Source organism: Cellulosilyticum ruminicola JCM 14822 (assembly GCF_001311925.1).
Classification (GTDB): domain Bacteria; phylum Bacillota; class Clostridia; order Lachnospirales; family Cellulosilyticaceae; genus Cellulosilyticum; species Cellulosilyticum ruminicola.
The window spans coordinates 1-44,767 of the sequence record NZ_BBCG01000028.1 but is presented as its reverse complement, the minus strand read 5'-3'; the positions used below and the strand labels follow the sequence as shown (position 1 = coordinate 44,767).

Here is a 44,767-nt window from a genome sequence, read left to right as displayed (position 1 = left end):
TAGGGTAATGTCATTAAGTTAAGATGACGATTTAAGATCTCTATATCAGAAATGATAGGGGTCTTTTTATTTTGTAAAAAATTCTTGACATATAACTCATAATGTGCGGGCGCTTTCGCTATCCAAATCTTTAAATGACGAGATTTTTGATACTGACATAATCCTTTCATTTACAAGAAAACAAAAGCAGTATACAATGTCATTTCGTATTGCAAGATTTAAGATATCTAAGGATTCCTATGAGCTAGTAGTTACAAACTTTGATAGATTTAAATTTCCATCAGAAAAGCTCAAAGAAATATATCATTTAAGATGGGGAATTGAAACATCCTTTAGAGAATTAAAGTATGCCATTGGATTAACAAGTTTCCACGCTAAAAAAGTGGACTATATAAAACAAGAAATTTTTGCTAGATTAACGCTATATAACTATTGTGAACTAATTACCACGCATGTTATTGAGCAAAGTGATGTATCCAATAAAACAAAACAGGTGAACTTTACTATTGCCATTTATACTTGCAGGGAATACCTACGAAAGAAACGACAAATAAGTCCACCAGATGTGATTAAGCTTATCGAAAAGTATACATTACCAGTAAGACTTGGGCGTTGAGACTCTCGGAAAGTCAAAACCCAAGCAATAGTTAGTTTTCTATATCGAGTAGTGTAACCATACATAATTATATATTTTTTTAGACAGATGAGCAATCTGTCTATTTGTTGTGCCATAAAATAATGATAAATCGAAATATAAAGGTAAAGCAAGAATATTTAAAATTATTGTAATCAAAAAAATATAATTTCACCAAATTTCTAGGCATGGTACATATTTCTAAATTCAGTAGGTGTACATGATTTTGTAAGTTTAAACATCCTAATAAATGCAGATTGATTTGAGAAGCCGGATTGTAGGGCAATTTCTGTGATTGGCAAGTTTGGATTGATTAGGAGTTGTTCTGCATATTCGATGCGTTTTTTAGTGAGATATTTGTAAAAGGTTGTGTTAGTGAACTGCTTAAACAGCCTAGCAAAGTGATATTTGCTAAAGCCGGCTAGATGAGCAATATCATTTAGCGTTAAGTTTTCGGTACAGTGGGCCGTTATGTAATCGCAGATACTCATAAATTTATCGATATGTTCTTTAGGTATCTGATTGTTTAAGGTGAAGCATTCTGTATGTTTGAAATTATGACGCCCAATATTAATAAGCATGTCCATTAAATTGGAATAGATAGCTAATTCATAGTAGGGCGTAGTACTTGTATATTCATTAAAGATATCCAATAGTTTCTTTTGTAAAATCGCATGGAGATGTGGATGCGTTTCAGAGGTAATAATAATAGCAGGAGAAATAAGATTTGATATAGATTCAAAATCCTTGAGTTGGCGTAATAGTGTAAGTTCTGCTTGGAAAATAATACGTCTACCAAAAGGTGGTGCTTTTAATTCGTGAACGACTCCAGGTGAAATGAAGATAATATCAGAAGGGTGTAATTCCCTCACTATATCATTAAGGATAATGGTGTAATTATTAGATATTGGCATAATGATTTCAATAGGAGTATGCCAGTGAGCAGGGTAATTTTCACATACGGTATTATCATAGAGCCTTAAGTTAGTATTGGCTTTATAATCCACGATTTCATGTATTCCATTTAAATGTTCAATCATAATTCAAACTCTCCTTATAATTATTTAAGTATTATGATAAAATCTAATGATTAGTAAACATAGGGGCTATAAAAATATAGTGGTGGTATTAAGCACTAAAAACAATAGAGTAAGTATAGTAAAAGTACAAATAAGTATAGAGTATTATATATAAATTAAGCAAAATACACAGGTAAGTGTAATGTGACATGTGGTTTTTAAATAGGAATATAGTCAGTTTGCATATAAATTCAGCAATAATTAATAATTATATGGCAATTATTGAGTAGTGGATACTATAACGCTTTGTTAAAATATATAATATAAGATCTTCATTTAGTAATAAGGAAAATTTCTAAGGGGGAAAGCGATATGAAAAAGAAGTTTATATTGGCGTTATTAAGTACTTCTATATTAACAACTTTATTAGGGGGATGTAAAGTTTCTACTGATACGGGTTCTAATGCCAGCAATGGTAAAACAGAGACAGCAGCTACAGAAACAACAAGTGAAGCTACAGGAAATGAAGAAGAAATCACTTGGATGTTCTGGGATGATTTAAATGCTACAGAAGACTTAATTACTAAAGGATATAAAGACGTTATTGATCGATTTAATGAAGAATACAAAGGCAAATATCATGTAAATGTTATTACAACAAACCTTGAAGAATATGATACAAAATTAAATGCTTTAGTTGCAGCCAATAATACACCAGACGTATTTATCTGTAACCCAGGTCCTAACTTAACACAATATGTAGAATCAGGAGTTGCACAAGATTTAACAGATATCTTAAAAAATGAAGAAAGTGAATGGTATGGCACTTTCAATGACGGTATCTTTGAAAGAATTACATATGATGATAAAATTATGGCTATTCCAACATGTTTCGCGGCAGCATGTGTATTCTATAACACAGAAATCTTTGATAAAGCAGGTGTACAACCACCAGAAACATTTGATGAAATGTTAGATGTATGTCAAAAGATTAAAGATGCAGGTTATGCACCTATCTCTTGCTCAGCTAGTACAGCTTGGTGTTTATCAATGGTAGCTGGTTACTTATGTGACCGTGAAGGCGGACCAGATAACTTAGAAGGTATTACAAACGGTACACTTGATTGGACAAGTGAAAGTTTCGTAAAAGCTGCTACAGATCTTAAAGAGTTATCTCAATACTTCCAAGAAACAGCAGTTGGTGACTCTAATGACCAAGCAACAGCTAATTTCTACAATGGAGAAGCTGGTATGTTAGTTCAAGGTTCTTGGGCAATCGGACAAATCAATGGTAACAATCCAGAATTTGAAGATAAATGTGGTGTATTTAGATTCCCAGCAATCGAAGGTGGCGCAGATCCTAACCGTATGATTGTAAAAACAGATAACCTTGTAATGAGTTCTAAAACAGAACATAAAGATGCTTGTATTGCGTTAATGAAAGAGTTCACAAACGAGACATCTCAAAAATATGTTGCAGAAATTGGTGGAAAGATTCCTGTAACAAATGTAGAAATTGATTATAGTAAAGCTCCAAAACAATTATCTTATATTCAAGATATCTTAAAAGATACAACAGGTACATTTGGTTTCTATAATGAATCTCTTGCAAGTGTAGAAGCTGGAGATACATTTGATAACGCAATGGTAGAAGTATTCCTTGGTAGTGCTACACCAGAACAAGCAGTTCAAAAAATCCAAGATTACTATGATAAGAATGTAAGAAAATAAAACTTTTTATAAATATGGGGTGAATAACCCCATATTTATATTATAGATTAGATGGTAAGGGGGGATTGTCGTGGATAAGCTTTTAAGAAATAAAAAGGCAATAGCAGTATTTATTGCACCAGCCTTTATATTATTTACACTTGTCTTATTCATTCCGGTTATTCAAGTAGTTTATTATTCATTTTGTGAATATGGTTCATTAACTAAGCCAGAGTTTATTGGATTTGATAACTACATTAAATTATTTACTGAAGATCAGACAATGCTCATCGCATTAAAGAACTCATTCTTTTTTATGATATTCTCAGTAATTTCACAACAAATCATAGGATTATTGCTAGCAGTATTATTAACTAATATAAAAAAGGGAAGAAACTTCTTTAAAAATATATATTACCTCCCTTGTGTATTATCATCTGCAGCATTAGGTTTATTATGGGCATTCTTATTTAATCCTAAGATGGGTATTAACCAAATTTTAGCTACAGTTGGTATCAAAGGACCATTGTGGTTATCAGATGTATCAGGATTTATTTGTCTGCCAATGTGGGTTATCGCTTTTGTAGCATTGTGGCAATATGTAGGTCAAAATATGATGCTTTATATGGCACAGATTATGAATATTTCAACAGATATATATGAAGCTTCTTATATAGATGGTGCTTCAAAAGTAAAAGCGTTTTTCTATGTAACATTACCACTTATTAAACCAATGATGATTACTTCAATATCATTAAACTGTATTGGTTCATTAAAATTCTTCGACTTAGTTTACAATATGACTCAAGGTGGACCAAATCATAATTCAGAAGTATTGGCAACACACTTATATCAACAAGGCTTCAAATACTTTAAATATGGTTATTCTAGTGCAATAGCAGTTATATTACTTATATTATGTTTATTAGTAACATTCATCATTAATAAATGTATTAAGATTGATAATTACGAAATGTAGGGGGAATGAGATATGAAGCGTATACAAGTTACACCAAATAATGAATTAGCTCAAGTTAAAAGCAAAAAAGCCATTTCTCCAGTACAAGTAATCATATATTTTTTCCTAATCTTATTAGTTTTAGTTTATGTATTTCCACTTTTATGATGGTAAGTGTATCTTTAAAAACTAATGCAGAAGTTATGAGATCACCTTTTGCACTTCCTGAGGTTGTACAATTAGGAAACTATATATTTGCCTGGACAGTAGGTAAATTAGGTGTAGCAACATTAAACTCAGTTATTGTTTGTGGTATAGCACTTTTAGTAAGTTTATTTTTTGGTGCTATGGCAGCCTTTGCAATCGCAAGGATGAAATGGAAAATTTCTAAGTCTATGATGTCTTATTTTTTAATTGGTATGATGGTACCTGTTCATTGTGTACTTATCCCTTTATTTGTACGTTTTACAAAATTAGGACTTACAGATTCATTAATAGGGCTTATTATTCCATATATAGCATTTGCATTACCAATGACAATATTTTTATTAGTAGGTTTCTTTAAAGGCATGCCTGGTGAAATATTTGAAGCAGCATGTATTGATGGCTGTAATATTTATCAATGTTTCATTGAAATAGGTTTACCACTTGCTAAAACAGGTATGTTCGTTTCAGGATTAATGACTTTTGTAGGTAACTGGAATGAGTTATTACTTGCCATGGTATTTATATCAGATCCAAACAAGAAAACACTTCCTGTAACATTAACATATTTCGTAGGACCATATGCAACAAACTATGTACAGATGTTTGCAGCGATTATTATAGCTATCGCACCAAGTATCGTTGTATACTGTTTATTCAGTAATCAAATCGTAGAAGGCTTAACAGTAGGAGCTGTAAAAGGTTAATATAGCGTATAATTAAAAGTCATAGATTATGAAGTCTATGGCTTTTTTAATATCACGAAAAAGAGAAAAAAATATATTTTTAGCAAAAAAATATTTTTTTGCTAAATGTTGACATATATATAAATATAGGTTATTATATATAACGTTCGTGGTACAAATATTATCAAGAATAATTGATATAGTTTTTATATTCTGTAAAGAAGCAGATTTAGTCGGAACTAAGCAAAAGCAATCTCTGTAAGTCAGAGTTTATATATATATAGATAGATGCGGGTGTAGTTCAATGGTAGAACTTCAGCCTTCCAAGCTGACTACGTGGGTTCGATTCCCATCACCCGCTCTCCTGATAAAAAGGCCTTAGATGAAATGGTTATTTTATTTAAGGCCTTTTTGTTATGTATTATAATTTGATATTTAGACATGGAGAAAAGTGCACAATATCTTTAGTATAAAAAATATTAATAAATAAAAATTCAGTAAATAATTTACAATTCAATGATTCGCTAATATAATAGAGTAAAACAGTTAAAAGAGTAGACTCATATTAATGACCATCAAGGGGGATTTTAGATGAAATATGATGCAGAGAACGTAAGAGAGTATTACAATAAAGCTGCTGAAAAAGAGTGGGAACGCTTAACTAAGAATAGAATGGGCGAATTGATATACAATGTGCATTTAGATATATTAAGAAGATATATTACAGATAAAGATTATGTAATGGAATTAGGCGCAGGCGGAGGAAGATATACTAAGGAAATCGTTAAGATGGCGGGATTGCTTGTGACTTCTGATCTTTCACCAGTACAAGTAAAGGTAAATAAAAATAAAATGAGAGGCTTGAAATTAGATACAGAAATAGAAGATTTCAAACAGCTTGATATTACAGCAATGCCACAAATTAAAGATGCAAGCTATGATGTCGTTGTATGTATTGGTGGTGCTTTAAATTATTTATTTAATAAAGAGAAAGACGGTATCAAAGAGATGCTGAGAATCCTTAAGCCAGGTGGTAAGTTAATATTAGGGGTAATGTCTAAGATTGGCTCACTGATGTATTATATGGATGGGGTAGTGCAGGAAAAAGAACGCTTTGGAATCGATGCGACCAAGTGGTTATTTGAGACAGGCATACAGGATGAAGAACATTATCCTGTACCAAGTAGACATTATATACATATGATGACGAGTATAGAGTTAGATGAGCTTTTATCAGATGAACCTGTACAGGTTATAGAAAAGAGTTCAGCAGGATTATTTAGCCATGTAAAAGAAGAGTTACTTACCGAGATGAAATATGATAAGGAATTATGGGATTGTATTTTAAAAAAGGAGTTAGCATTTACTAAGAATCCAGGAACCTTAGATTGTGGTACAAACATTATTTATGTTATAGAAAAGCTACAATAATTTATGAAAGTGAATATTATTGATATAAAAGAGGTAACATGATTGTTGGCGGCGAGCATAAAAAAGTTATATTTTCGAAAAATAAAACTTTAATATTGAATTTTATAAAAAATAGGAGTAAAATTATTTATGTTCAATGCACTAATGAGCTATCGCCAAGCGGTAAGGCACTGGACTCTGACTCCAGCACTTCGTAGGTTCGAATCCTACTAGCTCAGTTAATTTTATAAGTAGGAAAACTCCATTTTAAATACTGAAGTACTCAGTTATTTAAAATGGAGTTTTTTAGGATACAAATTTATATTAGAAAATAAAATTTATATTTTACTAAATGACTAAGCATTTGATACAATGCCTAGTCATTTTTTTATAAAAATTATTTTATGTAAAGAAAATATATGCATAAATTACTTTTTTTACAATGAAATAACAAAAAAGTAAGTTTACCAATGAAGATAAATAAAATAATTTTAAAAAAACATAAAAAATTCAGAAGCATATATTTACATTAAAAAGGGAGCGGATTATAGTAGTTCATATGAAAAATAAAAATAAGGAGTATTAACTATGTATAAAGAATTAGACCATAATATGTTAAATGATGCTAATATACATCTTGATATTAGTAATATGTTTGAAAAAATTGTTAAAACATATCCAGCAGTATTAGCAGCTAAGTATAAAGATGAAGAAATTACTTATGACGTACTTAATAAAAAAGCCAATAGAATGGCAAGGTTTTTAAGAGAAAAAGGTATTGCAAAAGATCAAATTGTAGCAATATATGGAGAACGTAGCATAAAATTTTTAGAAGGTATATTAGCCACATTTAAAGCTGGTGGTGCATATATGCCAATTAATCCAAGTTTTCCTGAAAAACGTGTTATTCAGATGGTAGAGCAAAGTCGTGTTAAGGTGGTTTTAGTTGATGAAGCTTTAAAAAACACTTTTTTAGAGATTGCTGATAAAGTTAAACAAGACTTAACTGTATTTACTATTGAAGAAGTAGAACTACAAGATTACTCAGAAGAGAATTTAGGGCTTGTAGTAGAATATACTGATTTGGCATATCTTATCTTTACATCTGGTTCAACAGGAATGCCTAAAGGGGTTATGTTACAAAGAGGTGGTATGATTAACCACTTATTCTCAAAAATTAATGATATGAAAATAAGTGATGAAGACATAGTTGCACAAACTGCATCTCAATGTTTCGATATATCAGTTTGGCAATTTTTAAGTGCATTACTTGTTGGAGGATGTGTACATATCTTTGAAAATGACATTGTAAATAGTCCTGAACAACTTTTAGATAAAGTTGAAGTAGAGAACATTTCTGTTATGCAATTGGTACCATCCATGTTAAGAACAATACTTAACTTCTTAGATGGACAAAAGAATAAGAAATATACATTATCATCTTTACGTTGGCTAGCCTTAGTTGGTGAAGCATTACCTCCACTTTTATGTCAAAAATGGTTTGGGTATTTCAAAAATACACCCCTTCTTAATTCATATGGACCAACAGAATGTTCTGATGGGGTAAGCCATTATTTAATTTATGAAGGACCAGATGACAGTGTTATTAATATGCCAATCGGAAAAGCTATTAAAAACTTAAAGAGTTATATTCTAGAACCTAATACTTTCAATGAAGTAGAATTTGGGGATATAGGAGAGCTCTGTGTAAGTGGTATAGGTGTGTCTAGAGGTTATATATACGATGAAGAAAGAACAAAGAAAGCATTCTTTGAAAATCCATTTGCTGAAGATGAGAGAAATAAAGTACTTTATCGTACAGGTGACTTAGTAAAATATTTACCTAATGGAGATATGGAGTACTTAGGAAGAATAGATAGACAAGTTAAAATCAGAGGATTTAGAATCGAACTTGCAGAGATTGAAACTTATATTACTAAGTTTGGACATGTTAAAGGCTGTGCAGTTGTTCCTAGAAAGAGACATTTAAAACAAGAAAAAATCGTTGCACGTGAATGTTTAGTTGAAGAAAACAATAATGATGAAGAAGTTTACTTAGTAGCATATTTAGTATGTGATGCTAAGATTAGAGATTATGAGTTAAAGCAATACTTAAAGGTACATTTACCAAGCTATATGGTACCAGATGTGATTATAAAAATTGATGAATTACCACTTAATAGTAATGGTAAAATTGATGTTAAAGCTTTACCTGAACCAGATCATGTAAGACCTGATTTAGAGGTAGATTATGTAGAGCCTGAAACAGAGTTACAAGCTAAGTTAGCAGCTATTTGGCAATCTATCTTAGATATAGATCGTATAGGTATCTTAGATAACTTCCTTGAGTTAGGTGGAGATTCATTATTAACAATGCGTACACTTAATACAATTGAAGAAGTTCTTAATGTTAAATTATCTTTCCAAGATGTGCTTAAAGATAATATTAAGGTGTTAGCTGAGAAAATTATAGTTATTCAAAACGAGACAAAAAATGATGAACAGGAAGTTTTAGTAGCTCCAGAAGATGGACTTTATCGCCCTTCATTTGAACAACAAAGATTATGGTTCTTATGGAAGTTAGAGCCTAATAACTCTTTCTATACTTTACAAGGAACAGTAAATATTAAAGGGGATATAAAAACTGAATTCTTAAAGAAAGTATGGCTCAATGTCATTCAAACACATGATGGTTTACGCGCACAATTTATAGAAGAAGCAGGACATGTATATGAATGCTTTAGAACTGTAGAAAATATTGCATTTGAAACAGTTGATATTACTAATTTAGAAGCAGCAGAACAAGTAAAATATATCAAACAAGAAGCTAGAAAAGAAATTGGTCGTCCATTTGATTTAGCAAATGATTTATTATTTAGATTAAGATGCTATAAGTTATCAGAGGATGAAGTTGAATTTACATTTACGACACATGAAATTGTAATGGATGCATGGTCTATGTCTATTATTATGCGTCAAATTAAACATGACTATGAAACACTTATTAAAGGTGAAGCATTAACTAATGAATTAAAATTCAACTTACATGATTATTTATTATGGGAAAGTAATCATATTACAAAAGAAAAAATGGTTAATCAAGCACAATACTGGGGAGATAAACTCTCAGGAAAATTACCAATGCTTAATATGCCAGCAGATAAAAAAGGTAGTGAAGTAACTTATAAAGGAAGTTCTGAAGCTTTATTATTAGACTTAGAAACTTCTCATAAATTAAAGGCATTAAGTAAAGCACACAATGCTACAGTGTTCATGACACTTTTAGCTGCGTACAATATCTTATTATATCGTTATACTGGACAAGAAGATATTATCATTGGTTCACCACACGTTAACAGAAATAAAGTAGGAACAGAAAATATCGTAGGCTTCTTCTTGAATATGTTACCATTTAGAACAAAAATTGAAAAAGATGAGAGCTTTATTAAATTATTAGATCAAGTTAAAGAAACAGTAATTGGTGGATTCTCAAATTCAAATTACCCATTCTTATGGATGGTAGAAAATGCAGATACAGTTAGAGATGGTAATACATCACCTATTTTCCAAACAATGTTTAACATGTATTCAGAGAAAAATGAAGCAGATACAAATTCAAATGATGCAGTAGATGTATCATTTAGAGAACTTGAGATGGGCTATACAAAATATGAATTTACATTATATGCACAAGAACATGGTGAACAAATTTATCTTCAATTTTCATACTTCAAAGATTACTATACACCAGAATTTGTACGTAAGATGTTAAGTAGTTTACAAGAAATTATTCGTAGTATAGTAGATACACCAGAATGCAATATTGGAAAGATAAATTATTTATCAGATGAAGAAAGTACTCAATTAATTATAGAGAGAAATGATACACAAAAAGCTTATGATTATCATTTATCTATTGGACAACTCTTTGAAGAACAAGTAAAGAAAACACCATCAAAGATAGCCTATATCTTCAATGATGATACAATCTCTTATGAATGCTTAAATAAAAAAGCTAATCAGTTAGCACATTATCTAGTGAAAAAAGGATTAAAACAAGGTATGTATGTAGGTATATGTATTGAGAGATCCTTTGATATGCTTATAGGTATGTTAGCTATTATTAAAGCTGGCGGTATTTATGTACCATTAGATAACCATTATCCTAAACAAAGATTAATGGGTATCTTAGAAGATACAAATGCAGAATTCATTGTCTTAAAATCTAATTTAGATCAATTTGATGATAAAGAATATACAAAAGTATTCATAGATACAGAAGCTCAAGAAATTGGTCAAGAAAGTGATGACAACTTAGAATGCCATACAACAGTAGAAGATACATTAAATGTTATTTATACTTCATCTTCTACAGGAAAACCAAAAGGTGTAATAGTAAGCCATCGTTCAGTTATTAATAGACTTAATTGGATGTGGGAAGAATATCCATTTAATGACACAGACGTTGCAGTATTCCATAAATCTTATGCCCTTGTTGCAGCAACTTGGGAATGCTTCGGCGGTCTATTAGCAGGAATTCCAACTTTATTAGTAACTAGAGAAGATATACTAGATCCAGCTATGTTATGGGATAAATTAGTGAACAACAAAGTTTCATATTTCCTTGCAACACCAGCACTTATTCAAGGTATCTTATTACAAGCTGAAACTAAGAAAACTAAATGGGATACACTCCGTTTAGGTACAACAAGTGCAGAGCCTATTCCGATGTCTATGATTAAAAAATGGTATAAATGTTTTCCTAATGTACCATTACTCAATTTATATGGTGCATCAGAATGTTCATCAAATGCATTATGCTATGATACAAGAGATTTAAAAGAAGATTATACAAGAGTACCTATTGGGAAACCATTATCAAATACTAAGATACTTATTTTAAATGATGATGAACAATTAGTTCCTTATGGAAGCATTGGAGAAATGTGTGTTATTGGGGACTGTGTAGCTAAAGGTTACTTAAATAACGAACAACTTAATAAAGAAAAATTTGTAATCAGTGCATTTGATAGAAATCATATCTTATATAAGAGTGGTGATTTAGTAAGATATATGTCTGATGGCAATGTAGAGTTAGTAGGACGAAAAGATTATCAAGTTAAAATTAGAGGATTCAGAGTAGAGTTAGGAGATATTGAATTAGCATTAGCACGTCATGAAAAAATTGCTAAAGCAGCAGTTAAACTTTTTGAACGTGAAGAGGGCGAAAAATATTTAGTAGGGTATATAGTAGTTAAAGAAAAATTTGATACAAGCACATTAAGAGAGTTCCTACTTAATTACTTACCAGATTATATGGTACCAGCATACTTTGTAGAATTAGAAAAAATGCCATTAACAGCTACAGGTAAAGTAGATAGAAAAGTATTAGAAGAGCCAAAAGATTTATTAGAAAATGACAATAAGGTTTATGTAGCACCAAGTAATGAAATTGAACAGAAATTAGAGAAAATATGGTGTGAAGCACTTAGAAGAAAACAAATAAGTGTAGTTGCTAACTTCTTTGAATGTGGCGGACATTCACTTATAGCGACTCAATTAGTTGCTCAGATTTATAAGAAGTATGGCGTAGAATTACCAGTTAGAACAATCTTCGAAGTGCCTACTATTAGAAAAATGGCAGTTGTAATAGCTGAAATGATTGAAAATAATGAGTTTGTAGAAGAAGTGGCAGCAACAACAGAAGTAACAATTAAACAACCATTAGTAGGAAAAGTTCCATTAACATTAGGTCAAAGATGGTACCTCAATGTAATAAAAGATCGTGTTTATCCAAATCAATTCAATATCAGCAGAATATTTAAAGTGGATGCAGATTTTGATGTAGTTAAATTACAACAAGTATTAGATTACTTATGGAGAAAGAATGATTGTTTAAGATCACACTTTACTAAAGAAAATGGTGAGTGGGTACAATACATGAGTGCACCAGAAGAAGGCAAAATACCATTCTATGTAGAAAATCTAGAACATATTGCAGAATCAGAAGAAGTAGCCTTTATAGAATCTTATGCAAATAAAGTACAGCAGAGCTTTAATCTTGAAGAAGGACCATACATGAATGTAACATATATGAACTTCGGTGAAAAGAGAGATGGTAGATTACTTATTGTAATACATCACATTCTTATGGATGGTGGTTCTTTAGCAAGCTTTGTTAAAGATTTAGAACAAGGCTATATACAACTCATGGAAACAGGTAACATTGACTTAGGAGAAAAAGAAGTTACTATTCAAGAATGGATTGAAGCAACAGAAAAATATGCAGTTTCTGATGAAATGCATAAAGAAATTAAATACTGGACTGAATTACCTTGGAATGAAGTAAATCATGTGCCTTTAGATTATCCAGAAAATATGGCTCAAAATTTAGTTGGTTCAGTTAAAACTGTAGTTAATCATTTCACATTAGAAGAATCACAGGTTTTAGTGAGAGAATTACCTATTAAATATGGTATGAACTTAGAAGATGCATTAGTATGGGCACTTACAAAAGCAGTTAGCCAATTTATTGGAAGTCAATGGGTTGAACTTACATTCATCGGAAATGGACATAGTATGATTCCAACAATGAGACACGTAGATTTATCTAAGACATGGGGATGGAAAGCACAGGGAAGAATATTATTACTAAAAGATAATAGACTAGATGATTTAAATGAAGATTTAAAAGACTTTAAAAATCAAATGAATAGTATTCCAAATGAAGGATATGGATATCACATTATAAATGATTTATCAAAAGATAAAGCATTAGTTGAGAAATTACATAGTTTACGTAAGGACGAAATAGCATTTAATTACAGGGGTGCTATTAACCAAGTAAATGATGATGATATTTTTAGAAAAGCAGACGAAACAAGTGGTTATAATGCTAACCCTGGAGAAAATCGTTTCACTAATATCTTATCATTAAGTGGTGCATTAAAAGATCAATGCTTAGAAATTGTATGGGAGTATAATCCATGTATTTCTAATAAAGAAAGTATAGAAGAATTAGCTCAAACTTATATGAATATATTAACAAGCCTTGTTAGAGCATAGTGGACTAGAAAGTTAAGGAGTGCTGAAATTATGAAAGAAGACAAGAGTTTATTAGGTAGCATAAAGTGGTTAAAGGAATACAATAAGCAATATGAAAAGTATTTGTATTTAAGTATTTTTTCAATGGGTTTTATTGCACTAATAAATATTGTAAAAACTATATTTATTAGAGATATTATTAACGACATATCAATCATAGATAGTAGTAAAATTATTTCACTGATTATTATTTTGGCACTACTCATGATAGCTGGCATTTTTGCTAGCTATTTATCAAAGTATTGTGTAGGCTATTTTGGAAATAAGGTAACACAAAACTTAAAAGATAGCTTAGTATTACATATTAAAAATATACAAATGAGTGAAATTGATGATTTATCAGCAGGTGACTTAATCTCAAGGGTTAATAATGATATAAAAGAAATTTCTAATTTCTTAACCTTGAATCTGGCAGATTTTATTTTCCAACCTATTATGTTTATATGTGCAGCCATATTTATGGTGACATTAAGCTGGAAGCTTTCTTTGGTAAGTTTTGGATGCATTATAGTAGCTTTAATTGTAACAACATGTTTAAAAGGAAAGATAACATTCCATACAAAAAGAAGCTTAGAATTAGTGGGTAAAGGGCTTACCATAGTATTAGATGCATTAAAAGGAGTAGAGGTTGTTAAATCTTATAGATTGGAAGAAGTCTTAGAAAGTAAGATGAATAAAGAATTTAATGTAAGTGTTTTAGAAGGAAATAAAGTAGAAAAATACTCAGCATTTATGTTGCCTTCATTTATTATGATGAAACACTTCCCAAAATTAATTGCCATTATATATGGTGGTTATTTAGCTATTAAAGGTGAAATTTTATTAGGTCATCTTATTGCATTTATTCAGTTATTAGATTATTTAATTCAACCAGCAACAGTATTACCAGAAGTTATTAATGGGGTAAGTAGGGCTGTTGGGGCATTAGAAAGAATACAACAACTATTTGATAAGAAAGAAGAAAGAACAACAGGTAATAATGAAATGATTCCAGAAGAGGAAATAGCTATTGAACTGAAAGATTTACATTTTGCTTATAAAAAAGATTATGAAATTTTAAAAGGTATTAGCTTGAAGGTTCCTAAAAATCAAGCAGTAGCCTTAGTTGGTCAAAGTGGTTGTGGGAAAACAACAATTATGAATATACTATGTGGATTTTATGAAAATCAGCAAGGTTCTATAAAGCTATTTGGTAAGGAATTAAAAGATTTAAGTTTAGAATGTATTAGAGATAATATTTCATATGTATCTCAAAAGTCTAGCTTTTTTAAAGGATCTATTATGGAGAATATTATCTATGGAGAAGAAAATGTTTCTTTTGAACAGGTCATTAATGCAGCTAAAATGGCAAACGCATATGATTTTATTATGGATATGCCTAATCAGTTTGAAACTTTAGTACAGGAAAATGGAGAAAATTTATCTGGAGGTCAAAGACAACGTATTGCTATAGCACGTGCAATTATAAAGAATGCTTCAATTTTACTTTTGGATGAACCTACATCTGCCTTGGATTATGAATCAGAAGTATTAGTATGTGAAGCTTTAGAAAGATTTATGAAAAATAGAACGACCTTAGTTATTGCCCATCGGTATTCAACAATCCAGCAATCTGATTGGATATACGTTATAGATCAAGGGCAAGTAGTAGAAAGTGGAACACATGAACAACTCCTTAGTAATAAAGAGATGTACTATCAACTTTATCAGAAACAATTTGCAGTAGCAGATGCGATATAGGAGGTACACAAATGTTTAATTTAAAAGAATTACTTGGCTTTATTAAATTAATGAAGCGTAATAGTAGGTTATATGCAGTCGCTCTTATATTAAGTAGTATTGCTTATCCAAGTATGTACATCCTTTATGCCTTTGTTAATAAAGAACTTATAAGAGCTGTGACACAAAAGGATTTATCTATTTTATATAATGTATTTATACTTATCTTTCTTATTATTGCTGGTTCATGTATTATTGACCCTATTGGCTGCTATGTACGTGGATATACTGTTAGAAAGATTATTAATGAAATAAGAGAAGATGTGATTAATCACTTATTAGAGATGCCACTTTCTTATTTTGAAACACATGATACAGGAAAGTTAATGTCTATTTTATCTAATGATTTAAATATAGTAGAAGATGCTTTTAGAAACTGTGTCAGAATGGTAATTGTAACAACTGTAATGGCTATTGGTTCATTAATTTCAATATATATTTTAGAATGGAGATTATTTATAGTAGCAATTATTTTAGGTGTATTGTTCTTCCTTTCAAATACAATTTTTTGTTAAAAAAAATAAGATTACTTGGTGAGGACATTCAAAAAAGACTCGGTAGCATCACAAGTTTAATGGTAGAGATTATTAGTGGTGTAACTGATATGAAATTATTTAAAATGGGACAAGTTGTTACAAAACGATATTTCAGGCAAAATGAAGTACTTACCAATCAAATAATAAAGAGAATATCGAAACTTTCTCAAGTTGAAGCGATTAACTTCTTTTGGTCATCATTTAATTTTTTAGGGATATTAATCATTGGGCTTATAATGATTAAATCAGGAAAAACAGACTTAAGTACAGTTATTGCAGTTATTACATTACAAAATAATATTACATTTATGTTTTTAAATATAGGTATCTTTGTAAACAATATTCAAAGTGCATTAGCTAGTACAAATGTAATACTTACAGTATTAAATGAAGAACCAGAAAGTAACAGTGAAGAAAATAAAGATGTAAGTCATATAGCAACATATACACAGGAGATGATTAGTCTTAATAATGTAAGCTTCTCTTATGACAATAAGAAAAGTATATTATCAAATGCTAACCTTAATATTAATGAGGGAGAAAATATAGTAGTTATAGGTCCTAGTGGTTGTGGAAAAACCACATTATTTAAATTGCTTATGGGATTTTATAAAAAGACTGCAGGTGAAATTATAATCAACCATAAGGAAATTAGTAATTATACATTAGGAGATCTAAGAAATATTACGGCGTATGTTTCTCAAGATGCATTTATGTTTGAAGGAACAATTCGAGAAAATATACAGTTTGGTAAAATGAATGCAACAGATACTGAAATTATAAAAGCAGCACAAATGGCAAATGCGCATAACTTTATTATGGAATTACCTGAAGGTTATAATACAAGAATCGGTATAAATGGGATGGGGCTATCAGGTGGACAAAAACAGCGTATTGCCATTGCAAGAGCGATATTAAAAGATGCACCAATCTTATTGTTAGATGAAGCAACAGCTGCTTTGGATTCTGAAAATGAAGATATTGTACAACATGCATTGAATGTGTTAATGAAGGGAAAGACGGTTATTACGATTGCCCATAAACTACAGACAATCCAAAATGCAGATAACGTTTATATGCTTAAAGATGGCACATTTGAAGCGCAGTGTATTTCAAAATTACAAACGAATTAAGTTATAGCAAAACACATGTTATTTTAAGCGTAGGCAATGTTTAAAGTAACGTGTGTTTTTTTAGAAAAAAATTAAAAAAGTGTAACTGTTCAGCCGTTGGCTGAATAAATATATTATTTCAGAACAAACTGCTACTATTAACAAGCTAACTGAAACTATTCAAAAACAAAAAATTGAAATTGCTGAGCTTAAAGAAAAGCTCAATAAGAATAGTAAAAATAGTTCTAAACTACCATTTAGTGATGGCCTTAGTAAACCACAGCCTAAAAGTCTTCGGAAATATTCTGATAAAAAACAAGGTGCCCAAAAAGGTCATAAAGGCTCCAGTTTTTCTATTACTCAAGAACCTAATGATATCATTCCTCATATACCTGATGCATGCAAGAATTGTTCATCTTTTAGTAAGTGTTCTAAGTCTTGTACTGTTGCAGAAAAACGATATGAAGTTGATATTGTTAGTACTGGAACTATTCATAAAATGGTGACTGAATGTGCTCTTTGCTTAAAATAGCGGCTGAACAGTTACAAAAAAGTTTTAAAAAAGTATTGACGTAAGTCTGTATTTATAATATACTAAGTAGGCAGTAATGGTTGAGCAAGTGTTGTGCCGAGTGGCGGAACTGGCAGACGCACAGGACTTAAAATCCTGCGAGCTAACCCTCGTACCGGTTCGATTCCGGTCTCGGGCATATTTATTCAACCAGCTGCATAAATAATTTAATAGGCAGAGATGGTCGAGTTGGTTTAAGGCACCGGTCTTGAAAACCGGCGAGGGTAACACCTCCCTGGGTTCGAATCCCAGTCTCTGCGTTAGATAGGTCATCCGAAAGGGTGACCTTTTTCGTTATATACATTAAATAGTTTTAAGACATGAGGCATTTTAGTATCACAAATACTTTGGTTATTTTTGGCTAAAATGCCTTTTTAGATTATATGTAGCATAAATGAGTTTAAAAGACTGTAATGATTTTTAAAATAAGGTGTATAATGAGTAAAGATAGTCTAAAGTTGTACATAGGATAAGGATTTTAAGAAGACAGAGAAATAATAGATATAATAAATAAGCTAGATACAAGGGGGATATGAAATGAAGAGTAGCTATAAAGAGAGATTGAAAAGATGGGGCCTATTTACATTAATTGGGGCGTTAGCTATTATGCCATTAATGGCAGAAGAGGTAACAGAGGCTGATGCACCTTCAGAAGAGATAGAAGCCACTAATGTAATACCACAAGAAGAAAGTGATGATTATCCAAGTGTATGGGCTGTGGATATAGTAATGGAAGGCCAAAATTATGGTATTTATCCTCTGGGCTGGCATGATAATTTTAAAATAAAAATGAGTAAAGAACAAATAGAAGAATTACAATTAGGTGTAGAAACTAGGATTAGTCAAATTCCAGGTGTAAGGCTTAAAGATGGAAATACAGATTCGGTGATTAAGGGAGCCACTAAAGGGGAAGTTATAAAGCAACTTTTTGGGGTAATTAAGCAATTTGCATATCCTAAGGAACTAGGTTTGAATAAAGTAGATGCGGTTACATTTATGAAAGCTCATGGTATTATAGATTCTAAAACGAGTAAGATAGCATTAAAAAATCCATGTACAGTAGAAGAAGGAATCGTTTTAGGGACACGTTTAGTTGATTGGCTATATGAAGAGTTTGATGCAAGCACTAAAGGATATTTTTGGAAAGTAGATGGTGGTAAAAGTGAAGTATATTTATTAGGTTCTGTGCATGCAGCAGATTCAAGATTATATCCTTTTAGTAAAAAAGTACTTGATGCTTATAATAAGGCTGATGTAGTAGGATTTGAAATAGATGAATCTAATGAAGCAGATTATGATAAGTTTATAAAAGCAATTAGATATACAGATGGCACATCATTAAAAGATCATGTTTCAAAAGCAACTTATGAACTTTTATTAAGTTATAGTGATTTATTTGATTTAACTGAAGAAGAAATGAGTCAGTTAAAGGTATGGTATCTAAGTAGTTATATTTCTTCTTATAGCACAGACGATACAATGCAGTTAGATAAATCCGAAGGGTCATCAGATTATGGTGTAGATAATTATTTCTTTACGAAAGCGCATTTCGATGATAAAAAAATTTATGGATTAGAAAGCTATGAATTACAAGCAGGTATGTTTGATAGTTTTTCTGATGATTTACAAGAAACAGTATTACTTCAGAGCTTAGGCAGTTTCTTATATTCACCAAGTTACTCGGATTGGGATGAAGATGATTTGTGGGAATTAGAAAAGTCTAGTAGTGAATGGCTTACATTAATCAAAAATGGAGATATAGAAGGTTTTAAAAAATATTATAGTCAGGATGATGGTATAAAGGATAAAGAATTATCTGCGGAATATACTCAAAAACTTCTTACAAATCGTGATAAGGGAATGGTTGAAAAGATTGAAAAGTGCTTAAAGGATGATCAAAAGAATACATATTTTATCATAGTGGGTGCAGCACATTATATTAGTCACACCAATAGTGGTGTCATTGACCAGTTAAAACAAAAAGGTTATAATGTAACACAAATAAAGTAATTCAACAAAATAATAACTCGTGGAGGGAGCCTGTGTGCCAGGCTGAGAGGAAGTTAGTAGCTTCGATTTATGACCTGATTTGGATAATGCCAACGTAGGAAACACATTAATATAGCAAAGTAATATGATTGTATAGAAGCTGTTATACGAGAAAGGTCTTGTATAGCAGCTTTTTTGTTGGAATAATTTATGGAAAATTTTTATTGGTAATATATAATATAGCTAAATGCTATATTTGAAATCATGAAAAGTAGTTAAAAGGGAGATTAAAAATGGAATTTAGTGAGATTGTAAGGAATACGCGTACTAATGCACCTTTAGTGCATTGCATTACCAATTATGTGACTGTCAATGACTGTGCCAACATTATATTAGCTAGTGGTGCTTCTCCGATTATGGCAGATGATGCTTTAGAGGTAGAAGATATCACAAGTATGTGTCATGCCCTTGTCATTAATATTGGGACTTTAAATGTTGGAACTATTGAATCGATGTTACGTGCTGGAAGAAGAGCCAATCATTTAGGACATCCAGTGATTTTAGATCCTGTAGGGGTGGGTGCTTCTGCACTTAGGTTACAAACAATAATGCAGCTTTTAAAGGAAGTGAAATTTTCAGTAATCCGTGGCAATATATCTGAGATTAAAACGATTTATGAAGGCAGTGGTGTAACTCAAGGTGTGGACGCTGTAGCAGAAGATAAAATTACTGAAGAAAATTTACCACAGGTTATTATGCTAGCTAAAGCTTTAAGTATGCGAACTGGCGCAGTAATTGCTATTACTGGAGCTATTGATGTTGTAGCTCATGGAGATATAGCCTATGTGATTTATAATGGACATGGCATGATGTCTCGCATTACAGGAACAGGATGTATGTTAACAGGAGTTATTGGTAGCTTTTGTGGGGCAAATCAAGATGATTTATTAATGGCAACAGCAGCAGCCGTAAGCGCAATGGGGCTTTGTGGTGAACTTGCTTATAACAAAATGCAAGTTAACGCAGAAGGAACAGGAAGCTTTAAAGTTTATTTAATGGATTACATGAGCTTAATGGACGGTGAGTTCTTAGTAAGAGGCGCTAAAGTAAAAATTAAATAGGAGATATGACAAATTTAATATGATAAATTAGATGTAAGATAGATATAGATGGAGGCGAAAATGAAAATGAAGCAAAAGTTTAATATCGATAAGGAAGCAATGTGTTTATATGCAATAACAGATAGAAGCTGGTTAAATGGAAAGGCTTTAGAAGAACAAGTAGAAGCGGCTTTAAAAGGTGGCGTGACTTGTTTGCAACTTAGAGAGAAAAATTTAGATGAGGAAAACTTTATAAGAGAAGCTATGCGTATCAAAACTCTAACCACAGCTTATAATGTACCATTTATTATTAATGATAATGTAAAAGTAGCGCTAGCAGTAGATGCTGATGGGGTTCATATAGGACAAAGTGATATGGCAGCTCAAGATGTTAGAAGCCTTATTGGAAAGGATAAAATTCTTGGTGTTTCAGCACAAACTGTAGAGCAAGCTGTTAAAGCGGAGCAAGCTGGAGCTGACTATATTGGCGTTGGGGCTATGTTTACAACTTCAACTAAGAAAGATGCTAATGCCACATCAAATGAAACATTAAAGGCGATTAGACAAAATGTAAGCTTACCAATTGTAGCTATAGGTGGGATCAATAAAAATAATGTGATGCAACTTGCAGGATGCGGTGCAGATGGCATTGCCGTTGTTTCAGCTATATTTGCACAAGAAAATATTGAAGAGGCAACCAGAGAGCTTAAAGTTTTAAGTGAAGCTATGACCAAAAAAACTAGTATAAAAGGTATTATCTTTGATATGGATGGTACACTTTTAGATTCTATGCCTACTTGGAAAGGAATCGGGGCAAAGCTCTTAATGAATAATGGCATTGTGCCACCTGAAGATCTTGAGGAACGTCTAAAAGAATTAAGCTTCGTAGATACAGCAAGTTATTTTATTAATGATTTAGGGTTAAAGATGTCTGCAGAAGGTGTTGTAGCAGGAATTAATGATTTAATGCGTCAAGCTTATGCAGAATACATACCGCTAAAAAAAGGTGCGAAAGAGCTTTTAGAAAGCCTTAAAAAGAATGGATATAAAATGAGTGTGGCAACAGCTACACATAGAGAATTAGCACTTTTAGGACTTAAGAGATTAGAAATATTAGATTACTTTGATGTAGTTGTAAGTTGTAAAGATGTAGGGCATTGGAAAGATGAACCCTTGATTTATCAAGAAACGACTAAAATGATGGGGCTTGAAGAGTCAGAAGTAGTCATTGTAGAAGATGCGGGATATTGTGTGAAGACAGCCAAGGAGGCAGGTTTTAAAGTAGCTGGCGTATATGATGAGGCAGCTGAGCTTGAAACAGAAATGATTAAAGAATTAAGTGATCATTATATGTTAGACCTTACTGAAATGGAGGACTGGTTATGCAAACAGTGCTAACAATTGCAGGCTCAGATTGTAGTGGTGGGGCAGGAATTCAAGCAGATATTAAAACGATTACAGCACATGGTATGTATGCGATGAGTGCCATTACAGCATTGACGGCTCAAAATACAACGGGTGTTTATGGGGTACAAGAAGCTACATCAGAGTTTGTTGGTCAACAGATAGATTGCATCGTAAAAGATATTCGACCAAATGCAGTAAAAATCGGCATGATTTCATCTAAAGAAATCATGGAAGTACTTGCACATAAATTAGAGGAATATAAGCTTCAAAATATCGTATTAGACCCAGTTATGATTTCCACTAGTGGCAGCAAATTAATGAGCGATGATGCCATAGAAATATTTTGTAAAAAGGTAATGCCTCAAGCTAATCTCATTACGCCTAACTTACATGAAGCAGCGTGCCTTGCAGACATGATAATACATACAAAAGCAGAAATGATAGAAGCAGCAAAGAAGATAGGGACTTTCTTTAAGGGCGCTATTTTAATTAAAGGTGGCCATTTAGAAGAAACTGCGGATGATTTGCTTTTTATTAATGGAGAAGTGACTTGGTTTGAAGCACAGAGAATTGAAAATCCTAATACTCATGGCACAGGATGTACCTTATCATCTGCTATTGCTTGTAATTTAGCAGGTGGGCTTGATATGAAAACTAGCGTAGCCAATGGCAAAGAATATGTGACTGGAGCTATTGCTGCCAATTTAGATTTAGGAGAGGGGAATGGGCCTTTAAACCATTGTTATAAAATACAAGTTTAGAGAATATGTCCGAAATGTGTAAGCTGTTTAATCTAAATAGGTAAAATGCTTAATAATTATAGAATAAGATTGGCGGATAAAGACTAGCTTGCTAGTATATAAAATTAAGGGGATAGGCATAAACTAAAATATAATTAATAACGTGTTTTAACTGTAAAAGAGTTTTGAGAAAGAAAATCAGAAACCTTAAGAGAAAATATGATGATTTACATAAGGAGATGGAAATGTGAAAGGGTTGTAGATAATTTTTAGTAGGTATAGGTTAGGGGGAATCAATATGAAAGAAGATAGATTTGGATTAGGTAATCAATGCTGTGTAGCAAATAGAGAGTGTCAATATTTTTTAGGTGCTACACCTGATTTAGCCTTTACGATGAATGCTATTATAGGGCTAAGTAATCCAGCAGATTCAGGAGTTAATTTATACTTAGATACTACAACAATATGTAATTTATCAAAAGAATTATGCCGCGTTCAATTATGCAGTGCATACCATACGTTGGATGGTTTACAACAAGTAGAGGATGTTTCTATGGGAAATTTAAATCTTAAATCAAGCCAAAACCCACAGGGAAAATTAATATATGGTGTAAATAAAAAGATTTCAATAGAATTTAATAGTTGTGGCACAGCAACTTTATGTGAATATGAAACAACACGTTTACGCGAAGAAGGTATGATCGTTATTGCACCAGGCACAAGTCACTTTTACATTGTGACTTCATTGATAGGATTAAAGAAAACAACTATCAGTATGAATTTCCGCTGGTGGGAAGAAACAATCTAGATGAGGACGAGAAAAGAAGAAGAACTAAGTGGTTAATGAATCTTATTGAAGAAAAAGAAAAGGGAGGGTATCTTACAGAATAAGTCTTGGATACACCTCCTTTTTTGTTTGGGATAGAGAGTTTTAAGTATAAATGATATGGCCTACGATAGGGATTTGCTTGGACATGCCTAGGATGTCGTTGCTGTGGTATTTGGTGAAGTAGCGGAATAATCTTCGCCAGGGGTGAGAGAAAAATGATGGCCGTTGGACCAAGCTGGGGAATTGGTAACATCAAAAACTATGCCGTTAGCAGAGATATAGGAAGGGTGACCATTTTTACCGTTATAGTAGTTTCTAAGTTCATGTAAGGTGAATACGCGAGGGGGGACAATAGGCTGTGGACCTAGCATTTGCGCAATGAGTGCTTCTTCATCTAAATATTTGCCCATTTGTTCTAAGTGATCTTCATAAAAAGGTGAATGAATATGTGTATTTAATGTGGATGAAGCGTAATTAAATGAATGTGAAAGTCTTGGAAATAGGGGCATAATACATCCTTTCTAAAGCTATGTTCTATATAGTTTATTAAAGGAACAAAATAAGTATGTAGTGTATACTACGAATGAAAAATAGGTGTGGTATAATGATAAAAAATTTTATAAATTTGGAGGATATTATGGGTGTAGAAGTGGTACAAAAGTTAAAGGAAACATTACTTCTTAATATAGGCAAAGTTATTAGAGGAAAAGACGCACAAATTAATAAAGTGATTATGGCTTTACTATGTGAGGGACATATTTTATTAGAAGATATCCCTGGAACAGGTAAAACGACTATGGCGAAGTCTTTAGCAAAGTCTATTAATTGTGATTTTAAAAGAATACAGTTTACACCAGACTTATTGCCAACTGATTTATTGGGTTTAAATTTTTATAATCAGAAGGCGCAAGAATTTGTTTTCAAAGAAGGGCCTATTTTTACTCAGATTTTATTAGCAGATGAAATTAATAGAGCCACATCTAGAACCCAATCTAGTTTATTAGAGTGTATGGAAGAAGGACAAGTAACTATAGATGGAGTGACACGTAGTTTAGAAAAGCCATTCTTAGTTATAGCAACTCAAAATCCTATTGAAACACAAGGAACTTTTCCACTTCCAGAAGCACAATTAGATAGATTCTTTATTCGTTTATCTTTAGGTTATCCAAGTATGGAAGATGAATTAGCTGTTTTAACAGCTCAAAGAGAAAAGTCACCATTAGAAACTTTGGAATGTGTAGTCACTAAAGAAGAAATCAAGGTGGCACAGGAAATCGTTAAAGGAGTGAAAGTCAGTGAAGAAATTCAAAAATATATTATTCAAATCGTAACAGCTACAAGGGAAGAAGAAAGATTTAGATTAGGACTTAGTATGCGTGGTTCTTTAGCCATGATGAGAGGTGCACAGGCATTAGCAGCTATGGAAGGTAGAAACTATGTAATTCCAGATGATGTGAAAAAGGTAGTTAAAGATGTGGCACTACATAGAATCATTTACAAAGGTCATAGTTTAATGAATCAAGCTAATGAAGTTGCACGTATATTGGATGAAATACTGACACAAGTTACAGTACCTTTAGAAGAAAATCTTTAATAGGGGGCTTGTAAATGGAAGTTATAGCAATAGGCATACTTGTTTTAATAGGTGTTTATTTGGAACAGAAGATTTATAAGGAATTTATTTTACCCTATTTAAGCTATGGGTGTGCCATTAGTAAAGTAGAAATTTATGAAGGTGAGGGCTTCGAAATTGTAGAAACAGTAACTAACCCTACATGGCTCATTATGCCGTGTTTAAAATCAGAGATTACAACGAGTCGATATATAGAGCTTGGTGGACAGGTTTGCAGTGCCAATGAGAAGCATCGTTCTATAGGGAGCTTGTTCAGCATTAAGGCTAGTCAGAAGATTACAAGGAGCTGGAAGGCTAGAGCTTTAAAGAGAGGCTGCTATCATGTGGAAGATATTACGATTGTAGCAACAGATTTATTAGGTCTTTATAAGTATAGTGATATTGTGAAGGTGAAAGATGAGATTCTTGTATTACCTAAACCACTAGATTTAAGGACTCAGTTGATTTCACCTCAATATAATCAAGGTGAGCAAATTGTAAAAACGTTTTATAATAGAAGATCCTTTTTTAACAGCAGGTGTAAGAAAGTATACGTCAAGGGATAGTATGAATCAAATTCATTGGGGTATGACAGCTAGAAATCAAGAGATTATGGTTAGAAATAATGAGACTACAGCTAATCAGAGTTTGACTATACTTCTTAATATGCAGACAGATATTATTCAAACTGGTGATGTTATTGAAAAAGAAAAGATAGAAGTAGGGATTAAACTTATTGCAGGCTTATTAGATGAGGCCTTAGCAAGTGGGGTACCTATTAAACTGATGAGTAATACGACTTTAGAAGGGCAAAAGGAAAGTTTAGAGACTAAAGAAATGTGGGGAAATAATCATATTCACGAGCTATATACGATTTTAGCAAGGCTTCAACTTAAACAAAACATGCCATTTTGCCAGTATCTAAAAAATTATAGTTATCAAATGACGACTACAGATTTAATTGTTGTAACATGTTTCTTAGATGAAGCAAGTATTGCCTTACTTAGAGAAAAAGTTTATGAAGGCTACAATGTGAAGATTTGTTTATTAAGCTATGAACCAGATCGTGTGTTAGAAGAAAGCTTTGATGTATATTATTTAAATACCCATCTAAAGGAAAAATTAAAGTCTGAAAAGGGAGGTGAAGGGGATGTATAACAAGCTATTAAAGCATTTGGGGCTGTTTGGAATCTTATTTATGCTCATTCAGCTCATGAAATTTGGTATGTTCATTGTAACAAATGGATATGGCATGGATTATAGTGTAAATGAAGTGAGGTTAGATAGCATTTTAATCTTAGGTGTAGCGTACTTATCTTATTTATGGTGTATTGTAAAAGAGAAGGTTGTGGATGGCCACAAGTTACATAATATCGTAGGTGGATTATTAGTTGGTCTTGGAAGATGTATCACACTTATAGGGCCTATATATTATATTATTAAGCAATATTTAATGCGGGCAGATATATGGTTTGGTATTATTTTAATTGGTTTAATTATATTTGTGTATATACTTATGTGCATAGATTATAGAAGGGAATATGAACGTATTATCAATCTAGAAATATATGTATTTTTAGTAGTTGCAGCCATTGTAATTAATGCTTTTTCAAGTAATCGTTTAAGTCTTTTGGGAATAGGATTTATTACTGTAATAGGTGCTTTAAGTAGGAATCAAGCTAGCATCGATTATCTCTTAGAACGTATTCAGAAGAATACACCAATGGTAACAGGAATTAGAAAATCAAATCTACGAAGGGTCCTATTGCTTACTTTGTTTTTAGTAGTAGCTTATGCTTTTAGAAATGTGGTAGCAGGTATTTTAAGAATGTTAGGGCATGGATTTATTTATGTACTAGCAGCTATTATAAGATTTTTATTTAAATCAAATGAAGAGATTCCATTAGAAGTAGGCGGGGCAGCAGCTATTGGGCTTATTGGAGCGCCAGTCCCAGAAGGACAGGGCACTTGGTTTAAGATTATATGTTATATTCTTTTAGCTGCATTTTGTATTTGGAGACGTAAAGAGATTTGGAATTTTGTAAAATGTGCATATATAGGATGTATAAAACGTATTAAAGTCATATTAAAGTGGTTAAATACAGCCTTATTCCATGTGGAGAAAAAGAAGTAGAGTCAACCTTTTATTATACAGAACAAATTGAGGAAATTAATACGCTGGAAAAAGGAATGCATAGTAAGAAGAGAAAGCTAAGTAAACGTAAAATCGTGGACGAATTAAAAGAAGCGGGTAAAATTTTAGATGTAAATCTTCGATATCGTCAGAAGTATAAAATTTTAATTCAGCTCCTCGCTTGGCGAGAGGTACCTATTTTAAAATCTCATACACCAAGACAAATTTGTGAGGAGGCATTAAATAGTAATCTTAAATTAGATTTAACTCAGGAAACAGAGGGTTATGAAAACGTTAAATACGGTGAAATGCTAGCTGCTGAAGAAGCAGAACAGGTAATGAATCTCCACTTAAACCAAATATTGGGCTCCAAGGGCTAAAAAAATCAAAAAACGTGGCTTACGCCACGCTTTTTATTTTGTCCATTGATAAGGAAATTTTACTTACTAAAAGAAGCAATACAATCTTTAAGTATTTCACAGCCTTTGTAAATCTCATCAATTGTACAGGTTGCAAAGCTTAAACGAATATAGCTATTTTTATTATGATCAAGATGGGAAAAGAAAATTGGAGACGGTAAGATAAGTAAGCCTTTGGAACGGCAAGTATAATAGAGCTTTTCCGCGGCGATGTGGGGTGGCAGACGAAGCCAGAAACATAAACCTCCTTTTGGATGCTCAAAGGTTACATCATAATCCTTCAACTTTTCTAAAGCAACAAGCATATATTCATAGCGACCACGATAAATTTCACGTATATAGTGAATATGTTCATCCCATTTATTATTCACAAAGTAAAGTTCTAAGGCTCTCTGAATAAGCCCAGAAGCTGAAATATCTGTGTTTTGTTTAGCCTTTGTAAAACCTTCAAGTAAAACTTTAGGCATAATCATAAATCCCATACGAAGTCCAGGCATGAGGAGTTTAGAGAAACTTTTAAGATAAATAACTCTATCTTTGGTGTCTAGTGATTTTAAGGTAGTTGGCAATTCATGGCCATAAGAAAGTTCTAGCATAGGGTCCTCTTCTAAGATAAAGAAATCATAACGCTCTGCTAAATCTAGTAAACGATCCATAGTTTCTAAACTGTAACAACAGGTTGTTGGGTTTTGATAATTTGGCATGATATAAAGGAGCTTAGGTTTGGAAATACGAACTTTCTTTTCGAGCTCTAATAGATTGATGCCATCTCTATCAAGGTGAACCGGAACAATGCGGCAACCCCTTGAACGGAAAACTTCTACAGCACCGTTGTAAGTTGGGTTTTCTGTAATAACTGTATCACCAGAATGGAGTATACTTTTAGCAATAATATCGAGTCCTTGTTGTGCCCCTGAAACTATTTGAATGAGGTGAGCTTCCGTATGAATACTATAAGTATTATGAAGAAACTCGGTAAGAGTTTTTCTAAGAGGCATAAAACCATTAGTTTCTTGATAGCCAAAAGCAAAACCTTTGTCACGATCAATGGCTTCTACAATATATTCCTTAAAGGTTTGTGTTGGAAAGATACTTGGATCAGGAGAAGCACTGGCAAAGTTAATAAAATTATGTGCCTCCTCTGGTGGAATGAAAAATGGTTGTTCTTTAGACACTTTCTTAGACACATAAAATCCACTCCCTTGCTTAGAAGTAATATATCCAGAAGTTTCTAATTGTTTATAGGCGTTAATGACGGTAATATTATTTACACCAAGTTCTTTGGCAAATGTACGGATAGGAGGCAGTTTGCTGCCATATTCAATTTCTTCATTAATGATTTGACTTTTTATATGGCGAAAAAGCTGTGCATATAATGGTTCGGTACTATTTGTGCTGAATTGTAACGGTACAATTCCCATGTTAAGAAAAACCTCCTTTTTTCTTATTGACTGAATATTATTCTTATGCAAAAATACAACTATTAAATTACAGGAAATAAATAAATTGTATCGAAACAATTTTATTAAGCTTTATTTTAGAGGTTAGAATTATAAAAGTAAAGTCATTTAATAAAATTTTTAAATATTTAAATAAATTTATACTGGGAGGGTGACATGAAGAGAGCGGCAATTATTAATGATTTATCAGGAATTGGAAGATGTTCATTAAATGTAGCAATAGCCATATTATCAGTTCTAGAAGTACAAGCATGTCCACTGCCTACGGCGGTGCTTTCAAATCAAACTGGCTTTAAAGAATTTTCTTTTTTAGATTTTACACCACATATGCAAGCATATTATACACATTGGAAAAAGTTAAATCGTGAGTTTGATGCGATTTATTCAGGTTTTCTAGGGTCTACAGAGCAAGTTGAAATTATCATAGGTTTTGTGGAACGTTTTAAAAAAGAAAATACACTTGTTTTAATCGATCCTGTTATGGGGGATAACGGAGTCCTTTATCCAATTTATGAAACGACATATCCAGAAGACATGAAAAGATTAGTCGCGTTAGCAGACGTAGTCACACCAAATATTACAGAACTTAAGTTATTATTAGGGATTCCATTAGAAGAAAAAATGACGAGAGAAGAGCTTAGGTTATATCAAACAGATTATGATAAGCACGAATCTTTAAAAGCTTTAGGCCCTAAGAAAATTATTGTGACAGGTCTTATTGAAGAGGATCAAATGTACAGTGTGGGTATTGATTTAGAAAAGGATGAGTGGTATGAAGTGAAAACTTCTTATAACCATAAATCTTATAGTGGGACAGGAGATATATTTGCTTCTATATTATGTGGGGCATTAACAAGAGGAGCACAGTTAAAAGATAGCATAGAGCTTGCTACACATTTTATTGGTAAAGCAATTGAGTATACAGAAAAAGTACCAAATTGGGATACACGCGATGGTATCATGTTTGAAAAGTTTTTAAAGGAGCTGAGTATAAATGAAACAAGTTAATAAAATAAGATTATTAGTATTAACAGCATTATTTGCAGCACTGACATTTCTAGGCACACGTATTAATATTCCACTTGGCATGAATAATCGTATTGTACATTTAGGAGATGCAGTTGTGTATTTAAGTGCTTGTATCTTACCATTGCCATATGCTATGGCTAGCAGCGCTATAGGTGCAGGGCTTTCAGATTTTACAACACCTGGCTGTATGATTTGGGTATTACCAACTATATTGATTAAACCGTTACTTGTAACTTTCTTTACTTCTAAACCATATAAGATTGTAACGAAAAGAAATACTGTAGCTATATTTTTAGCAGGAATTGTAGGTTCTGTAGCTTACGCTATAGCAGAATGGATTATTTATGGCAATTTCATTGCAGCCTTAATGAGTATACCAGCTGGCGCTTTTCAACCTATAGGTAGTGGAATACTCTTTATGGCCTTAGCCTTAGCTTTTGATAATATGAAATTAAAGAATCAACTTAACTTAAATCAAGATTTTAATAAAGAACGCAAAAATAAAATAAGGGAGAATGTAGCATGATTAAGAAAATGACAATACTTTATGAAATTCATGGTGGCTTATACGTTAATTTAACAAATAAATGTCCATGTAACTGTACTTTTTGTTTAAGACAAGAGGGAGATGGGGCACATGGTTCTGATAGTTTATGGCTTGAACATGAGCCATCTTTAGAAGAAGTAATTGAGGCCTTTGAAGAAGAGAATTTAAGTAAATATAAAGAAGTTATCTTTTGTGGTTATGGTGAGCCTACGACACGTCTTGAAACACTTATTGAAGTATGCAAATACATTCGTTCAAAGAGTGATATTAAAATTAGATTAAATACAAATGGTTTAGGGGATTTAATACATGGCAAACCAGTAGCCCATTTATTAAAAGGCTATATTGATGCTATTTCAATTAGTTTAAATGCACCTACAGCAGAAGAATACCTAGCGGTTACAAGACCTAAGTTTGGCATAGAATCTTTTGATGCAATGTTAAAGTTTGCAAGTGAAGCCAAAGATTATGTTCCAAAAGTCACATTAAGTGTAGTGGATACAATTGGTGAAGAGGCTATTGAAAAATGCAGAAAGATTGCAGAAGATATAGGGGTAAGCTATAGAGTACGTGAATATGTCTAGGTTTTGACTTGAAAAAAACTAGATGATATAATTTTAAATATACAAAAAAGCAGGCAATGGCGTCATTATAATTAATGAGATTGCCTGCTTTTTGCTTTAGATTTAAATGGGGAGGAGATAAAGATGGAGGAGACGTATATGGAAGTTATAAGCTATTTAAGAGAACTTAATCTTATCTCGATTGTAGTAAGATTATCATTAGCGGCAGTATGTGCAGGTGTGATTGGTATTGAACGAGGTCAAAAGAGAAGACCAGCTGGTTTTAGAACGCATATTTTAGTATGTATGGGTGCTACTCTCGTTATGATTACAAATCAATATATGGCCGATGTGTTAGGAATGGATACTGATCCTAGCAGAATGGGAGCGCAAGTGATTAGTGGGATAGTTTCTTGGGTGCGGGAACAATTATTGTGGTTGGTAGAAATCAAGTAAAAGGACTTACAACAGCAGCTGGACTTTGGGCTTGTGCTTGTATGGGACTAGCTATTGGTATAGGATTTTATGAAGGGGCTATCATTAGTTGTGTTTTTGTATTTGGTGTTATGACAGGGCTTCATAATATGGATAACTATGTGCAAGCTAATTCTAAAGTCATGGAAATTTACGTAGAATTTGAAGACTTAAGTGGGCTTACAAGCTTTTTAAAGTACCTAAAAGATAAAGGGGCGAAAGTCTCTAATATGGAAGTTCAAAAAATTAAGAGAGGTGGTAATCAACAAGTTGGGTCTATTATGACGGTTAGATTACAAGAGAAGTATAATCATGCTGAACAATTATTAGAGTTTAATAAAATAGAAGGTATACATTCAATAGAAGAAATTAGTTAATAAGAAAATACATATTTGAAATAGACACAGTACATGAGACTGTGTCTATTTTTATTGTTTTATGAGTCATAGAAAAATTTTAGCAAGTATAATACAAAAGTATTAAAAGGACGAGAATCAATGAATACATTAATATAAAAGGTTAGCATTCCGTGGGGGTGTTAAGATGAAAGAAATAGAATGGCAGTGGTGGGTATTAGTTATAGGTGTTTTGGCTGTGTATATAGGTTTTGGGGTTCTCATAGAGGATGAAAGCACTGGAGCTATACAATTCAAAGATTGTATTTGTTTTATAGTAGGCTGGTTATTGATTATATGGGCATTTTTTAGGGGGAAAAGGGTGAATAAATAAAAAAGCATTGAATATAATATAGGACTAAAGGATAATAGGTGATGAGAAGTGGAAAAGATGAAAGATATTTATGAAACGATTACAATGTACAGATATATTTCATTAGTTATTATCTCAGTGTACAGAGGCTGCCTTATATGCAGCATTATTATGGAGAAGAGAAGATGAACACGAATTATAGAAATAAGGCAGTGAACTTGAACTATAAAGGGTTTAAGACACTGCCTTTATTACAGAAGTAAAATAAAATTAGCATAGAAATGCAAGCCGTAACGTATGATTACAAAGTGATAGATAGTTTGTTAAAGGGGGAGATAACATGAAGGGGGCAGAGCTGGAGGCTTTTTGTAAGGATATGGCTATTCTCGTGCGGGCTGGAATGACTTTAGAAGAAGTGATTGAATTTATTGAGCAAGACAGTGAAAGTCGTCATGTGAAACAGATCATTAAACAAATTAAAGTAGAGTTAAATAATGGAAAATCCATAGATGAAGCATTACAAGCAACCAAAGAATTCCCGAAACATATGATTTATTTACTCCAAATAGGTGTGAATTATAACTGTTTAACAGAAGTTTTAGAAGTATTAATGGAAGTATACCATAGAGAAGCAAGGTTGAAACAGCATTTAAAACAAACCATTACTTACCCTATTTATCTATGTAGCATTATGTGTGTAATAATGCTTTTTTAGTGTTTAAAGTTATTCCTATATTTAAACAGATTTTCAAAGGGTGGACTGGAGAAATGACGCAAGGAGCAAAAGTATTTTTGAGATTAGGAAAATTAGTAGGGGTATGCACTGTCAGTATATTTATAGCACTTGTAATTTTTAGTATTATGAGTTTACTTGTAGTTAAGACAAATAGAGGACGAAGAATAGGTTATTTCTTAGTAGGCTATACAAATGTTGCAGAGAAGGCAAGTACAGCACATTTTGCGTGGGTTATGGGGATTTTGTTAGAAAGTGGACTAAGTCTTGAGCAAGCTTTAAGTAAAAGCTTAGGTGTTGTAGAAAATAAAATGGTACATGAAAAGGTAAGCGAATGCTTGAGAATGCTAAAGGATAAGGAGTTATTTGAATACGCTTTAGTAGAAACTAAAATTTTCTCAAGAAAGACTACAAGGCTCATTATAAAGAGCACCCAAAATAATCAATTGAATAAGGTAATGAAACAGGTTGGAGAAGAATGTGAAAAAGATTTGCAATATACATTGGAGAATAAAGTGTTAGCTGTTGAAACTTTTTCTGTAGGCGTTACCGTTGTTATTATAGGAAGTATTTTAATGACTGTCATGTTACCTCTTATAAGTATGTTGTTAATGTTAATGTAGAGGAGTGAAAGCTGTGAAGAAGGTAGGCAGTCTTGGAGCACTTGCTTTATTATGTTTATTTTTGTGTAGTGCAGCTTTAGTCGTTATATTTGAAGCTATAGTGTATGAAAAAGTAATGCATTCTAATGTAGAGCAAGTAGATAAAAGAAGTGCCATTAGATACTTAACGCAAAGGTTGAGAAACTTTGATGCTAAGGAAAGTATAGAAGTGAGAAGTATACAAGGAACGGATATCTTAGTTTTCGTAGAGCAGCAGGAAGAAAAGATATATGAAACTTGGTTATATGCTTACAAGGGCAATTTATGTGAGAGTGAGCACAAAGAAGCTGAGAAAATAGAACTTAGTAAAGGAAAGGTAATTACTAGAATTCAGCAATTAAATATAAGAATTATTACACCGGAACTTATTAAGTTTAAGGTGCAGGATGGAAATGGAAGAGAGTATATATACAACTTATTTATAAGGAGTCGTTTGAAGGCGGTGCAAAATGAAACGTAAAAGAGAGAAAGATAATAAGCATTATATATTGGGGAAGTACAGTGCTTATTTAACGGAAAATATGAGCATGGTATTTATATTTCTTATTATAGTAACTATTGCATTATCAAGCTTTATTAAGGTTTATACACTAGATCGGGAAAGTAATGAGAAGCTGATGGCAAATATAATTGCTCAAAATTTAGTGGAGTATGGAAAGGATACAAAAGTTCGCTATGATGATGTACTAACTAATTTGGGAGCTAAAAAGGTCCATGGCAAATACTATTTTTATTATGATATGGACTGGAAAGTTATGAAGGAAAAAGAAGAAAGCAGGTATTATGTGGCCTTGAATATAGGAGGAGAGCAGATGATGAGTGGTAAGCTGAAAAATATTCAAGTAAATGTTTATAGACAGGGATATAGAGATAAATTGATTTATAGTTTATCAGCTAAGGCATACTAGGATGAATTAAGATAGAAGGTAAGGCATAGGGAGAGAAGGGAACAGAGTAAATGAGAGAAGAAAGGAAGAATCCCATAAGCATAGGAGGAGCATCGATTATTATTATTTTTACTGCTTTTTTAATAAGTGTTATCATTGTGGGCATGACATTACAAATTTATAAAAGCTATAAAATCAATGAACAATATATTATAGAAACTCAGTCTTATTATGCAGCAGATGGAGAGGCAACTGTAAAAAGGGCATTAATTGAACAACGGCTTTATCAAATTTATTATTCAAAGGCTCATATTAATTACGATACAGACAGAATCAAAAAAGCTATTAAAGATATTAAAGGCATAGAAATCTTTAATAAAAATGAAAAAAGCATTTTGGTGTGCTATGTAGAATCTATTAATACTAGACAAAGTTTGAGTGTAGAACTGGAAATAGACACGACTAAAGAACAAGTAAAAAATGACTATTTTACCATAGTCAATAAGTGGCAGGTAGAAGCGGATTAATGTGCTTTGAGATAAAAATAAGACAAAGTGTGCAACTTTAAAAGATAAATTAATATTATGAAGTAGGAACATAACAAGTAGGCGAAATCTTATGGATGGAATTGAGTACTTGAGAGAATTTAATGTAATATCTGTAATTTTAAGAATACTTATAGCGTTAATTTGTTCAGGATTAATTGGTGTTGAGAGGGGGAAAAAGAAACAAATAGCTGGCTTTAGGACTCATATATTAGTGTGTGTAGGCGCTTCACTAGTTATGATGACAAGTCAATATATGTTGCAGCAAGGATTTACTACGGATATAAGTAGATTAGGGGCACAAGTGATTAGCGGCATAGGTTTTTTAGGGGCGGGCACAATTATCGTAATAGATCGAGGTCGTGTAAAGGGGCTTACAACAGCGGCTGGCTTATGGGTATGTGGCTGTATTGGGCTGGCAGTTGGTATAGGGTTTTATGAAGGTGCTATTTTTACATGTATTCTGGTACTTATTATTATGAAGAGCCTACACTGCGTTGATGATTATGTACAGCATCATTCTAAAATCGTTCGTATTTATGTAGAGTTAGATGAAATACAAATACTGACGGACTTTCTATATCATTTACAGGAGAAGGATATTATGGCCACAGATATTAATGTTCAAAAAATTGATAGAGGAGAACCTACAGAAAGAGTAAGAGTTATTATGACACTTAACTTATGCAATAAATGTCCTCATAAAGACACTTTAGAGGAATTAAGAAATTTAAAAGGAATTATAGAATTAGAAGAAATTTCTTAGAAGTGTTTAATACCCCTTGAAAATAGGATATTATATAGTAAACAAAGTATTTCCGATGCTTAGCACTTGAAAAATATAGAAGCAAGAACGGTTAGAGGAATAGGAGTTCGCACAATATGAAAATAACTTTACAAGAAATAAATGGATTAGCTAGTAGTGATAGAGTTTATGAAGATGGCAGAGATTATTATAGAGAAAAACGCGTAGGAGAAGTACTTGTAGAAAATGGCTATGAGAATCTAGAAATCATGTCCTATGTAAATGGCAAAATGGGGTATTATCATACTAAAGTAGAAGTTAGTGAACATGGGATTGAGTGGTGTGAATGTGATTGTATTGCCAGTTTTAAATATGAAGGGGCATGTAAACATGTAATTGCTATGCTATTAAAATATTACTATGATGTCTTACCAACACTTAAGGCTGGGATAAAAGGGGAACGATATTCTCAAGGTGCGGTAGCTTACTATGAAGATCAAATTATGAGAGAACAGGACTTAGAGATAGGGGATAATCCTGTAATCAAAGTAAAACCTAAATTAATAGAGGATGGAAGTGGATCCTTTGAATTGAGTTTAAGTGTAGGGGAAAAGAAGTTTTATATTGTAAAAGATTTATATGAGTTTGGGGAAAATATGGTACAAGGAAATAACGTAAGTATGGGAAAAACTTAGAGTTTATTCATGATATTGCTGTGTTTGAAGAAGAATCTAGACCTATAGTAGAGTATGTTATGGACAAAACTTATGAATACCTAGATATTCTAAGACAAGTAGGTATGTATCGTGGATTTAGCAAAGCAGAACGTAAAACATTACCATTAGGAAGTAAAGCTTTTGATGAATTCTTTGCCCTTGTAAAAGATAAAGTGGTAGAAGTCAGTATAAGAGGGAAAGAGAGAGAAGTTCTTTGTGTAGAAGCTAATCCAGAAGTGAAATTTACGGTTAATCAAAAAGATGAACATTATGAGGTAGTCAGCTCATTAACAAGTTATATTCCATTTTCTTTTGCAAATCATAAATATATTTTAAGTGGAGACAGACTTTATCGTGTAAATAAAGTCTTTTCAAAAGATGTATTCCCTCTTTTGTGGTATATGTATGAGGCCAAAAGAGTAAATGGCGGCATGAGGCTAGAATTTGATGAAACATTAATGAAGCGTTTTATGCTTTCTAGTTTAGATAAGATAGAAAAACATTTACCTGTTGTTATGAGTGAAGAGATTAAAGACAATGTGGCACCAGAACATGTACTTGTTAAAGTATTCTTAGATATGTCAGATGAAGAAGATATAGTAGGAAATATTGAATTCCACTATAAAACATTTAGTTTTAATCCTTACGGTAGATTAAGCTATGAAGCTACTGAAAAACTAGAACATATTGCAAGAGATACCGTGAGAGAATCACGTATGAGTAGTATTTTGAAAGCATATAATTTCCGTACCCATAATGGAAAGATTTATTTAAAAGAGGAAGAAGATATTTATCATTTCTTACGTGCAGGACTCAGTGACCTTATGGAACTAGGAGAAGTTCATGTAACAGATCGTTTAAAAGGTATGAATATCGTCAAGTCACCAATAGGTGCTATTGGTATACGTATTGAAAATAATATGCTACATGTAGCTTTAGATAAAGTAAATATGCCAGTTGAAGAGGTACAAGCTATACTTGAATCTTATCGTATGAAAAATAAATATTATCGTCTTAGAAGTGGTTCTTTTATTGATTTAGGAGATAAGAGTATTGGAGACTTTGCTAATATCGTAGAAGGATTAGGGATGAAAGGTGATGAGCTTTTAGAGAGAGAAGCCGTTTTACCTAAATACCGTGCATTATATCTGGATCAAATCCTTAAACAAAGTGAAGATATTGAAGTAGAACGTGACAAGTACTTTAAACAAATTATTCGTGATGTGAAAAGTGTAGAGGATGCGGATTATGAAGTAGCTTCAATGGTTAAAGCTAATCTTAGAGGATATCAAAAAGTAGGTTATAGATGGCTACGTACTATGGCAAGCTATGGCTTTGGCGGTATCTTAGCAGATGATATGGGGCTTGGAAAAACCCTTCAAGTTGTTACACTTATTGCATCAGAAAAAGCAGAGGCAATCAGCGAAGCTAAAGAAGTGAAGCCTTCATTAGTTGTTTGTCCGACTTCACTTACATTGAACTGGGAAAGTGAAATTGCTAAGTTTGCACCTGATTTAAAAACACTATTAATCATGGGAAGTGTAGAAGAACGTAGAGTATTACTTGAAAAGGCATTAGATTATGATGTGATTATTACGTCTTATGAACTTTTAAAAAGGGATATTGAAAATTATAATGAGAAGCTGTTTAGATTCTGTATTGCCGATGAGGCACAATATATTAAAAATGCAAACACATTAAATGCAAAAGCATTAAAGATGGTGAAAAGTGAAGTACAAGTTGCTTTAACAGGTACACCTATTGAAAACTCCCTTGCCGAGCTCTGGAGTATTTTTGACTTCATTATGCCAGGGTATCTCTTTAGTTATATCAACTTCAAGAAAAACTATGAGATACCTATTGTAAAGAGTCAAGATGAAGTAACAACCACTAGACTTAAAAAGATGATTGCGCCATTTATTATGCGTCGTTTGAAAAAGAATGTACTTAAAGAATTACCTGATAAAACGGAAACTGTGATTTACAACACTATGAAAGACATGCAGCGTAAACTTTATACAGCTCACTTAGCAGAAGCAAAACAAGAGATTGAAAAGGAATTAAAAGCAAGAGGGGCAGGACGCAGCCATATTAAAATGCTGGCACTTCTTACTAGATTAAGACAATTATGCTGTCATCCATCTCTTTATTTACAAGACTACAATGAAGGTAGCGGAAAGCTTGCCCAATGTATGGAACTTGTAAGAGATAGTGTGGATGCAGGACATAAGATATTAATCTTCTCTCAATTTACAAGTATGCTAGATTTAATCGGGAAAAGTTTAAGTCAAGATGGATTAGAATACTTCATGCTAACAGGTTTGACGAAAGCTGAAGAACGTATTCGTTTAGTAAATGAATTTAATACATCTGATGTACCAGTCTTTTTAATTTCGCTTAAAGCAGGTGGAACGGGGCTCAATTTAACAGGGGCAGATGTGGTCATTCATTATGATCCATGGTGGAATTTATCAAGTCAAAATCAAGCTACAGACCGTGCATATCGTATTGGACAAAAAAATAATGTACAGGTATTCCAAATGATTACGAAGGATTCTATTGAAGAAAAGATTAAAGAATTACAAGACAAAAAAATCGGGCTTACAGAGAGTGTTCTTCAAGAAGGAGAAGCTTTCATTAGTCAAATGTCGGAAGAAGAAATCAAAGAACTCTTTAGTTAGACCATATTGTTTAAAAACAATATGAGTGGTATATATTCTAAAGAATAATGAGATGAGAAAATATTATAAGTACAAAAGAAGAGGAAGGTAGCTATATGCAATCACTACAGGTTTTAAAGAAGTATTATGGATACGACGCCTTTAGACCGGGACAAAAAGAAATTATTGATGAAATTTTATCTGGAAGAGATGTATTAGGGATTATGCCAACAGGAGGAGGAAAATCCCTATGTTATCAAATACCAGCACTGATGTTAGAGGGAATTACGATTGTTATTTCACCATTAATTTCTTTAATGAAAGATCAAGTAGATACATTAAAGGAATATGGTATTCAAGCAGAACTCATTAATAGTACATTATCAAGCGCAGAGTTTAGAGAAATTGTAATGAATGCAAAGGAAGGTGCATATAAACTACTATATGTAGCACCGGAGCGTCTAGAAACCGAAAGCTTTATTGATCTTATGAGACAAATGCCTATTAGCATGATTGCAGTAGATGAGGCCCACTGTGTTTCGCAGTGGGGACATGACTTTAGACCAAGTTATAGACGTATTGCACAAATGATTAGTTTCTTAGAGAAGAGACCTACTATTGCAGCATTTACAGCTACAGCTACACCTATTGTTAAAAATGACATTATGATTCTATTAGGATTACAGTCACCTTTTGAATATGTTAGTACATTTGATAGACCTAACTTATACTTTGAAGTAAGAAAGCCTCAAAACAAATTACAGGAAATCGAAGCTTACTTAAAAGAACATGTGGGCCAAAGTGGTATTATTTATTGTGCTACAAGAAAAAATGTAGATGAACTATGGGACCGCTTAAATCGTCTAGGCATTCAATGTAGCAGATATCATGCAGGCTTAAATGAGCAGGAACGTACACAAAACCAAGAGGATTTCTTGTTTGACCGTGTGCCGATTATTATAGCTACGAATGCTTTTGGTATGGGGATTGATAAGCCCAACGTTAAGTTTGTGCTTCACTTTAATATGCCTAAAAATATGGAAGGATATTATCAAGAAGCCGGACGTGCTGGACGTGATGGAGAAGAGGCTGAATGCATTTTGCTCTTTAGTACACAAGACATTGTAACCAACCGCTATATTATTGAAAATGGGACAAGTAGCAGTAGTCATAATAAAGAATATGAAAAGCTTAATAGCATGGTGGATTACTGCAATACAGAAGGGTGTCTTAGAAGTTATATTTTAACTTATTTTGGACAAGAATCCCTAGAAGATAAATGTTATAACTGTAGTAGTTGCAATAATGATACAGAAGAAACAGAGATTACAATTGAAGCACAAAAAATTATGAGCTGTGTAAAACGTATGCATGAGCAATTTGGTAGTACTCAAGTAGCAGATGTTCTAAAAGGTGCTAATACTCAGAGAATTCGTAGTTTAAAGTTTAATGAATTATCAACTTATGGTATTATGCGTGAATATCCTAAAGAAACTATTAAAGAATTAATTTCATTTTTAGTAGCAGAGGGATATTTATATTTAGAAGGAACACAATATCCTATCTTAAGATTAACAACAGCGAGTTATGAAGTTTTAAGGGGTCAAAAACAAATCTTTATTAAACGTATTATTGAGAAAGAAGTTGCTAGAAACACTATAATGCGAGAAGCCATAAGTGATCAAGACATAGACTTCGTACTTATGGAATTGTTAAGACAAGCACGTTATGAAATTGCAGCTGAAAATAGGGTACAGCCGTTTATGGTATTCCCAGATATAACACTTAAAGATATGAGTAGACGTTATCCAATCAATGAAGAAATGATGTTACAAGTATCAGGCATAGGGGAATATAAATTAGCTAAGTATGGTAAGAAGTTTATGGAGATTATAGTGGAGTATGTTGAGAAAAATAATATTACAGTAATCCCTGTAGATGAATGGGATAATAAAAAAGTACGTATGACAAATAACTTAGGAGCAATTAAAGGAGAGGATACAAAGTTTGCTAAGAAATCAGCGCCAAGAGATAGTCATCACCTCACTTATGAACTTTATGCACAGGGTAAAGCTATTGAAGAAATTGCTGATGAAAGAAATTTATCACAAATGACAGTAGAAGGCCATTTAATCAAATGCATTAAAGAAGGTATGGAAGTTGATTTCTCGAGATTTATTCCACAAGAATATGAAGTAGAGATTATGGAAGCGATAGAAACTTGTGGACCAAATTTACTTAAACCAATCAAAGAATGTTTGCCACCAGAGATTAGCTATACAGCTATTAAATTCACAGTAGCTAAATATGAAATGATACATGTGGACTAAGTTAAACAAATTATTTAGAGATATTCTAGTGAATTTATACCCATATAGAAAAATAATGGAATGTATGAAAATTGGAATATAAAGCTTTTAACTGGTTTATCTTATTTAAAGAAAGAACTAAAAAATAATATACTAAACTTAAAGTGATAGAGTATAAAAATGGATATTCCTTGCGAAATTGCATTTTGTGTATACAACTGTTAATAAGTAAAGGTAAATGTGAATAAAACTGTGGATATGGTGAATAAATAGTGTGAAAAGTGTGGATAAACAAAACTATAATAAAAAATAAAATATATATACAAGATAGTACAGGAATCTAAAAATATGATAAAATATAGAAAAAATGTAGGGGAAGGGATTCAAATGTTAATTAAAAAAGAAAGAACAGTATATCAAGGGGCAAAATTATACATAGAGTACACACACAAAGGGGACATTGAAATTTATACTCTTGTATTAGAAAGTGTAACTGGAGAAAGAGTAAATTTATATGCACATGATTCAAAACGTATCATTGACTTTATATTTGATGCAACAGTAGCTGAATTAAATTCAGGTGCTAGTAGAGTTGTAGATATAGACTATATCATTGCAAATGCATATGAATAAAAGTAGAAGTTCCTGTTAGGGGTTGGTAATAAATTCCTAATAGGAACTTTTGCGTCTTAAACAGTATTATGTTATGATAGAAATAATTTGATAAAAACGTGCGTTAGAAGCAATTATAAGGAGGTACAAATGATACTAGATTATAGTAAAAAAGAACTAGAGCAAATTGCAAAGTTATATGGTGTAAAGGGTGCTTACAAGTTAAAAAAAGCAGAACTTGTAGATGCATTAGTTGAAGCAATTCCGGCAGGTATGTCAGATAACTTACCAATGCTTGATAAAACTGATATTGAGCGTTTTGAAGAGCTTATGAAAGAATCAGTACAGCTTGAAGAAAATGAAAATCCAGAAGCTTATTACAATCTTATGGAGCTCGAACTTGTACAACTTGTAGAAAACAAGGAAGGTAGATTCCTTGTTGTAGATGAATTAATTAAAACAGCTTACAGCAAAATTAATATAGCAGAAATTATGCCAGCTATTGAAACAAATGAAAAGCTTAGAAAACACATAATGGCTATTCTTAATTTATATGGTATTGTAAAAGTTGATTGGGCAGTAGAACTTTATAACAAATACCATGAAGAAGCAATTACAGAAGAAGAGATAGTAGACTTTGCTAAAAAAGATATGCGTATTGTATGCCAATCTAAAGTAATGGATGGTTACTTGGTAGAGGAAACAATTTATGCATTAGACAAAAACAACTTCCAAGAATTCCTAGGTGTAATTATTGATAAACCATACTATACACCAAGTAAAGAAATGTTGGCTCAATTAGTTGATGAAACATATTATGAAAATACATTAGCAGTAGAAAAATTAAAAACACATTTAAGAAATAACTTCACTAAAGATGAAGAAATGATCGAAGATGTAATTACTGCAATTACAATGATTGCAAGAGTTGATAGTGACCGTACAGGCAAAACTATGGAACTTATGTTAGAAGAAATGGCTAACATTGGTATTGAATTCAAAGACTTAACACAGATTAATGAAGTAATCAAACATATCGTAGCAGTAGTAAACAATACAAGAAAATGGATTAATAAGGGATTTACGACTAATGAACTTAGTCCACACACATTTAATGAACAGACAGGTCAAAAAGTAAAAGTTATTGATATTGGAAGAAATGCACCATGCCCATGTGGAAGTGGTAAAAAGTATAAAAAATGTTGTGGAAAATAATATTAATTCAGGGGATAACTTGTGGATAACATAGATAATTACTCACAAGCTGGAGAATAACAAAGAAATATGTATTTGTTGATAAAAGACACTTGTAAAATGGAAATTTATAGGTGTCTTTTTCTTTTTTTTGATTAAAAGTGACTTTTTTGTATACATAGAGCAAAAAAATCTAGTTTTAAAAATACCATAAAACAATAATTTACATGGATAATAATTATAAAGCTAGTACACTTAAGATTATGGAATATATCAGAATGAATTTATATAAGAATACAAAAAATACAAAATGCTAATTTAACACTTTAATACCAGTTAAATTAGTTAAATTATCTAAGGAGAAAAATATAATCTACATTATATAGAGGGTAACAAATACTTTATGGAAAGTAATTTTTAGAGAAGGTGAAATGAAAATGAGTAAGGAACAGAATTCGACAGGAGCATCAAGGATTAATGGAAAACATCAGATTGTGAATATTAGTGATGTTAAAATAATCGATAAGACATCTCAAGAATTGAGCCTAGAGATTAAAGTACATAATAAGAGCAGAACTAAAAAGATGAGTGTTATTAAGATATATATAAGAGATATCAATTCCATATATGCTGCTAGTATACCCAACTTATATACTTTTGAAACAGTAGAGCTAGAAAAGGACGAGGAAAAAACAGTTACTATAAAATTAAATGCAGAGGCATTTACAATAGTAGATGAAAAAGGAGATCGCTATAGAGATAGTAATGAGTTTGAAGTATATATATGTGTAGAGAGTACTTATAATAAAAAACATACGATTAGGAAGAAAGTTCAATTTCAAAGCATGAATCCAGGAGGATTTTCAGTATAAAGTAAAGTTATTAAAAATAAACTATAAAAAACTGTTGACATATGTCTATAATAAGAGTATTATTAATGAAGTCAGCAACACACAGCACTGACAAATAT

Annotated in this window: 40 protein-coding genes, 4 tRNA genes, 1 pseudogene and 1 riboswitch; of the genes and pseudogenes, 42 read left to right on the top strand and 3 right to left on the bottom strand. The window is 32.2% G+C overall.

Features of this window, described 5'->3' with window-relative positions; translation table 11 throughout:
* The first annotated feature begins 196 nt into the window (after positions 1-196).
* Entirely contained in the window at positions 197-616 is a 420-nt protein-coding gene (locus tag JCM14822_RS10670; RefSeq protein ID WP_242861477.1) for a transposase, read from the top strand.
* Between the two features lie 200 nt (positions 617-816).
* On the opposite strand, the gene JCM14822_RS10665 is transcribed toward JCM14822_RS10670, so the two are convergent.
* Entirely contained in the window at positions 817-1,674 is an 858-nt protein-coding gene (locus tag JCM14822_RS10665; RefSeq protein WP_054742228.1) for a helix-turn-helix transcriptional regulator, read from the bottom strand.
* Between the two features lie 351 nt (positions 1,675-2,025).
* On the opposite strand from JCM14822_RS10665, the gene JCM14822_RS10660 reads away from it, so the two are divergent.
* From JCM14822_RS10660 to JCM14822_RS10580, 19 genes are all read left to right on the top strand, one after another.
* Positions 2,026-3,384, top strand: a complete 1,359-nt coding sequence (locus tag JCM14822_RS10660) for an ABC transporter substrate-binding protein (RefSeq protein WP_054742227.1) — start codon at positions 2,026-2,028, stop codon at positions 3,382-3,384.
* 70 nt (positions 3,385-3,454) lie between these two features.
* Positions 3,455-4,342 carry a carbohydrate ABC transporter permease gene (locus JCM14822_RS10655; protein WP_054742226.1) on the top strand — a complete coding sequence of 296 codons (888 nt, stop codon included), beginning with the start codon at positions 3,455-3,457 and terminating at the stop codon, positions 4,340-4,342.
* A 12-nt stretch (positions 4,343-4,354) separates the two neighbouring features.
* On the top strand, positions 4,355-4,489 hold the full coding sequence (locus tag JCM14822_RS22575; RefSeq protein WP_278287206.1) for a hypothetical protein: 135 nt from the start codon (positions 4,355-4,357) through the stop codon (positions 4,487-4,489).
* Between the two features lie 35 nt (positions 4,490-4,524).
* Entirely contained in the window at positions 4,525-5,232 is a 708-nt protein-coding gene (locus JCM14822_RS10650; RefSeq protein WP_242861476.1) for a carbohydrate ABC transporter permease, read from the top strand.
* Between the two features lie 269 nt (positions 5,233-5,501).
* Positions 5,502-5,572 (top strand) — tRNA-Gly (locus JCM14822_RS10645).
* Positions 5,573-5,802: 230 nt separating this feature from the next.
* Entirely contained in the window at positions 5,803-6,642 is an 840-nt protein-coding gene (locus JCM14822_RS10640) for a class I SAM-dependent methyltransferase (protein WP_054742225.1), read from the top strand.
* Positions 6,643-6,787: 145 nt separating this feature from the next.
* Positions 6,788-6,860: transfer RNA gene (locus JCM14822_RS10635), tRNA-Gln, on the top strand.
* A gap of 349 nt (positions 6,861-7,209) precedes the next feature.
* On the top strand, positions 7,210-13,686 hold the full coding sequence (locus JCM14822_RS10630; RefSeq protein ID WP_054742224.1) for a non-ribosomal peptide synthetase: 6,477 nt from the start codon (positions 7,210-7,212) through the stop codon (positions 13,684-13,686).
* A gap of 30 nt (positions 13,687-13,716) precedes the next feature.
* Positions 13,717-15,465 carry an ABC transporter ATP-binding protein gene (locus tag JCM14822_RS10625; RefSeq protein WP_054742222.1) on the top strand — a complete coding sequence of 583 codons (1,749 nt, stop codon included), beginning with the start codon at positions 13,717-13,719 and terminating at the stop codon, positions 15,463-15,465.
* Between the two features lie 11 nt (positions 15,466-15,476).
* Positions 15,477-16,019 carry an ABC transporter transmembrane domain-containing protein gene (locus tag JCM14822_RS10620; protein ID WP_054742220.1) on the top strand — a complete coding sequence of 181 codons (543 nt, stop codon included), beginning with the start codon at positions 15,477-15,479 and terminating at the stop codon, positions 16,017-16,019.
* Positions 16,013-17,173 carry an ABC transporter ATP-binding protein gene (locus tag JCM14822_RS10615; protein WP_054742218.1) on the top strand — a complete coding sequence of 387 codons (1,161 nt, stop codon included), beginning with the start codon at positions 16,013-16,015 and terminating at the stop codon, positions 17,171-17,173. Before JCM14822_RS10620 ends, JCM14822_RS10615 begins: the two co-directional genes overlap by 7 nt.
* Before the next feature lie 85 nt (positions 17,174-17,258).
* Complete coding sequence (locus tag JCM14822_RS25010; RefSeq protein WP_408606199.1) at positions 17,259-17,684, top strand: DUF6444 domain-containing protein; 426 nt, start codon at positions 17,259-17,261, stop codon at positions 17,682-17,684.
* Positions 17,685-17,779: 95 nt separating this feature from the next.
* Positions 17,780-17,862 (top strand) — tRNA-Leu (locus tag JCM14822_RS10610).
* 35 nt (positions 17,863-17,897) lie between these two features.
* Positions 17,898-17,983: transfer RNA gene (locus tag JCM14822_RS10605), tRNA-Ser, on the top strand.
* A 277-nt stretch (positions 17,984-18,260) separates the two neighbouring features.
* Complete coding sequence (locus JCM14822_RS10600; protein WP_054742217.1) at positions 18,261-19,733, top strand: TraB/GumN family protein; 1,473 nt, start codon at positions 18,261-18,263, stop codon at positions 19,731-19,733.
* A gap of 13 nt (positions 19,734-19,746) precedes the next feature.
* Positions 19,747-19,851: riboswitch (TPP riboswitch) on the top strand.
* A gap of 154 nt (positions 19,852-20,005) precedes the next feature.
* A complete protein-coding gene (gene thiM, locus JCM14822_RS10595; RefSeq protein WP_054742216.1) occupies positions 20,006-20,833 on the top strand; it encodes a hydroxyethylthiazole kinase in 828 nt (275 codons plus the stop codon).
* A gap of 60 nt (positions 20,834-20,893) precedes the next feature.
* Positions 20,894-22,210 carry a thiamine phosphate synthase gene (gene thiE / locus JCM14822_RS23140; RefSeq protein ID WP_157047721.1) on the top strand — a complete coding sequence of 439 codons (1,317 nt, stop codon included), beginning with the start codon at positions 20,894-20,896 and terminating at the stop codon, positions 22,208-22,210.
* Positions 22,195-22,980: a bifunctional hydroxymethylpyrimidine kinase/phosphomethylpyrimidine kinase gene (gene thiD / locus JCM14822_RS10585; protein WP_054742215.1), complete on the top strand. Its 786-nt coding sequence runs from the start codon at positions 22,195-22,197 to the stop codon at positions 22,978-22,980. The genes thiE and thiD overlap by 16 nt, the downstream gene beginning before the upstream one ends.
* A 277-nt stretch (positions 22,981-23,257) precedes the next feature.
* Positions 23,258-23,767, top strand: coding sequence for a DUF6143 family protein (locus tag JCM14822_RS10580; RefSeq protein WP_054742214.1), 510 nt, complete (start codon positions 23,258-23,260; stop codon positions 23,765-23,767).
* 170 nt (positions 23,768-23,937) lie between these two features.
* Here JCM14822_RS10580 and JCM14822_RS10575 read toward each other — a convergent pair whose 3' ends face one another.
* Positions 23,938-24,297, bottom strand: coding sequence for a cytochrome b5-like heme/steroid binding domain-containing protein (locus JCM14822_RS10575; RefSeq protein WP_054742212.1), 360 nt, complete (start codon positions 24,295-24,297; stop codon positions 23,938-23,940).
* 128 nt (positions 24,298-24,425) lie between these two features.
* Between JCM14822_RS10575 and JCM14822_RS10570 the strand changes: the two genes are divergently transcribed.
* The 5 genes from JCM14822_RS10570 to JCM14822_RS10550 are packed head-to-tail and all read left to right on the top strand — an operon-like array spanning position 24,426 to position 27,914.
* Positions 24,426-25,382 carry an AAA family ATPase gene (locus JCM14822_RS10570; RefSeq protein WP_054742210.1) on the top strand — a complete coding sequence of 319 codons (957 nt, stop codon included), beginning with the start codon at positions 24,426-24,428 and terminating at the stop codon, positions 25,380-25,382.
* 14 nt (positions 25,383-25,396) lie between these two features.
* The gene (locus tag JCM14822_RS10565) at positions 25,397-25,966 is read left to right on the top strand and encodes a hypothetical protein (RefSeq protein ID WP_054742208.1); all 570 of its coding nucleotides are present in this window, start codon (positions 25,397-25,399) and stop codon (positions 25,964-25,966) included.
* Position 25,967: 1 nt separating this feature from the next.
* Entirely contained in the window at positions 25,968-26,558 is a 591-nt protein-coding gene (locus tag JCM14822_RS10560) for a DUF58 domain-containing protein (RefSeq protein ID WP_054742206.1), read from the top strand.
* On the top strand, positions 26,551-27,534 hold the full coding sequence (locus JCM14822_RS10555) for a hypothetical protein (protein ID WP_054742204.1): 984 nt from the start codon (positions 26,551-26,553) through the stop codon (positions 27,532-27,534). Before JCM14822_RS10560 ends, JCM14822_RS10555 begins: the two co-directional genes overlap by 8 nt.
* On the top strand, positions 27,492-27,914 hold the full coding sequence (locus tag JCM14822_RS10550; protein ID WP_054742202.1) for a hypothetical protein: 423 nt from the start codon (positions 27,492-27,494) through the stop codon (positions 27,912-27,914). The genes JCM14822_RS10555 and JCM14822_RS10550 overlap by 43 nt, the downstream gene beginning before the upstream one ends.
* Positions 27,915-27,973: 59 nt before the next feature.
* Here the strand turns inward: JCM14822_RS10550 and pdxR are convergent, their stop codons facing one another.
* On the bottom strand, positions 27,974-29,374 hold the full coding sequence (gene pdxR / locus JCM14822_RS10545) for a MocR-like pyridoxine biosynthesis transcription factor PdxR (RefSeq protein WP_054742200.1): 1,401 nt from the start codon (positions 29,372-29,374) through the stop codon (positions 27,974-27,976).
* A gap of 195 nt (positions 29,375-29,569) precedes the next feature.
* Between pdxR and JCM14822_RS10540 the strand changes: the two genes are divergently transcribed.
* From JCM14822_RS10540 to JCM14822_RS10460, 17 genes and pseudogenes are all read left to right on the top strand, one after another.
* The gene (locus JCM14822_RS10540) at positions 29,570-30,421 is read left to right on the top strand and encodes a pyridoxamine kinase (RefSeq protein ID WP_054742198.1); all 852 of its coding nucleotides are present in this window, start codon (positions 29,570-29,572) and stop codon (positions 30,419-30,421) included.
* A complete protein-coding gene (locus tag JCM14822_RS10535; protein ID WP_054742193.1) occupies positions 30,408-30,968 on the top strand; it encodes a TIGR04002 family protein in 561 nt (186 codons plus the stop codon). Before JCM14822_RS10540 ends, JCM14822_RS10535 begins: the two co-directional genes overlap by 14 nt.
* Complete coding sequence (locus JCM14822_RS10530) at positions 30,965-31,573, top strand: TIGR04100 family radical SAM protein (RefSeq protein ID WP_330377456.1); 609 nt, start codon at positions 30,965-30,967, stop codon at positions 31,571-31,573. The genes JCM14822_RS10535 and JCM14822_RS10530 overlap by 4 nt, the downstream gene beginning before the upstream one ends.
* A gap of 123 nt (positions 31,574-31,696) precedes the next feature.
* Positions 31,697-32,403 (top strand): annotated as a pseudogene (locus JCM14822_RS10525) (MgtC/SapB family protein).
* 166 nt (positions 32,404-32,569) lie between these two features.
* The gene (locus tag JCM14822_RS10520) at positions 32,570-32,755 is read left to right on the top strand and encodes a hypothetical protein (RefSeq protein ID WP_054742192.1); all 186 of its coding nucleotides are present in this window, start codon (positions 32,570-32,572) and stop codon (positions 32,753-32,755) included.
* A gap of 319 nt (positions 32,756-33,074) precedes the next feature.
* Complete coding sequence (locus tag JCM14822_RS10515; RefSeq protein WP_054742191.1) at positions 33,075-33,449, top strand: type II secretion system F family protein; 375 nt, start codon at positions 33,075-33,077, stop codon at positions 33,447-33,449.
* A 53-nt stretch (positions 33,450-33,502) separates the two neighbouring features.
* A complete protein-coding gene (locus JCM14822_RS10510) occupies positions 33,503-34,090 on the top strand; it encodes a type II secretion system F family protein (RefSeq protein ID WP_054742190.1) in 588 nt (195 codons plus the stop codon).
* 13 nt (positions 34,091-34,103) lie between these two features.
* Positions 34,104-34,589 carry a DUF4860 domain-containing protein gene (locus tag JCM14822_RS10505; RefSeq protein ID WP_054742186.1) on the top strand — a complete coding sequence of 162 codons (486 nt, stop codon included), beginning with the start codon at positions 34,104-34,106 and terminating at the stop codon, positions 34,587-34,589.
* On the top strand, positions 34,579-35,037 hold the full coding sequence (locus tag JCM14822_RS10500) for a hypothetical protein (protein WP_054742184.1): 459 nt from the start codon (positions 34,579-34,581) through the stop codon (positions 35,035-35,037). The genes JCM14822_RS10505 and JCM14822_RS10500 overlap by 11 nt, the downstream gene beginning before the upstream one ends.
* Before the next feature lie 50 nt (positions 35,038-35,087).
* Positions 35,088-35,543, top strand: a complete 456-nt coding sequence (locus tag JCM14822_RS10495; RefSeq protein WP_054742182.1) for a hypothetical protein — start codon at positions 35,088-35,090, stop codon at positions 35,541-35,543.
* A gap of 91 nt (positions 35,544-35,634) precedes the next feature.
* Entirely contained in the window at positions 35,635-36,327 is a 693-nt protein-coding gene (locus tag JCM14822_RS10490) for an MgtC/SapB family protein (RefSeq protein WP_054742179.1), read from the top strand.
* Positions 36,328-36,443: 116 nt separating this feature from the next.
* Entirely contained in the window at positions 36,444-37,001 is a 558-nt protein-coding gene (locus tag JCM14822_RS10485; RefSeq protein WP_054742177.1) for an SWIM zinc finger family protein, read from the top strand.
* A 59-nt stretch (positions 37,002-37,060) separates the two neighbouring features.
* Entirely contained in the window at positions 37,061-39,703 is a 2,643-nt protein-coding gene (locus JCM14822_RS10480) for a DEAD/DEAH box helicase (protein ID WP_172674809.1), read from the top strand.
* A 95-nt stretch (positions 39,704-39,798) separates the two neighbouring features.
* Positions 39,799-42,012, top strand: a complete 2,214-nt coding sequence (recQ, locus tag JCM14822_RS10475) for a DNA helicase RecQ (RefSeq protein ID WP_054742174.1) — start codon at positions 39,799-39,801, stop codon at positions 42,010-42,012.
* Positions 42,013-42,339: 327 nt separating this feature from the next.
* The gene (locus JCM14822_RS10470; protein ID WP_054742172.1) at positions 42,340-42,624 is read left to right on the top strand and encodes a hypothetical protein; all 285 of its coding nucleotides are present in this window, start codon (positions 42,340-42,342) and stop codon (positions 42,622-42,624) included.
* A 129-nt stretch (positions 42,625-42,753) separates the two neighbouring features.
* Positions 42,754-43,818: a Rho termination factor N-terminal domain-containing protein gene (locus JCM14822_RS10465; RefSeq protein ID WP_054742170.1), complete on the top strand. Its 1,065-nt coding sequence runs from the start codon at positions 42,754-42,756 to the stop codon at positions 43,816-43,818.
* A gap of 416 nt (positions 43,819-44,234) precedes the next feature.
* A complete protein-coding gene (locus tag JCM14822_RS10460; protein WP_172674808.1) occupies positions 44,235-44,669 on the top strand; it encodes a fibronectin type III-like domain-contianing protein in 435 nt (144 codons plus the stop codon).
* The last annotated feature ends 98 nt before the right edge of the window (positions 44,670-44,767 follow it).

Excerpts from the sequence above, each read along its gene's own strand:
- JCM14822_RS10625 (WP_054742222.1), top strand. The coding sequence starts at position 13,717 with ATGAAAGAAGACAAGAGTTTATTAGGTAGCATAAAGTGGTTAAAGGAA.
- JCM14822_RS10520 (WP_054742192.1), top strand. The coding sequence starts at position 32,570 with ATGAAAGAAATAGAATGGCAGTGGTGGGTATTAGTTATAGGTGTTTTG.
- JCM14822_RS10465 (WP_054742170.1), top strand. The coding sequence starts at position 42,754 with ATGATACTAGATTATAGTAAAAAAGAACTAGAGCAAATTGCAAAGTTA.
- JCM14822_RS10515 (WP_054742191.1), top strand. The coding sequence starts at position 33,075 with ATGAAGGGGGCAGAGCTGGAGGCTTTTTGTAAGGATATGGCTATTCTC.
- JCM14822_RS10555 (WP_054742204.1), top strand. The coding sequence starts at position 26,551 with ATGTATAACAAGCTATTAAAGCATTTGGGGCTGTTTGGAATCTTATTT.
- thiD (WP_054742215.1), top strand. The coding sequence starts at position 22,195 with ATGCAAACAGTGCTAACAATTGCAGGCTCAGATTGTAGTGGTGGGGCA.
- JCM14822_RS10570 (WP_054742210.1), top strand. The coding sequence starts at position 24,426 with ATGGGTGTAGAAGTGGTACAAAAGTTAAAGGAAACATTACTTCTTAAT.
- JCM14822_RS10540 (WP_054742198.1), top strand. The coding sequence starts at position 29,570 with ATGAAGAGAGCGGCAATTATTAATGATTTATCAGGAATTGGAAGATGT.
- JCM14822_RS10670 (WP_242861477.1), top strand. The coding sequence starts at position 197 with ATGTCATTTCGTATTGCAAGATTTAAGATATCTAAGGATTCCTATGAG.
- JCM14822_RS10640 (WP_054742225.1), top strand. The coding sequence starts at position 5,803 with ATGAAATATGATGCAGAGAACGTAAGAGAGTATTACAATAAAGCTGCT.
- recQ (WP_054742174.1), top strand. The coding sequence starts at position 39,799 with ATGCAATCACTACAGGTTTTAAAGAAGTATTATGGATACGACGCCTTT.
- thiE (WP_157047721.1), top strand. The coding sequence starts at position 20,894 with ATGAAAATGAAGCAAAAGTTTAATATCGATAAGGAAGCAATGTGTTTA.
- JCM14822_RS10500 (WP_054742184.1), top strand. The coding sequence starts at position 34,579 with ATGAAACGTAAAAGAGAGAAAGATAATAAGCATTATATATTGGGGAAG.
- JCM14822_RS10530 (WP_330377456.1), top strand. The coding sequence starts at position 30,965 with ATGATTAAGAAAATGACAATACTTTATGAAATTCATGGTGGCTTATAC.
- thiM (WP_054742216.1), top strand. The coding sequence starts at position 20,006 with ATGGAATTTAGTGAGATTGTAAGGAATACGCGTACTAATGCACCTTTA.
- JCM14822_RS10510 (WP_054742190.1), top strand. The coding sequence starts at position 33,503 with ATGACGCAAGGAGCAAAAGTATTTTTGAGATTAGGAAAATTAGTAGGG.
- JCM14822_RS10650 (WP_242861476.1), top strand. The coding sequence starts at position 4,525 with ATGAGATCACCTTTTGCACTTCCTGAGGTTGTACAATTAGGAAACTAT.
- JCM14822_RS10490 (WP_054742179.1), top strand. The coding sequence starts at position 35,635 with ATGGATGGAATTGAGTACTTGAGAGAATTTAATGTAATATCTGTAATT.
- JCM14822_RS10535 (WP_054742193.1), top strand. The coding sequence starts at position 30,408 with ATGAAACAAGTTAATAAAATAAGATTATTAGTATTAACAGCATTATTT.
- JCM14822_RS10470 (WP_054742172.1), top strand. The coding sequence starts at position 42,340 with ATGATAAAATATAGAAAAAATGTAGGGGAAGGGATTCAAATGTTAATT.
- JCM14822_RS22575 (WP_278287206.1), top strand. The coding sequence starts at position 4,355 with ATGAAGCGTATACAAGTTACACCAAATAATGAATTAGCTCAAGTTAAA.
- JCM14822_RS10620 (WP_054742220.1), top strand. The coding sequence starts at position 15,477 with ATGTTTAATTTAAAAGAATTACTTGGCTTTATTAAATTAATGAAGCGT.
- JCM14822_RS10665 (WP_054742228.1), bottom strand. The coding sequence starts at position 1,674 with ATGATTGAACATTTAAATGGAATACATGAAATCGTGGATTATAAAGCC.
- JCM14822_RS10460 (WP_172674808.1), top strand. The coding sequence starts at position 44,235 with ATGAGTAAGGAACAGAATTCGACAGGAGCATCAAGGATTAATGGAAAA.
- JCM14822_RS10600 (WP_054742217.1), top strand. The coding sequence starts at position 18,261 with ATGAAGAGTAGCTATAAAGAGAGATTGAAAAGATGGGGCCTATTTACA.
- JCM14822_RS10575 (WP_054742212.1), bottom strand. The coding sequence starts at position 24,297 with ATGCCCCTATTTCCAAGACTTTCACATTCATTTAATTACGCTTCATCC.
- JCM14822_RS10580 (WP_054742214.1), top strand. The coding sequence starts at position 23,258 with ATGAAAGAAGATAGATTTGGATTAGGTAATCAATGCTGTGTAGCAAAT.
- JCM14822_RS10485 (WP_054742177.1), top strand. The coding sequence starts at position 36,444 with ATGAAAATAACTTTACAAGAAATAAATGGATTAGCTAGTAGTGATAGA.
- JCM14822_RS10660 (WP_054742227.1), top strand. The coding sequence starts at position 2,026 with ATGAAAAAGAAGTTTATATTGGCGTTATTAAGTACTTCTATATTAACA.
- JCM14822_RS10560 (WP_054742206.1), top strand. The coding sequence starts at position 25,968 with ATGAATCAAATTCATTGGGGTATGACAGCTAGAAATCAAGAGATTATG.
- JCM14822_RS10630 (WP_054742224.1), top strand. The coding sequence starts at position 7,210 with ATGTATAAAGAATTAGACCATAATATGTTAAATGATGCTAATATACAT.
- JCM14822_RS10565 (WP_054742208.1), top strand. The coding sequence starts at position 25,397 with ATGGAAGTTATAGCAATAGGCATACTTGTTTTAATAGGTGTTTATTTG.
- JCM14822_RS10480 (WP_172674809.1), top strand. The coding sequence starts at position 37,061 with ATGGACAAAACTTATGAATACCTAGATATTCTAAGACAAGTAGGTATG.
- JCM14822_RS10495 (WP_054742182.1), top strand. The coding sequence starts at position 35,088 with ATGAGAGAAGAAAGGAAGAATCCCATAAGCATAGGAGGAGCATCGATT.
- pdxR (WP_054742200.1), bottom strand. The coding sequence starts at position 29,374 with ATGGGAATTGTACCGTTACAATTCAGCACAAATAGTACCGAACCATTA.